This window comes from Deinococcus sp. (genome assembly GCF_018260405.1).
In the GTDB taxonomy this organism is placed as follows: domain Bacteria; phylum Deinococcota; class Deinococci; order Deinococcales; family Deinococcaceae; genus Deinococcus.
Genome location: NZ_JAGLBG010000009.1, coordinates 1 through 41,867, shown reverse-complemented (window position 1 = coordinate 41,867; position 41,867 = coordinate 1). Strand labels below are relative to the sequence as shown.

The following is a 41,867-nucleotide window of genomic DNA, read 5'->3' as shown; positions in this document are numbered from 1 at the left end:
AGGTCGCTAGGGTAAGCTGCGCGTTCCACCGTTAAAGCCTAAAACATTTCCCATGGTTAGGGCCTCAGACAGCCTCTTAGAGCAGTTCTCTGAATGATGGGCACGTCGGAACAACACTTCCGTTCCCTGCATTCTACGTCCTGCTCTTTCTTGTTCACTCGTTCCACTCGGCAAAAAGATGGTCAAAAGAGCACCATCTTTCTGCAAAACGCTCTAATGTCCGGCCAGGAACCGCCAGAGGTCGGGGTGTGCTCCCCAGCGGTACCACAGGTTGGGCAAAATGCCCAGCAGAATGACGCCGACCAGCGCCAGCGCCACCGTGAACGTGGTCGGGCCGCGCTGCCCATAGGCGTACTCGCGGGCCGGGGTACGGTCGGGCATGAACATCAACATGCCGGGGCGCAGGTAGTAGACCAGCGCCGCCACGCTCGCCAGCACCGCCAGCACGCTGAGGCCGGTGTAGCCGCTCTGAAACGCCGCCTGGAACGCCAGATACTTACCGAAGAACCCCGCGAAGGGCGGCAGCCCGGCCAGCGAAGCGAGGCACACCGCCAGCGCCAGCGCGTAACCTGGGTGGCGGTAGTACAGGCCGCGCATATCACTGATGTCGAAGCCTGCCTCGGTACGTTGCAGGGCAGCCACAATCGCCAGCGCCGCGCCAGACATCAGGGTGTAGATCAGCAGGTAGTAGGCCAGCGCCGGGCCGCCTACCTCGGGCCGGGCCAGGATGCACATCGCCAGAAAGCCGGTGTGGGCCACGGCTGAGTAGGCCAGCAGCCGCTTGAAGTTGGTTTGAAACAGCGCCGCCGCGTTGCCGACGATGAGGGTCACGCCAATCAGCACCTGCAACACACCGTGCCAGCCCGGAGCCGCCGCCAGCGCCCCGCTGAACACGCGCAGCATTCCAGCGAAGGCGGCGACCTTGACTACGGTGCTCAGAAACAGGCCCACGCTGGTCGGTGCGCCGCTGTACACGTCAGGCGTCCACTGGTGAAAGGGGACCAGCGCCACCTTGAACGCAAAGCCGCACAGAATCAGCAGCGCTCCGGCGACCAGAATCCCGGTGTTGGCTGGAACGAGGTTACTGACGGTGGCGACCTTTTCGGCGATACCCGCATAGTTCAGGGTGCCGGTCGCGCCGTACAGTAGCGCAATACCGTAAATGAGAATGGCGCTGCCCGCCGACCCCAGCAGAAAGTATTTGAGTCCCGCTTCCTCGGCGCGGCGGCTACCTTGCAAGGTCGCCAGCACGTATCCCGAAAGGCTCATGATTTCCAGCCCGATCAGCATGACGATCAGGTCGCCCGAGAAGGCGATGGTCAGGCAGCCGGTGACGGCGTACATCAGCAGGGCGTCGAATTCGGGAAAGCTTAGGCGGGCGCGGTAGGCGGTGTCCAGCGACACCAGCAGCGTCATGACACTGCCGACCAGAATGGTAGCGCCCAGCAGCAGCGCCGGGCTGTCGGCCTGCAAGCTGGCGTTAAACGCGCTGCCCCCCGAATCCCAGAGGCTATACATGCTGACGCCCGAAAGAAGAAGCAGCGCCAGATTGATCAAGGTCAGGGTGCGCCGCGACACGAAGAACCCGCCCACGGTACTGACCAGTGCGCCGAGCAGCACCAGCACAACAGGCAGCATGGGAGCCAGGGCGACGTCAGGTAAAGTCAGCATTTCAGTTTCCTCCCAGCGCGGCGAGCGTGGCCCGCACCGCAGGCTGAATCAGCTGTAGGGCAGGCGCGGAATAGAGACCAAAAAAGATGGCGAGCAGCAGCGGCAGCGCTAGCACCAGCCACTCACCCCCGCGCAGGTCGCTTACCAGCACGCTGCCGAAGGGCCGCGCCTGCCAGAAGGTGTGCTGAAAAGCCGTGAGCGCGTAGGCCGCCGCCGCGATGGTCGTGAGACCCGCCACGAAAGTGATCCAGGGCTGCACCTGGTAGGCGCCCATCAGGATGCTGAATTCCCCGACAAAACCCGCCATGCCCGGCACGCCGATAGAGGCAAACCACAGCCCCATAGTCAGGCCGCCGAGCGCCCCAGCCTGGGTCATCACGCCGCCCACGCGGGTGTCGAGGCTGCCGGTGCGCTCCTGGAGCATCCCAGTGCCCAGAAACAGCGCCCCGGTATACAGGTTCTGGAAGGCCAGCAGGTACATCGCGCCGATGATGGCCGTTTCGTTGAGACTGAAGACGCCCAGCGCCACAAAGCCCATGTGCGACAGCCCCGCGTAGGCCAACAGCCGTTTCCAGTGGTGCTGGTGGAAGGCAATCCAGGCGGCATAGAGCGCGGTGAAGGCCGCCAGCCCCATCATCAGGGGGCGGGTATCTTGCATCGCCTGCGGAAACAGCGCAATGGCAAAGGTGAAGATGCCGTAGCCGCCCACCTTGTACAGCGTGCCCATCACGTCGGGAATACCGCTGGCGTGGTTCTGTTCGTGAAAGTCGGGCAGCCAGGCGTGCAGCGGCCACAGCGGCAGCTTGACCATCATGGCGAGCAAGAAGCCCACGTACAGCCACAGCTCCGTGCGGGTGTCGGTAACCGGGTGGGCGATCAGGTCGCGCAGGGCAAAAGTGGGACTGCCGCCGTAATACTTGACCCCGATGATCGAGAGCAGCATCAGCAGACTGCCCAGCAATGTGTAGGCCGCAAACTTGACCAGCGCGTTCATGCGGTTCGGGCCGCCGTAGATCGCCAGCATCAGCAGAGCGGGCAGCAGCGCGTCCTCGAAGAACACGTAGAACAGCACCAGGTCACGCGCCGCAAAAATCCCCAGTAGCCCCGTTTCCATCGCCAGAATAAGCGAGAGCATGGTGCCGGGATTAGGAATGCGCCGCGCCGCGTAGGTGCAGGCAATAAACGACATGAAGGCCGTGACCAGCGCCAGCATCAGGCTGACCCCCGAGAGCTGCGCTGCGTAGGTCACCCCCAGCGGGGGAATCCAGTCGCGGATAAAGAGCGGCGTGCCCCCGGCAATCCAGAACGCCACGCCCAGCCCCAGCGTAAGCAGCGTCGCGGCCACGGCAATTTCCTCGCGCCACTGACGCGGGGCCAGGGTCAGCAGCAGCGACACCAGCAGCGGCAAAAAAATCATCAGGTGAAGCATGGCAGCGCCTCCCGGTAGTTGGTGCGTGTGGTCGTTAAACCAGCTAGAGGTCTAATACAGCTTCCGTCTGTCCCGTTGACCACTCCCGGGGGCGCCGGGTGGTCAACGCCACGTCCGGAAGCTGTTTTTGTCCTGCTCGCTCTGCGGCGCCGCGCTACAGGCCCCCTCAGGTTAAATTGTGCAAACCCTTCCACCCAAGTCCGCGTAACAGGCCCAGGACTCAGTACGGTTTGACCGTTCGGCCCTCTGGCCCTCAGACCGTGGGCAAGGCAAGCCTTCATGATCCACTTCCTACGGTTTTCAGCGCCCAGTAACCAATAATGAGCGCTGTGCCCAGCACCATGCTCACGGCGTAGGCCCGCACGAAGCCGCTCTGCCAGCGGGTAAACAGGCCGCCCGGAGCCGCCGCGTTGCGGGCGAGGCCGCCCAGGGCGGTGTCCAGGCCCCGGTCTACCGTGTCCAGCCCGGAAGCGATGGCGCGGCTGGGAGCACCGATCACGCTGTCGTACAGGTTTTGCAGGTACAGCGCGTTGGTGCTGGCGGGGCCAAGGGGGCCGTTGTACAGGTGGTCACCCCGGTGTTGCCAGTAGGCCCACAGCAGCCCGCCGACCCCGGCCAGCACGGCCAGCAGCGTCAGTAGTAGCTCGGTGGCGAAGGGAAGTTCAGGCCCGTGCTGCGTAATGGCGCGGCTCAGGTACGCGCCGAAGGCCGAGTGCCCGCCCAGAAAAGCCGGGACGTTGAGCAGACCCCCGAAGGTCGCCAGCGCCGCCAGGATGCCCAGCGGAATGGTCATCAGCGGGTCGGCGTCGTGCGGGTGCGCCATATGGCCCCGGTAGCGGCCTTCCCAGACCAGGAAATACCAGCGGCCCATGTAGAAGGCGGTGAGCAGCGCCACGCCCAGACCGATGATGTACAGCGCCGGGCTTTGCTCGTAGGCTGCGGCCAGAATCGCGTCTTTCGAGAAAAAACCGCTCCAGATCGGAAGGCCACAGATCGCCAGCACCCCCGCCAGCGAAAACCAGCGCGTGAGTGGCATAAACTCCTTCATGCCGCCCATCTTGCGGACATCCTGCTCGTCGCGCAGTGCGTGAATGACCGCGCCCGCCGCCAGAAAGAGCAAGGCCTTGAAAAAAGCGTGGGTCAGCAGGTGGAACACGCCCGCCGAGTAGGCGTGCAGCCCCACCGCCAGGAACATGTAGCCCAGCTGCGAGACGGTCGAGTACGCCAGAATTTTCTTGATGTCGTACTGGTTGAGCGCCGAGAGTGCGCCGTAAAGCGCCGTCAGGCCGCCGACCCAGGCCACCCACATGGAGGCGTGCGGCGCGAGGTCAAACAGGAAGTGACTGCGCGTCATCAGGTACACGCCCGCCGTGACCATCGTGGCCGCGTGGATCAGCGCCGAAACGGGCGTGGGGCCAGCCATCGCGTCGGGGAGCCAGGTTGTCAGCGGAAGCTGCCCGGACTTGCCGATGGCCCCGACCAGCAAAAACAGGCAGGCGAGTTCGACGCCGCTACGAAAATGCCCGGTGTCCCCGACATTGGCCGCCGGGGAAAAGACCTGCCCGACCGCGCCCTGTAACTCGGGAATGTTGACCGTGCCAAACAGCTTGAACAGCACGAACATGCCCAGCATAAAGCCCAGGTCGCCGACGCGGTTCATGATAAACGCCTTACGGGCGGCGTTGGAATTGCTGATGCCCTCGGCGTTGGCCGCCGCGAAGGTGTGCTCGTCCTTACTTTCTCCGCGCCCGGCGAACCAAAAGCCGATCAGCAGGTAAGACGCCGTGCCCACGCCTTCCCAGCCAACGAACATCAGCGGGTAGCTGTCGGCCAGCACCAGAATCAGCATCATGGACACAAAGAAGTTCAGGAACGCGAAGAAGCGGCCCTGCCGGGCGTCGTGGCTCATGTAGCTGACCGAGTAGACGTGAATCAGAAAGCCGATGCCGGTGATGATGAGGGTCATGAGGCCCGAAAGCTGATCCAGGTAAAAGCCGACGCTGAGGTTGGCGCTGTGGCCGCCATTGCCCAGCGCCATGTTGGGCAGCCATTGCCAGAGCAGTTCGTGGGCGGGGCCAGCGCCGAGGCCCAGAAAGCGCAGGAGCGCGACCACGAAGCTAAGCAGCACCATGACACTGCCCAGCCAGCCCGCCGCCCTGCCGGAAAAGGCTCTGGGCAGACCGATCAGCAGGGCGAACCCGATCAATGGAAACAGGGGAAGCAGATACAGAGGCAAACCCGTCACCTAACCTTTGAGAGACGCAAGATCGTCCACGTTGGTGGTTTCGCGCTTGCGAAAGATAGAGACGATGATCGCCAGGCCAATCGCCACCTCGGCGGCGGCCAGCGTCATCACGATGAATACGGCGGTCTGTCCCATCAGGTCGCCCCAGGCCCGCGCAAAAGCCACCAGCGCGATATTGGCGGCATTGAGCATCAGCTCGACCGAGAGGAACGCCATGATCGCCGTGCGGCGGGTCAGTACCCCAACCAGCCCCAGCGCGAACAAAATCCCCGACAGGGCCACATAAGAAGCCGTCGAAACCATCAGACCTGCACCTCCCGTTCCAGCTCTGCGCCCGCGTGTGAAGCGGGCGGCGCGCCGCCCCCAAACCCGTCGGGCTGCGGCGCGGGACGCTGCACCAGCGCCACCGCGCCGACCACCGCGACCAGCAGCAGCACGCTGACCACCTCAAAGGGCAGCAAGAAGCGCGTGAGCAGCGTTTCGCCCACCGCCTGAGCTGTGCCCCCACGAACGTCGGCGGCTCCCTCGGCCAGCGGACGCGGGTCTTTGTAGGTGTAGGCGATCACCACGAACGCCCCGGCAATCAGTGTTCCGGCGATGCCTGCCAGCTCACGCACGAAGGGCAGCGGGTCTTTGGCCGTCACGGGCGCGTTGGCGTTGAGCATCATGATGACAAAGAGAAACAGCACCATGATCGCCCCGGCGTACACGATCACCTGGGTGGCCGCCAGAAAGGCCGCGTTCATGGTGGCGAACAGTCCGGCCACCGCGAGCAGCGTACCGACCAGCCCCAGCGCCGCGTGCACCGCGTTACGTGCCCCGGTAGTGATGACGCCGCCGATGATCGCCAGTGCGCCGAGTATGTAGAAGGCCAGGATCATTGCGGGTACGTCACCCCCTCCAGTTCGGGCCGGGGGCCGCCTTCGACCCGGAAACCCAGGCGCACGCTTTCGCCCTTGGCGGCGGCCTCACGGCGCTGCGGGCGGCTGCCTTCCACTCCTACCAGCATGTCTTCTTTGCCGTACACGAAGTCGGGGTAGCGGTAATCGGCCATCTCGAATTCGTTGCCCAGCACCACTGCGCCCGTTGGGCAGGCTTCCTCGCACAGCCCGCAGAAGATGCAGCGCAGCATATTGATCTCGTAGACCTTGGCGTACCGCTCACCGGGGCTGTGGGGGTTGTGCGGGTCGTTTTCGCCAGCCTCGACGTAGATCGCGTAAGCGGGGCAGGCGGCGGCGCACAGGCTACAGCCGATGCACTTTTCCAGGCCGGTGCCGGGGTGCCGGGTCAGCACATGCCGCCCGCGAAAACGCGGTTGCAGGGTGGCCCGCTGTTCGGGGTAGCTGACGGTTACGGGCTTCTGGAACAGCTTGCCCAGCGTAACGCCCATACCTTTGGCAATTTCAAGCACGCCCATATGCGCCTCCTTTATCGGCTGGCCGAAGGGTCTGAGGGTGTAATACGAACTGCCGTTTGACCGTTTGACTGCTGAAAGCCGCCATCAGTCGCCCCCCGCCCGCGCTACGGAAGCCTGCTCGCCACGCACCGGATGGGCCTTGTTGAACAGGCCGCGCGACCGGTCGCCCAGCGCCAGCCACGCCAGCAGGCACAGCAGACTCAGCAGGCCCAGCGGCCAGAGGCCCCAGCCGGTCTTGTGGTACTCGTAGAGGCCGGGCACCTTCTGAACGCCGCCTACGAAGGCCAGATAAAACGCGACCAACATGGTGTTAAACAGCGCCAGCGGCAGCAGCAGCTTCCAGCCAAGGCGCATAAGCTGGTCGTAGCGGATGCGTAGGATGCTGGCCTTGACCCAAATAAACAGGAAGACGAAAAATGCCATCTTGACGATCAGCCAGATGATGGGCCACTCGCTGACGCCGGGAATGATGGCGTTGAGAAGCTGCGGCCCCTTCCAGCCGCCGAAAAACAGCGTGACCATCATCGCCGAGGCGGTGAACATGCTGATGTATTCGGCCATCTGGTACAGCGCCCACTTGATTGCGCTGTACTCGGTCAAAAAGCCCGCGACCAGCTCCTGTTCGGCTTCCGGCAGGTCGAAGGGGGCGCGGTTGGTTTCGGCAAAGGCGCTGATGAAAAAGATGACGAAGGCCAGCCCCTGAAACAGCAGCAGCCAGCCGTTGTGCGCCTGCCAGTACACGATGTCCTGAAAGTTGGTGCTGCCTACCAGCATCAGCACGCCCAGCAGGCTCATGCCCATGCTCAGTTCGTAGGAAATCATCTGGGCCGAGGAGCGCAGGCCGCCGAGCATCGGGTATTTACTGCCCGAGGCCCAGCCGCCCAGGAAGATGCCGTACACGCCCATGCTGGTCATGGCGAGCAGCACCAACAGCCCGGCGTCGAGGTTGTAGACCCAGGGATTTTCACCGAACAGGCTGTGCGCCGGGCCTGCCGGAATGCCCCCGAAAGCCACCAGCGCGAACGTCACCGAGATGATCGGCGCCATGGTGTACACCAGCTTGTCGGCCAGGGTGACGTTGATGTCTTCCTTGAAAATAGACTTGATCGCGTCGGCCAGCGGTTGCAGCAGCGCGAAGGGGCCGACGCGGTTGGGGCCGTACCGAAGCTGAAAACGGCCCAGCAGCACGCGCTCGACCAGGGTCATGTAGGCAAAGCCCGTGAGCAGCGCCACGATGACCACGGTGGACTTGAGCAGGGTGATGAGGGCAGCAGCGAGCCAGTCAGGCATGTGCGCCTCCTTCGGCGGCGGGTCTGAGGGTCGGAGGGTAAGAGGTTCTAAGCAAATCGGGAACGGGGGTTCTTACAAGGACTGCGGTTAAAAGGTGTGCAGACTTTTCAATCCAGGCGGACTCGTGCGCCGCAGAGCGAGCAGCAGAGAACCGGGTTCCGGGCACGGCCGTTCGTATTAGGCCCTTAGACCCTTCGGCGCTTAGACCGTGAGCGCGGCGAACCGGCATCAGTCGTCCCCCCCCGGCGCGTGCCTGGGCTGGGCGGCCATCGGCAGCTCCCACTCGCCCGCTCCCAAAGACTCGGTGCGCTCGGCCCAGGTGGTGTGCCAGCCTTTGTCCAGCATGTGTTCTTTCCAGAGCTGGGGCTTGTAGACCTGCCCGGTCGTGGCTCCATTTCCAGCAGCCCCGGCCAGCGGCCTGATCTCGCCGCGTTCCGGCAAGCCCTGCACGCTGAAGCCCAGCGCCGTTTCCAGCACGCCCTGCGCCGATTTGAGGCCGCGCACCTGGGGCCGCACGCCCAGTGCCTCGGCCAGGATGGTCAGCGTGCGAATCAGGTCGGCGCTGTCGCCCGCGCTGAGGGCCGCCTGTTGCAGCGCCAGGAAACGGCCTTCGAGGTTAACCGTGGTGCCGCGTTTTTCGTAGTTGGTCACGGCGGGCAAAACCACGTCAGCCAGCTTGGCGGTCTCGGTCAGGTGGGTGTCATGGACGATGGTGAACCCGGCGGCCCGCACCCGTGGATCGAGGCGGCTGATGAAGGCGGCGCGGGCCTGGGGCAGCTGTGAAAAGTTCAGTTGGCCCGGCTGCGGCACCAGCTTCAGCGCGGCTAGCCCGCTGCTGTTGGCTCCCGCCGCAATCGCCAGGAATTTGGCCCCGGTGCGCTGGGCCATGTCGCTCAGGCTAGCCGCAAAGGAACCGCTCGCCTGGTTCAGCACGTCCGCACCAAGAATCAGTACGGGTTTTTCGGCCCTGCCGAGTAGGGTCAGAGCGGCCCGCAGTTCATCGCTGTCGGGGTTGGCAAGTTTGAGCAGTGGGTTGTGTCCTCCCACGTCGGCGCGAATCCCGGCATGTTTCCACAGGCGGGAAGGCTGGCCAATCACCGCCAGTCTTTCGGGCTTTCGGGCGGGGCGCTCGACCAGCCGCAGGTCGGCGATGGCCGTGCCGTGCGTGAATTCGTTCGGGATAATTCCGCCGCGCAGGGCTTCGAGAATCCGCAGCTCGACCACCGGGGCTTCCTCGCCCAGATCGGCCCCCAGCACTACCACCGCGTCGGCGCTCGCTACGTCGGTCAGGGTCGCCGTGGAGCTGACCGCGACCGGGTAGCGCGGCCAGTGATCGACGTGGCCGGTGCCCAGCTGCCCGGCCAGCGCCTGCACCGCCGCGCCTTCTTCCAGCGTGCTGTCAGAGTTGATGAACAGGGCGATGTCAGCGGGGCTGGTGCCGTACAGACCGTTTTTCATGGCCTGAATCGCCTCGTCCCAGCTCGCCCCGCGCAGTTGCCCCCCGTCGCGGATCAGCGGACTGGTCAGGCGACCCTCTCTGGCGAACACGTGCCCGAAGCGGCCCGCGTCGCAAATCCATTGTTCGTTGACTTCGCGGTTCTCGCGCCCCACGATGCGCTCCAGGCGGCCATTGCGGGCGTCTACTGTAATCGCGCACCCCACCGGGCACAGCGTGCAGGTGGTCGGGGTATGGTCGTATTCCCAGTTGCGGCCCCGGAAGCGGGCCACGTTGTCCAGCAGCGCCCCCACCGGGCACACGTCGGCGATGTTGCCCTGAAAGCCAGTGGGCAGCCCGCCTTCTTGCGTGTCGATGAAGGTGTGCCCGCCGCGCTCGATAAAGTCCAGCACCTCCTGGCCCGGCACTTCCTCGAAGTAGCGCACGCAGCGTTTGCAGTGAATGCAGCGCTCCTGGTCGAGAATAATGAAGTCCGAGAGCGGATAGTGCTTGTCGGCGTGGCGGCGGTCAAACCCAAAGCGGCTGGCCCCGTAGCCGTACTCGAAGGCGCGGTCTTGCAACTCGCACGCGCCGCCCTTGTCGCAGGTCGGGCAGTCGAGCGGGTGGTTGATCAGGTGAAATTCCATCATCCCCGCCTGCGATTTGGCGACCACCGGCGAGGTCTTGGCCGTTTTGATGTGCATGCCCTCGGTCGCCAGCATGGTGCAGGCGGCCATGGGTTTGGGGAAGTAAAAGATTTTTGGCTGACCCGTTTCGTCCAGCTCGAAATGGCCGTCCTGGCCCTTGCGCGGGCTGCCCGACTCGACCAGACACATGCGGCAGGCCCCGACCGGCGAGAGGTACGGGTGAGCACAGAAATAGGGCACGTCGCCGCCCGCCGCGAACACGGCGTCAATGGCGCTGGTGCCGCTGGGAAGGTCGACTTCGGTGCCGTCTACGGTGACTTTCATGATGGCTCTCCGACTAGCACCTTGAAAGGGCGGATGTTATCTATCTCAAAGAATCCCGCCTTTACGACTGGGTCTTGATCCGTAATACCGCGCACCTCGTCGGCATCAGCAGCTCGGATGATGGCGACGGCTCCGGGCGCATCCGTAAGCGGGCCAGCGAGGATCAGGACGCCCTCGGCGTGGCGTTCGCGTGACCAGGCCGCATGTTCGGGAAATAGGGAATCCTGCATACTGAGCGGCTTCCAATGCGCTCCGGCCTTGTATGTCATTAGAAACGTGTTGCTCATACTTCCCTCCAGCGCCGCGCCCCAGCACCAATCAACTCGCCGCGCTCGGCGGCGGCGTACTCTTCGCGGAACAGCTTGATGCTGCTTAGCACCGGCCCCAGGCAGGCGTCGGCCAGCGCACAGAAGCTGCGCCCGCCGATGTTGTCGGCCATGTCTAAAATCAGTTGGGTGTCGCCGGGCTGCCCGTGGCCGCGCCCCAATTTTTCGTACATTTTGACCATCCAGCCCGAAATCCCTTCGCGGCAGGGCGTGCATTTGCCGCAGGACTCGTGCCCGTAGAAGCGCACCGCGTTCCAGGTGGTCTGCACGATGGACGCCGACGCCGGAATCAGCGTGACCCCCGCCGTGCCCAGGCTGCTGCCCGCCGCCGCCAGCGACTCGTAATCCATCGGCGTGCCGAGAACCTGATCGCTCCATTTCAGGAGCTGGCACGAAATCCCGCCGGGAATAATCGCCTTGATGCCTTCGGTGGGGCCGCCCGCCCAGTCGTAGACCAGTTCGCGCAGCGGCGTGCCCAGCGGCAGTTCGTACACGCCGGGACGCTTGACCGGCCCCGAAATCTGGAAGAGTTTCATGCCCCGGCTCTTCTCGGTGCCCATGCCCGCGTGCCAGTCGGCCCCGTAGTTCATGATGTGGGTCGCCGCGCAGAAGGTTTCGACGTTGTTGATGGTGGTCGGCAACCCGTACAGCCCCGCCGCCGCCGGAAAGGGGGGCTTGAGGCGCGGATTGGCCCGCAGGCCCTCCAGCGAGTTCATCAGGGCGGTTTCCTCGCCGCAGATGTACGCCCCAGCCCCCCGGTGCACCTGAAGGTCGAAGTCGAAGCCGCTGCCCAGAATATTTTTACCTAGCAGCCCGTTTGCCCGCGCCTCGTGAATGGCGGCCCATAATCTCTCGGCGGCGTGAACATATTCGCCCCGGATGTAGATGTAGCCTAGAGACGCCCGCATGGCAAGGCCCCCGATCAGCATCCCCTCGATCAGCTGGTGCGGGTCTTCGGACATCAGGTAGCGGTCTTTGAAGGTGCCGGGTTCGGACTCATCGGCGTTGCACAAAACGATGTGCTGCCTGCCGTCCTTGAGGGGCATGAACGACCACTTGAGGCCGGTGGCAAAGCCCGCGCCGCCGCGCCCGCGCAGGCCGGATTTCTTGATCTCGTCGATCACGGTGTCCGGCCCCATCGCCACCGCCCGTTTGAAGCCCATGTACCCGTCGTGGCGCAGGTAGTATTCCAGAGTGTGGCTGCCGCCTTGCCCGACGTGGGCGTACAACGTCGGCACAAAGCGGGGGTCTGTGCCGCTGACAATCGGCCTGCGCGGAGTCACTGGAGGGGCCGGAGCAGTCATTTCTTCACCTCTGAACCCGCTGGGGGCGGGGCGGGCAGGTCGGTGTCGGTCAGCCGCCGCAGGAACTCGACCGGGGCGCCTGCCGCCTGGCCGCTGTACGTCACCTGTAAGCCCGCCGAGTTGACCATTACCGGGATGGTGTTGTCGGGCGCGGGCTTTTGGTCGGCCCGCAACGCCGCCAGCAGGTGCCTACAGCGCTTGGGCGTCACGTTCTCGTAAAAGCCCTCGTCGCCCAGCTGAATCACGGGCGCGGTGCCGCAGCTGCCCAGGCACTCGACCTTTTGCACGCTGAACCGCCCGTCGGAGCTGACCTCGCCGGGCTGCACGTCCAGTTCGGACACCAGTTCGTCCCACAGTTCCTCGGCCCCGGCCAGCGCACACATCAGCGTGGCACAGACCTGAAGGTGATACTTACCGGTCGGCGTGGTGTGGTAGGTCGAGTAGAAGCTCATGACGCTGCGGACCTCGGTGGCGGTGGTGCCGCACAGGGCCGCGATCTCGTGCAGGCGGTCTTCGGTTACGTAGCCCTCGGCGTCTTGCACCTCGCGCAGCAGCGGCATCAGCGCCGAGCGTTTCCCCTGTGGCGACCCTGGGTAGCGGCTGAAAATGTCGTTTAAGAGGGGTTGTTTATTGGAGAAATAATTCAAATTGCCCTCCAGTGACTCCACTTCGGCCTATGGCAAAGGGCCAGCAAGGTCAAAACCCCCTCCTGGCTCAGCACCACAGACAGGCTTATAGGCAAGATGAATCCGCATTTACTTTGTGGTTTGGCGTCAGTAATAACCCAGACCAGGCGCCCAGGGCCGAACAGCTCCTCGACACTTATTTGGAGAGCGTTGCACCACCCGAACCAGTTATGACCTTTGGTTAAGGATCTGCCGCGTGACGATGGCACCACCGCCCCGAGCGGACTTGCAACGCGGCGAAGCAAAGTGAGTAGGTAAAAGGAGCTCTCGGTGGCAGCGGACTCGTAGAGCGGCTTGCAACGAGGATTTCGGGCGCTTTCCCCGGATACGCGCAACTGCGCCCGGCAGCTCCTGGGGTCTTGGTACCGGGCAGATGAGTGACTCACCGGTCCACATCCCCGAGCACCGGGTCAATGGTCGCCAGAATGGTAATCAGGTCGGCGAACTGTGCGCCCACACAGGCATATTCCAGCGCCTGCACGTTTACGAAACTGGGCGAGCGAATCTTGACGCGGTAGGGCATTGAGCCGCCGTCACTGACAACGTAGTACCCGACCTCGCCCCGGCAGGTTTCAACCGGCACGTAGACCTCGCCCAGCGGCGGGTGAAACCCTTCGGTGACCAGCTTGAAATGGTGGATGACTGCTTCCATGCTGGTTTCCAGCTCCGGGCGCGGCGGCAGACTGATTTTGCGGTTGGGGTCTTGCACCAGGCCGGGGCGCAGGCGGGCAAGCGCCTGACGGATGATTCTGATGCTCTGTTCGATTTCCAGAATGCGGATGCGGAAACGGTCGAGGCAGTCGCCCTTCTGGGTCGTGAGGACCTCGAAGTCGTAATTTTCGTAGCCGCTGTAGGGGTTGTTCTTGCGGTGGTCGAGCGGCACGCCGGACGCCCGCAGATTCGGCCCGGTCAGGCCCAGGTCGATGGCTTCCTGCGCCGAGATGATGCCGATGTCGGTGGCGCGGTCTAAAAAGATCGGATTCTGGCCGAACAGGTTCAGGTACTCCTGTACGCCGCGTTCTTGCTGGTCACAGAAGCGGGCGACCATCTGCTCCCAGCCCTCGGGCGCGTCCTTACTGAGGCCGCCGACCCGGAAGTAGCCCTGGTTCATGCGGTAGCCCGAAATCGCCTCGAAGATGTCCTGGCAGCTTTCCTTTTCGCGGAAGGTGTAGAACAGCGGCGTCAGCGCCCCGAGGTCAAGCAGCCCGGTGCCCACGAAGACGAGGTGGCTGTGAATCCGCCCCAGCTCGTGCAGGATGACCCGGATAACCTGCGCCCGCTCGGGTACCTGTGCCCCCAGCAGTTTCTCGACGCCCAGCACCCAGGCCAGCTCGTGTCCGAAGCTGTGCAGGTAATCGGTACGCGGCGCGTAGGTCACGCCCTGCTGGTAGGTGCGGTGCTCGAAGGTCTTCTCGAAGCCGGTGTGCAGGTAGCCCATATGCACAACCACGCGGCTGACGCGCTCGCCGTCCATATCGACCACCAGGCGCAGAACGCCATGCGTGCTAGGGTGCTGCGGCCCCACGTTCAGCGACAGCATTTCCGTGTGCAGCAGCGCCCCTTCGGTAGGTTTCTCGGTACTGGAAGTCCGCCTGGGGCCGGGGGTCTGGGGAAGGGTGGTCATGAGGTGCCCTCCCGCTGGAAGCGTCTAAGGGGCAAAAGGCCTAAGGGCCTAATACGGATTCCGTCTGTCCCTTTGCTTAGACGCTTAGACGCTTGGACTCTGGGATAAAAAGCGCAGCCATTCACTTTGGCCCTCCTTGCGGCATCACGGGCGGCACCATGTCGCGCAGGCTGCCCCGGCGCAGGCTGCCGCGCCAGCCGGTCAGGCCGCCGTCCTGGCCGCTGAGGCCCGCGCGGAACGCCGCCGGATCAAGAAAACGGCCCTCGCGGAACAGGGTTGGACTTTCGCCAATCGGAAAATCCTTGCGGAGCGGGTGACCTTCGAGGTCGTCGGGCGTCAGAATCTTGCGGAGGTCGGGGTGGTCGGTGAATTCGACCCCGATCAGGTCGTACACCTCGCGTTCCAGGTAGTGCGCGGCCCGCCAGACTGGGCTGAGGCTGTCGAGCGGCTGCCGGTCATCCAGCCACACCCGCAGAAAAATGCGGCGATGGTCGTAAGGGTGATAAATGTTGTGCAGCACGGCAAACCGCTTAGGCCGGGGCTGCGGGTAGCTCAGGTAGTCGATGCCGACCGAGTCCATGAGCATGAAGCCGCGTGACTTGAGGTGCAGCGCCACATGCCGCAGCTCGCCCGGTTCGACCACGGCGGTGGGTTCGCTCAGGCTTCCGGCAAAGGGGTCGGGGGTCAGCCGCAGTTCCTGCATCAGCGGAGTGACGTCCCGGCTGGCATCCTGACGCGGCGTCAGCGGGTCCATGCGTCCACCATCGGCAGCTGGTGCCCCAGTTCGTCGAAGGCCTCGCCGCGCACCTTTTTCTGAAGCTGCATCAGGGCGAACAGCAGGGCTTCCGGGCGGGGCGGGCAGCCGGGCACGAAGATGTCTACTGGAACCACGCTGTCTACGTTTTGCACCACCGCGTAGTTGTTGAACATGCCCCCCGAACTGGCGCACGCCCCCATGCTGATGACCCATTTGGGGTCAGGCATCTGGTCGTACACGCGGCGCAGCACCGGGGCCATCTTTTTACTGAGGCGTCCGGCAACGATCATCACGTCGGCCTGCCGGGGCGAGGCACGAAACACCTCGCTGCCGAAGCGGGCCATGTCGTTGCGGGCGTTGGTAGACTGCATCATCTCGATGGCGCAGCACGCCAGCCCGAAAGTCGCGGGCCACATGCTGTTACTGCGTCCCCAGGCCACCAGCTTTTCGAGGCTAGTAAACAGCACGCCTTCAGATTCCAGCTCCTGCCAGTCCTTCTCGAACAGTTCCTTCAGGGCCACGGGATCACCTCCGGGCCGTTTCGGGCGGCTCCAGGCTCAGGGGCGGCCCCTCGCCTTTCTTGACTAAATAACGTGGGAGTACTCGCTCTTAGGGCGGCTCTAGGCTCAGGGGCGGCCCTTCGCCTTTCTTGACTGAATAACGTAGGAGTACTCGCTCTTAGGTCCACTCCACCACGCCCTTTTTAAGAATGTAGAAGTACCCGACTAGCAGCAGCAGGACGAAGGTCAACGCCTCGAAGAAGGCGAATTTGGGCAACTGCTGGTAGGCGGCGGCCAGCGGATAGAAAAAGGCCGTTTCGATGTCGAACACGATAAACAGCATGGCGACCAGGTAAAAATGCACCGGAAAGCGCTGGCTGGTGCCGACGCCACCGTGCTCGGGATCGTTGCCCGATTCGTAAGGCATCAGCTTGGCGCGGCTGCCCTTCTTGGGGCCGAGCAAGGCACTGGCAATCACGGCGATAATGCCGATTCCCAGCGAAGCGAGCAGCATGATCACAAAATTGGCGTATTCGATGAGATCCTCCCCCGTCCGCCTTCAGATGGCCTGACTTCAGAACACAGCTAGTGAAAAAGCGCACTAGGATACGCAAAAAAAGAGATTTCCTCCGGAGTGCTTCAAGTTTTAGGTGTACGTTCATGTTCTAGCACGAACCGGCGTTTTGAGTACCCAGCGGTAGCTTCACCAAAGGTGCAACTCACGTCGGGATTTGAGTTTCCAAATGCACAGCAGAGAGACAAGAGCGTAAGAGAAATTCCGCTCTTCGTGGACTGTGCTGCTTGCCTCTTCCTAGACCTGACCTCGCATTTGAGAACCTTTGCTCTCATTTTTGGGCGACATGAGTTGCCCCTGAGCTTCACCATTAGGGCAACCGTCCAGTTCCCCCTACCTGGAACAGCGCCGGATACGGGTAGATTTCGGTTTGCTCCCACTCGCTGTGCGGCGCAAGCAGCGCCCTCTTGGGCAAAGTGGCACCCGTGAAGGGGCCTGACCTCCCCCCACTGCGGGCGGGATTGAGCGGAGTGCGAGCTAACCGCGAAGACGCGGGGAACAGCAAAAACAATGACTAGGTCGCTCCCCTAACCGGAACGGCCCAACCCATAGGGCGTCGGTAGGAGGTTCGGACTTACCCGCCCAGGCTTGCCAGCGTCGTTTGCGCCCCGACCACCCGCTGCCCGACTTCGACCTCGGGGCGCCAGTCGGCGCTCAGGTGAACTATAACCAGCCCGCCTTCCGGTAGGAACGTGGCCTTGTTGCCCGCCCGCACCGAGTCGCCCTCATGCAGGTACGTGGTCGCCTGAAGGGGGCAGGTCAGAGCAATTTGGGTGACCGTGACCCGGCCCGCCTCACCGCTCAGGGTGTACGAATAGCGCTCGTTGCTGGCAACGGCCTCACTGGGCAGCAAGTCGTGCGGCAAATCGGTCACCTGCCCGGCCAGCAGCGGCAGAAGCTGTGGCAGACGGGGAACATGGCATTCAGAACCCTGATCCTCGGCGGCGCGGTGGCCCGTCCGTTCGACCTCTCCCCCAGTCGGAAGGTAGGTGTAATGCACGTCCAGCGGCCCCACTACCACGCCCACCAGCCAGCCCTCGTGCAGCGGCGCGGGAGTTGCGGCCAGTTGCGCCAGAGGCCGGTCGTAACCTGCCACGGTTCCCAGGTCGATGCGGCGTATAAACGACACCACGCCGTCCGCCGGACTGAGCAACTGGCCCCCCGGCTGCTGCACCGGCAGACGCACCGGATCGCGGAAGCGGTACACCAAGCGGAGATACACCACAGCCCCGGCAGACAGGGTGCTGAGCAGCAGAACACGGCGGGGCAGACGCATAGCCTAGTTTAGAGCAGCGGGCTGCCCGGTGACCCACACGGGAAAGGGCCTGCCCGAACTTGTCGGCAGACCCCCAGAAAAAAGCTTCAGCAAAACGCTTAGTTGGACACCAGAATATCCACACTGCTTAGCACATCGGCCTGTGCGCCGGGAATCGGTTGCTCGCCGTAAGCAGTGCTCTGGGCCGTTTTGGTCAGGCTGTTCAGGGTGCTCAGGCCGTCCACGACCTTGCCAAACACGGTGTACTGCCCGCTCAGGAAGTCAGCTGGAGCCAGCGTGATAAAGAATTGGCTGCCCTGCGAATCCAGGCTGCTGCTGCGGGCCATCCCCAGCACCCCCGCGCGGCCAAAGCCCAGGCCGTTGCTGTTCTCGGCGCTGAAGCTGTAGCCGGGGCCGCCCGTACCCCAGGCAGGCCGCTGGCTCAGGTCTGTGCTCTGCGGGTCGCCGCCCTGGGCCATAAAGCCGTCGATCACGCGGTGAAAGCGGGTGCCGTCATAAAAATGATTCAGGGCCAGGAACACGAAATTGTTCACGGCGACGGGCGCGGCCTTGGCGTTCAGCTCCAGCGTGATCGGCCCCTTGGAAGTGTTGAGCACGGCGCGGTATGTCCTGGCCGGGTCAATCACTTGACTCGCTTTGGCAAAGGTCGTCACACGGGTGGCCAGGGCAGGTACGGCTCTGAACGTGGGCTGAGCGGGCGTAGTGGTAACGGTGCTGGTCGTGGTCGTTACGGTCACGGGCGCAGTCGTCTGAGCGGGCGGGGGCGTCGTCACGACGATCTCGTGCGTGGTCTTTTGGGTGGTAGGAGCGCAGGAAGCGAGGCCCAGGGTCACAAGCACCGCCGACAGATTAGTTGGTTTCATAAGAACCCTATTTGAACACAGGTCACGTCAGGTCTTTTGAGTGACAAATGAAGAGACACTTTTGCTGCGGTGCGATTCACTCGACAGGCAAACTTGTCGTGTACTTTTCCTGCTTGACCACGATGGTGCTGTCGGTATTCCGTACGCCCGGAATGGCGGCCAGCACATCTACCAGAAAACTCTGGTAAGCGTCAAGGTCACGCACACACACCTTGAGCAGATAATCAGTTCCGCCCAGGCACAGGTAACATTCGAGCACCTCGGGCCGCGCCCGCATCTTTTCGGCAAAGTCCTCGAAGCCCTGTTTGGTCTGCTTGTCGAGGTTTACGCGCACCATCACCATCAGGTCGCGGTGTACCAGTTTGGGGTTAAGCAGGGCCACATACCGGTGAATAACGCCCTCTTCTTCTAGCCGCCGCACCCGCCGCAGCGTGGGCGCGGGCGTCAGCCCGATTTCGTCGGCCAGCTCGGTATTGGGAATACGGGCGTCGCGCTGGAGAATACCCAGAATTTTGCGGTCGAGATGATCCAGTTCCGGCAAAGTAATTGGCGACATATAAGCAACAAAATAACCCATTTCTCAGCAATACTGTTGCGGCACTCCCCCCGAGCTCTGCCCTATTCGGCAATCCCGTAAATCAAACTGCATGCTAGTATTGCGCCATTCCAACATTTGTGTCTGGCAGCTTAGGCTAGGCAGCGCAGCGAGGCTTACTATGTATATCGGACTTCCCAAAGAAATCAAGGTCAAGGAAAACCGGGTGGCCCTCACCCCGGGGGGCGTGGCGACGCTGGTGCGGCGCGGGCATAGCGTGGTGGTCGAGCGTGGCGCGGGCCTGGGCAGCAGCCTGACCGACAGCGACTACGAGCAGGCTGGGGCCACCCTGGGCAGCGCCGCCGACGCCTGGGCCGCCGATATGGTCGTGAAGGTCAAAGAGCCGGTCGAAAGCGAGTACCCCCACCTGCGGCGCGACCTGCTGCTCTTTACCTATCTTCACCTCGCCGCCGACAAACCGCTGACCGACGCGCTGCTGGCGGCAGGAACCACCGCCGTCGCTTACGAAACCGTGCAGGACGCGGGCGGGGGCCTGCCACTGCTGACCCCCATGAGCGAGGTCGCCGGACGCCTGAGTGTGCAGGCCGGGGCCTACCACCTGCAAAAGCCTGCGGGCGGGCGCGGCGTGCTGCTGGGCGGTGTGCCGGGCGTGCAGCCGGGCCATGTGCTGATCGTGGGCGGCGGCGTGGTGGGCACCAACGCGGCCAAGATGGCCATGGGACTGGGAGCAAAGGTGACGGTGCTGGACGTGTCGCAGCGCCGACTGGCCTATCTGGACGACGTGTTTTTTGGGCGGCTGACCACCATGATGAGCAGTGAAGCCAACATCCGCGCCCTGCTGCCCGAAACCGACCTGCTGGTGGGCGCAGTGCTGATTCCGGGAGCCAGAGCGCCGCATCTGGTCACGCGCGACATGCTGGGGCTGATGCAGCCGGGCAGCGTCATCGTGGACGTCGCAGTGGATCAGGGCGGCTGCGTCGAGACCATTCACGCGACCACCCACGACGACCCGACCTACCTCGTAGACGGAATCATTCACTACGGCGTGGCGAACATGCCGGGAGCCGTGCCGCGCACCAGCACCTTTGCGCTGACCAACGCCACTTTCCCCTATGTGCTGCAACTGGCCGACCACCGCCTGGACGCGCTGAGACGTAACCCGGCCCTGTTGACGGGCCTCAATACCCACCAGGGCCAGCTGACTTTCGCCGGGGTTGCCGAGGCTTTCGGCAGGCCGGTGGTGGCCCCCGAAACGGCCCTGGCCTGAAGCTTTGGGGCAAACAGGGAGCCGAAGCGGGCGTATGCTGGGGCAATGCCCGCGAACCTGAGGGACTGGAATGCCCGCACCTTCAGCGCCCTGCAACACCCCAACTTTCGCCGTTACTGGCTTTCGCAACTGCTTTCGCTGATCGGCTCGTGGATGCAGAGCACCGCGCAGCAATACCTGGTGCTGGAGCTGTCGCACGGCAGCAGCGCCGCCCTGGGGATGGTCACTGTCGCGCAGTTTTTGCCCAGCCTGCTGCTCTCGCTGGTCGCCGGGGCCGTCATTGACCGCCTGCCGCGCCGCCACGTACTGCTGACCACCCAGATCGTTTTGCTGGTCTGCTCGGCGGTGCTGGCCGTCAGTACCCACCTGGGCGTGGTCAGCCTGCCGCTGGTGATAGTCACGGCGTTCGTGGCGGGCACCGCCAACGCCTTTGACCTGCCCGCCCGCCAAAGCATGGTCGTGGACTTCGTGCCGCGTTCCAGCGTGCCAAACGCCGTGGCGCTCAACAGCCTGTCTTTCAATGTCAGCCGCACCATCGGTCAGGCGCTGTTCGGGATCGTGGCGGCGCTGGGCGTCAGTCTGTTTGCCGCCGGAAACTCGGGCAACGTCGCACGCCTCGCCCTGCCTTTTTATCTCAACGTCATCTCGTTTTTCTATGTGCTGTACGTCATCGCCACGCTGCCCTTCCCGCCGCGCGAGCCGCATCTGCGCAGCATGGCTGAGGACGTGCTCGAGGGGCTGCGCTATGTGCGGGCGACCCCGGCCATCCGCAACGTTATGCTGCTGGTGGGCCTGCTGAGCCTGACCGTTATCAATTTCAACGTGCTTATTCCGTATTTTGCGCGGGTGGTCTACGGAGCCAAAGAAGGCACCTTCGGCGTCCTCTCGGCGGCGTTCGGGGTCGGCGCGATGGCGGGCGCACTGTGGCAGGCCAGCCGTCCCAATCCATTACGCAACCTGCGGCTGGGCGCGGTGATTTTGCTGGGCTGCACGCTGCTGCTGGCTTTGGCCCCCGGCCCGCTGCTGGCGACCCCGGTGCTGATGCTGTGCGGTTTCGGGATGCTCTCGCTGCTGGTCAGCGCCAACAGCACCGTGCAGCTGAGCGTGCCCGACGACCTGCGGGGCCGGGTCATGAGCCTGTATTCGTTCGTGCTGGTTGGCATGGGGCCGCTGGGGGCCATCATTTCAAGCTGGCTGATCAACAAAGAGGGCCTCCTGGGGCCACACGTCGGCCTGCTGGTGCTCGACGCACTCGGGGCCGTGTGCGTCCTGGCCCTCTGGACACGGCTGCCCCGCGCCCTACCCGAGGTGGAACAGGCCGTTTCTGCCACACAGGAAACACCAGCCTGAAGTTCAGGCCAGCCGTGGTTCGCATGGACGCTGGCTCGGCCAGAAACCAGAAGCCCGCTTAAACAGATACTGGCCCAAAGACCGGCTCAATCTGAACCAGTCGGGCGTGTTGCTGTCGCTCGCTCTCGGCAATCAGATCGGCCAGGGTGGTGCCGCCCAGCACGTCGCGCAGCGCGGCGTCGACCCGGAACCATAGGTCCTGCGTGCCGCACACGTTCTGACTTTCGCAACTGTGGTCGTCCTCGACGCACTGCACCGGGGCGATGCTGCCTTCCAGCGCCGTGACAACTTCGTAGGCGTTGATCTGCTCGGCGGGGCGGGCCAGCCGGTAGCCACCGTGTGCCCCGCGCACACTCTTAATAAACCCGGCCCGGCGCAGGTTGCTGGCGATTTGCTCCAGATAATGTTGGCTAAGGCCCTGCCGCTCGGACACGTCCTTGAGCGGCACAGCCTCGCCGCCGCGCCGGGCAATCTCGATCAGGGCACGCAAACCGTACTGGGCTTTGGTGGAGACCCACATGCACAGAGTCTAGCGCTTATTGATGAGCAGCTAAGTCGGTACCCGTTGCAATCTGAACCATGAGAGGCAGTACGTCGGCCACAGCACGAACTCAGTGTGCTCGGCCTTTCATTGGCCCGGAAGACCTATTGGCCCAAAAGACCTATTGGCTCAGAAGACCCAATCAACTCACCGCGTTCTCAGTAACCGCGCCAGCCTGCCACATCAGCCCAGCCACCCATCAGCCCAGCCACAGTCCTTGGGAACAGTTCCCGGTCAGAGGCGAGTGCCCGGCCAGAGGCGCTGAGCGCGGTCAAAAGCCCCCTGACCGTATGGTAGGCTGAAGCTCATGAAGAACACGTTCGCCGTCTCGATGACCCTGTTGCTGGCCTTCACGCTGGGCGGCTCTTTACTGAGCTACCACAACGGCACCAAGGAGGAAAAGCCAGCTGCCGAGGCCCACGCCACCTCCCCGGCAACGGCAGGCGCCGAAGCGGGCGCAACCCCGGCTGGAGCGGCACCCACGGAGTCCCCAGCCACGAATACAGCGGCAGGAACGGCGGCGGCTCCGGCAGGAAGTGCCGCGAGCAGCACCACGGGCACGGCAACTACCTCGGCCAGCACTTCGGGAACCACCAACAATGCAGGCACGCCCGGCGTCGACAACACCAATGCCCAGGGAGCCACCGGCAATGCCCCCTCCGATACGGCCGCCGTAGCCAAAGCCACCGCCCCTGCTGGTGACGCCGCCGCCGGAAAAGCCAAGTTTGCCGAAGCCACCTGCGCGGGTTGCCACGGCGCGAATGCCGAGGGCGCAGTCGGCCCGGCCCTCAAGGTCACCAAAGACTGGACTGAGGAGCAGTTCGCCGTCGCCATACGTGAAGGCCACGCTCCCGATAAGACCCTCAGCAACCTGATGCCCCGCTTCACCACCACGCAGGTCACCGACGCCGACCTCGCCAACCTCCACGCTTACTTCAAGACCCTCAACTGAGCGCCGCTTCACCCCCAATCAGCCCCGCCCTTCCCGGCGGGTTTATGTTTGGGCTATGTGCGGCTCCCTGCTCTCTACCTCCGAAGAAACCTGGACTGGCCCACCCGAGGCGCTCCTCGCCACTGCCGAGCGGCTGAAACAGGCCAGCGGCTTGCTGGTGCCCCACGACGGCGGGCCGGTGGCGGATGTGCAGGGCAGGCCGGAGCGCTGGGCACTGCTCGGTCTGCTGACCGGGGCGGCGCGGCGCGGCGTTCCCGTGCTGGCCTGGGGCAGCGGGGCGGCGCTGGCAGGCCGGGCACTGGGCGCGAAAGTCCATGCCGGAGCGCCCGACTGGTCTGAACTGCCACGCGGAGCGACTGTTCAGCGCTGGCACGGCGAAATGCCGCTGCACTGGACGGCCGGGCGCGTCACCGCCTGGGCCGCGCCACAGTTGCCGGACGACCTGCACAAAGCGTTTCTGGCGTCTTTGCCGGAGCTGACCTCGCGCACCCCGGCCACCCTATTTGAAGAGCTGGGCGGTGAGGCGGCCCTGCGCCCGCTGCTGGCTGATTTTTACGCGGCGGCGCGGGCCGACGACCTGCTTGGCCCCGTCTTTGGTCGGCATGTGCAGGACTGGGAGTCCCACCTGGAACGGGTCAGCGCCTTCTGGGCCACCATGCTCGGCGGATCAGGCACGGGCGTAGTGTGGCGCGGGAACCTCAACACCGTTCACACCGGGCTAGAAGTGCGCGCCGCACACCTGGAACGCTGGCTGGAACTGTTCGCGGCTGCCGCACACCGCCACCTTTGTGAGGAACACGCCGCGCTGCTGCTTAGGCGAGGTGAGGTTATGGCTAAGCGTTTGGGGAAGGCAAGAGGCGCGGGAAGTGGAACTTTCACATGAAAAAGCGCGTACTTTAAGCCAAGATGCCCAACTTTCCCCTGTTCGACAGACTGAACCTGCCCAGTGGCATGACGCACCCCACCTGGGTCGTGCTGGACCTGACTGGCCCTTACCCCGAGCGCCAGCCCACCCAGCCCCTGCAAGCGCTGCTGAACCGCACCGAAACCGTCGAGGCGCTGCAAGCCCGCGCCGATGCCCTGGCGGGGGCAGACTGGCTGCACGGTGTGCTGGTCAGGATCAGCGAGTTCACGGCTTCCCCGGCCACCGCCCACGCCATCCGGGGAATTCTCAAGCGCCTGGCCGAGAAAAAACGGGTCGTGGCCTATGTGCCGCAGCTGACCATGACCAGCCTGATCGCGGCGAGTGGCGCGGGCGAAATCGCGGCTCCCGAATCGGCGGATGTGATGGTCAGCGGCTTTGCCGCCCAGCCGACCTACATGGGCGCGTTCCTAAAAAAGCAGGGCATCGAGTTCGAGAATCTGCGCATCAAGGAATACAAAGCTGCCCTGACCCGTTTTTCCGAAGACCAGATGGACGACGCCAACCGCGAGCAGCTCCAGGCCTACCTAAGCGGCATCGAAACCGCCTGGGCGCGGGACATGGCCGGGGCCAGAGGCGTAAGCGAGGACACCGCGCGTAGCTGGCTGGACGCCGACTTTACCAGCGCCCAGGCGCTTAAGGACGCGGGCCTGATCGACCGCCTGGCCTACGAGGACGAACTGATCGGCCCCGGCACGCGCCCCGTGGCGGCCATTGTGGACCTGCTGGTCAGGCAGTTTGACCGCCCCAGCCCCAAAGAAGACCGTATTGCCGTCGTGCCGGTGATCGGCACCATCGTGCCGGGCAAGTCGAAGAACAATCCGTTGCCCCTGCCCCTCGTCGGTGGCCCAATGGCCGGGGCCGATACCTTTGTGGCCGCCCTCAAACGCGCCAAGGAGGACAAGGCCACCAAAGCCATCGTGGTGTACGTAAACAGCGGCGGCGGCAGCGCCCTGGCCTCTGACCTGATGCACCGCGAAATTGTGACCAGCGACAAGCCCGTGGTGGTGGTCATGGGCGAATACGCGGCGTCGGGCGGCTATTACCTCGCGGCGGGGGCCGACAAGATCATCGCCAGCCCCTATACCGTGACAGGCAGCATCGGCGTGGTCAGCGGCAAACCCGTCATGGAAAAATTCAACGAGCGCCACGGCCTGCGGCCCGAGGGCGTGGGCCGCCCGCAGGCGCTGAAATACAGCAGCAGCCACGCCTTCAGCGCCGAGCAGCGCGAGCACCTGCACCGGGCCATGACCGAGGTCTACGACCGCTTTACCCGCCGCGTGGCCGAGGGCCGCAAACTAAGCCAGGAGCGCGTAAACGAGATTGGCCGGGGCCGCATCTGGAGTGGGCAAGACGCGCTGGGCCTGGGCCTCGTAGACGAACTCGGCGACCTGCACACCGGCCTCCAACGGGCCGCCGAACTCGCGGGTCTGAAGGCCGGTGCCCCGACCTGGAACGCCGCACCCAAACACCAGGGGCCGCTGCCCGAATTTGCCAAGGAGGTGCGCGACGCCGCCCACGTCAGCGTGTGGCCGTTTGGTGGCGAGCGCGTGCTGATCTGGCTGGACACGGAACTTAGGGTGCGCTGAGACGAGGAACTACTCAGTTGGGGGAACCCGCACGGCAAACCATACTTTGAACAGCAGTTGCCATGCTTTGTGGTGCATAAAAAGCGGCTTCAGCTTGGCTTTGAGCTAGGCACGCACCGCTGCCCTACTGACCTTACGCGCTGAGGAGTTGCAGTCCTGGACGTAGACAATCACTCGTTGGCTTTGGCCGGGCGACCCCGCGACCTCAGCTCAGCTGCGCCCGTGGCCGCCTGCCCAGCACCAGCGTTTCGACCCGCTCGGCCACATTCACCAGATGGTCACCAAGGCGTTCGAGGTTACGCGAAATGCGCCCGGCGGTCAGGGCCACCTCGGTGTCTTCGGGGCGCTCGACCAGACGGGTCAGGCTGGCCCGCTGCATCTGTTCGTACAGCGAATCTACCTGCTCGAAATCCAGTCGCATGACCTGCCGCGCGGCGGCCACATCACGCTCGGCAAAGGCGTAAGCCAACCGCTCGACCATTTCAGACAGCAGGCGGATAATCGGCAGCACGTCTTGCAAAGTCGCGCTGCGCGCACGTGGGGCAAAGGTTTCGAGGTCGCGGGCCACGCTGAAGGCGTAATCGCCGACCCGTTCCAGATTCGCCAGGCTGCGGAACACCATCAGCGCAAAATTCAGCTCCTCCTGCTCCAGGCCGGAAGCGAAGGCATGGAGGCAGGCGTCCTCGATTTCCAGCTCCAGCGCGTTCGTCTCCCGTTCCAGCACCCTGGCGCGGCTGGCAAGCCCAGCAAACTCGGCGCGGTCGTTGGCGTCACGCACCGCGTCAAGCTGCTCCAGAATGATGCTGAGCATCCGCAGGAACCTCGCCGTGATCAGCGCCGTACCTGCTGCTGCTGCAGCGTGTTCACCTTCCTTCATGGCTTCAGTATTCCCCGCGCTTGTGATGCGACAGTCAGGTTTAAAGCCCCTGAGAGGCTCCCTTCTGTTCACCCCAAGGGCCTGATACGGTCGGCACGACATTTTTAGCCCCTCGCCGGGAAGTGACACGCCGCTGACCAGAGTGGCCCGGACATCTGCTAGAATCTATGTTTGGGTGTCCCGCCCACGTTCCGAATTCAGGATCTGCGGCGGGCTTTTTTATGCCACACAGTGGTGAGGCATAGAGCGGGCTGACGGCAGATAGCGCAAGGCTACACGCTGGAGGCTCTGAATCAAGGGAGCTAGTTATGGAATACAGAAACATCGCCATTATCGCACACGTTGACCACGGCAAAACTACACTGGTAGACGGGCTGCTCAAGCAGACGCTGGAACTCAAGCACGGTGAGGAAATCGCCGAACGCGCCATGGACAGCAACGACCTGGAACGCGAGCGCGGTATTACCATCCTGGCGAAGAACACGGCCGTCGAGTACAAGGGCATCAAGATCAACATCGTAGACACCCCCGGACACGCCGATTTCGGTGGAGAAGTGGAGCGCGTGCTGGGCATGGTAGACGGCTGCCTGCTGCTGGTCGACGCCGCCGAAGGCCCCATGCCCCAGACCCGTTTCGTGCTGCGTAAGGCCCTGGAACTGGGTCTTAAGCCCATCGTGGTCATCAACAAGATCGACCGTGGCGACGCCCGCCCTGAAGAAGTCGTCGACCTCACCTTCGACCTGATGGCCGAACTGGGCGCAACCGAAGACCAACTTGATTTCCCCGTCCTGTACGCCATTGCCCGCGAAGGCAAAGCGTTCAAAGATTTGAACAATCCCCAAGAAGACTTCCACGAGCTGTTCGACATGGTGCTGGAGTACATCCCCCAGCCCGCCACCGACCTAGACGCCCCTTTCCAGATGCTGGTTACCAACCTGGATTACAACGAGTACCTGGGCCGCATCGTGCTGGGCAAAATCCAGCGCGGCAAGCTGAAGAAGGGCGAATTCGTGCAGCTGATGCACAAAGACGGCACCATGACCAAAACCCGTGTGGTGCAGCCCTTTACCCACATGGGCCTCAAGCGCATTGAGGTCGATGAGGTGTACGCGGGCGACATCGTGGCACTGGCAGGTATTGAGGAGGCGCAGATTGGCGAGACGATTGCCGACCTGGCCGACCCCGAGGCCTTGCCCATCATCACCGTGGACGAACCGACGGTCAGCATGCTGTTCCAGCCCAACACCAGCCCCTTTGCCGGCAAGGACGGCAAGTATGTGACTAGCCGCCACTTGAATGACCGTCTGAAGCGCGAAGTAATGACTAACGTGTCGCTGCGCGTGGAAGAAATTCGCCCCGACGAGTTCATTGTCTCTGGGCGGGGCGAGCTGCACCTGAGCATCCTGCTCGAAACCATGCGCCGCGAAGGCTACGAGGTGCAGGTCGGCAGCCCACAGGTGATTATCCGCGAGGTAGACGGCGTGAAGTGCGAGCCTCTGGAACACCTCGTTATTGACGTCCCCGAGCAGCACTCCAGCAAGCTCATCGGCGTGCTGAGCGAGCGCAAAGGCCAGATGGTCAATATGGAACCGCAGGGCACCCGTACCCGCGTGGAATTCAAGATTCCCAGCCGCGCCCTGTTTGGCTTCCGCACCCAGTTCCTCAGCATGACCCAGGGCGAAGGCATCATGAGCCACGTCTTCGACGGCTACGCGCCCTGGGCCGGGGAGCTTAAGACCCGCCAGAACGGTTCGCTGGTCAGCATGGAAGACGGCACCGCGTTCGCCTACTCTATCTGGAAATTGCAGGATCGGGGCAGCTTCTTTATCGACGCTGGCGCTGAAGTATATGTGGGCATGATTGTGGGCGAGAACGCCCGCGAGCAGGACATGAACGTCAACGTGTGCAAGAACAAGAAGCTGACCAACGTGCGCTCCAGCGGCGCAGACGACGCCCTGACGCTGATTCCGCCCAAGAAGCTGAGCCTGGAAGACGCGCTGGAATACATCAGCGATGATGAATTGGTGGAGCTGACGCCCCACAACATCCGTCTGCGTAAGAAGGTCTTGAACCCCAGCCTGCGTAAGTAAGCACGGGGGTAAAAAAGGGGGGGGCAGAGCGTAAATGCTCTAGCCCCCCGTTTTTATTTGGTGGGCGGCCCGTTTTCCGGCTTTTGCGGTGTCGAGGCCCGGTCAATCCTAGTGATCGCCGAAAAGACCGCCCAGCCGATGGCCGCGACGATCAGCGTCATCGCCAGCAAAATCAGAAACAGTTCCATTTCCATGTTGTAGCGTACGCCGGGGTGACCGTTTGCCCCGGAAGCGACTTAACGTTTCTATTCACTTCCCGCCCTGAACATATGTTCAGCGACAGCGATTGACCCTCGGCGATTAGCTTTGCCCGGACAATCTTCACGGCGCTCTTCTGTCAAATGGTCTCGCACCTACCGGATTGCGCCGCGTAATTCCGCAGGAACAGAGCATTGCCCCGGCTCATGCCAAAGCGTTGGTAAAACGCCACTAGGTCATCGTCGCAACTGGTGTCGATCATATAAAGGCCGCTCAGCCCGGCCAGCAAGTGCTGCACCAGTGCGGAGCCGATACCCTGGCTCTGCCACTCGGGCCGCACTTCCAGCAGCGGAATGTAGGCGCTGAGCACTCCGTCGCTTATCGCGTTGACGAAGCCCACGACTTGGCCGCCGGGGGCCACCGCCAACACATACGCATAGGAATTTTCCAGGATGCGGCGCAAGGTTGCGGCGCTGGGTGGATCAGGCCAGTTGACGAAGAAGCCCTCAAGCTGCGTTGGCTGGATACCGCCGAGATGATTTTGATACTGCAAAGACATTACCGTCATGATTTTCCTCCTGAAAGAACGACGTTTCCGCACAGGGCGGATTGAGGGCGTCTTCAGGTGGTTCAGCGTATTCTCACGGCGTCTCCTTGAGGAATGCAGGCAGTGTATACCAACGCCTAGCCCTTAGGCGTTAGAAATAGAGGCGATGCCTCTGTCCAAAGGGACTTTCCGGGACATCCACTGCTCTACAGTACAGCCGTATGGCCGCGTCCAAACCCAAAAAAGCCAGGCCGGTGGCGGCTGCGCTTCCCATTCCCGGGGCTCCCCTGCCCGCCGAACTGCTCACGGCTCCGCGCACCTTCGGGTTCAAACTGGGCCGGTCAACAACGCAGCCCTGGCAGTACTGGCCCGCTCCGGTTATCACGGCGCTGGCGGCTGGGTTAGCGTACGCCCTGCTGATGCGCCCCGGCCTCAATCTGGCCGCGGAAGAAGCCCTGCGGGTCGCCGGACAGAGCGGCCAACCTCTTCCGGCTATCCTCTCGCACGCAACCAACGCCTTTGGCACGTTTTTTCTGACCATTCTGGTGGCGCTGGTAATGTGGGGCCTGGGGCGCCTGGGCACCGGAACGGGGCAACGAGACGCGAAAGTGGCCGAGGTCTACAGCGCGTCGTTCGTGTTGCCTCTGCCACTGTATCTGCTGTCGGTCTTGGTTACTTGGCTGACCCCGGCGGCGGCCTGGGCCCTCAGTCCTGCTGAAGTCACGCGGGCCGAGGGACACCTGCTGGAACTGCAACGCGCCGCCCTGCACAGCGCCGCCCACACGCCCGCCGCCCTGCTGCTGATCGCGGTGAGCCTGTTGGGTACGCTGGGGCAATTCATGGTCGCTTACCCGGCCCTCAAGGAAACCACCGGAGACGCCGGACGCGCCGCCCGGGGCACGCTGTTGCCACTGTTGCCCGCACTGCTGATTCAATTACTGAGTATCGGGGCACTGCTCGTGGGACGCCAGAGCTAATACGGATTCAGATTGATTTGGAACTGCACCGAATCAATCTGAGCGGATGCGAGTAGGAACAGCATACGGATTCCGCGGTATGGAGCCGCAGGCGGCGCTTTTCCGACTGTGGTGGAATTTAGCGGAATCCGTATAAGCAGACAAGTTCGCCTAATCCAGCCAGTCAACCAGCCAAAAGAAAGCTCCACCCGCTGCCGAGTGGAGCCGTTTTGTTGGAAGCTGATACAGACTGCGCTCAATTCCGGTACACCCGGAAAAGCGCCAGTTGTGCCTCTGCTAGTAGTTCTCCGAATGATGGGCACGTCGGAAAAACACCGCCGCCCCCAGGGCAACCGCAAAGTCGGAGACTGCATAACATTTGATAAGTAGCCAGTAAGCAGGCTGGCTATTTTTACTGTATCCATCGGCCAAATACTCTCGGCATGGCGAAGCGTGATTTTCAAACGAAAAGTTTCACTTTACATTTGAGGGACTTTGCGGTTGCCCTGCCGCCGCCCCCTTCATTCTACGTTCTGCTCTTTCTTGTTCACTCGTGCCACTCGGCAAAAAGATGGTCAAAAGAGCACCATCTTTTTGCAAAATGCTCTAACTGCTCAGTCGTCGTAGCCCAGGGTCGGGGTGTTGCCGCTGCCACGGGTGTCGTCGTAGCGCTGCGTACCGGTCACGCTGTCGGTGCTGCTGACTTCCTCGCCGTACTTCTCCAGCGTGCGGTCGTCGGCCACCTGCATGTCGCGCACAGTCACGAGGCCCGTACCAGCGGGGATCAGCTTCCCGAGAATAACGTTTTCCTTCAGGCCGATCAGATCATCGACCTGACCCTTCATGCTGGCCTCGGTCAGCACGTGAGTGGTGTGCTGGAAGCTGGCCGCCGACAGCCACGACTTGGTGGTCAGGCTGCTCTTGGTAATCCCCAGCAGCACCGGCTTCCAGCTGGCCGGAGTCTGGCCTTCTGCCAGAGCGTCATTGGCTCCGTCCATTTCCCAGCGCTCGACGGTCTGGCCTTCGAGCAGCGTGGTGTCGCCGCCCTCGGTCACTTCGACCCAGCGCAGCATCTGGCGCACGATGATCTCAATGTGCTTGTCGTGAACCTTCACACCCTGGCTGCGGTACACACGCTGCACTTCCTCGACGAGGTAACGCTGCGCGGCGTCGGTGTCCTTGTAGAGCAGCAGGTCGTGGGGGTTGATCGCGCCGCGCGTAATCGGCTGTCCGGCGTCTACGCGGTCACCGTCCTTAACGACCATACGCAGCGCCTTGCCCACCTTGGTAGCGGTCTTGGAGCTGTACTGGTCATCGTCAGCGTCGATACGGACGAGGTAACGCTCTTCTTCCTCGTCAATCCGCACGGTGCCGTCGCGGTCGGCCAGCACGGCCTGGGTCTTGGGCTTGCGGGCCTCGAACAGCTCGATCACGCGGGGCAGACCCATGGTGATGTCGCCGCCGCCCGCGATCCCGCCGGTGTGGAAGGTACGCATGGTCAGCTGCGTGCCGGGTTCGCCGATGCTTTCTGCGGCCACCACGCCTACAGCCTCGCCCATGCTCACGGGCTTGGCCTGCGAGAGGTCATAGCCGTAGCACTTCTGGCACACGCCCGCCTTGACCTTACAGTTAAGCGGGGTACGCACGAAGATCTCGCCCAGCGCCTTGGCTTCCTTGGTAATCGCCTTGACGTCTTCGAGCGAAAGCATTTCACCCTCGGGAATCACGCGGCCATCACTTAGGGTCACGTCGCTGGTCAGGGTGCGGCCATAGATGCTGGTTTCGATTTCGCTGCCCTTGCGGCTGCGCCACTCACCCGTGCGCTCGTCGGTGCCGCCCAGAGGAATGACGGTGTAGTCGGTGCTGCCACAGTCCACATCACGCACGACGACTTCGTGAGCCACATCGACCAGCTTACGGGTCAGGTAACCCGAGTCGGCGGTACGCAGCGCGGTGTCGGCCCCACCCTTACGGGCACCGTGGGTCGAGATGAAATATTCCAACACGGTCAGGCCCTCGCGGAAGCTGGCGCGAATCGGCACTTCAATAGTGCTCCCGTCAGGGCGGGCCATCAGACCACGCATCCCGGCCAGCTGACGAATCTGCTGGGCGTTCCCACGCGCTCCCGACATGCTCATAATCCACAGCGGGTTGAAGGGGTAGTTCTTAGAGAAGTTGTCGAACACCGCTTCCTTAACGGCGTCGGTGGTGTTGTTCCACAGCTGCACAACCTGCTTGTAGCGCTCTTCTTCGGTCATGAAGCCAAATTCGAAGTTCTGCTCGATTTCGCGCTCCATCTGATCAGCTTGCGCGAGCAGCTCCCCCTTGTTGGGTGGAATCACAATGTCGTCAATGCCGATGGTGATACCCGAGGAGGTCGAAAGCTTGAAGCCGCTTTCCTTCAGGCCGTCGAGCAAGTTGGCCGTCGCCTCGATACCGAGGTACTTGAAGCACGCCATAACCATGTCCTTGAGGGCGTCTTTTTCATACACGGTGTTCAGGTCAACCAGCTGATCGACGTAGCTGCCACGGGCTCCCAGCGCTTCTTGCACCATGCGGCGGAAGGTCACGCGGCCAGCCGTGGTTTCGTGCAGTTCACCGTTGAGGCGAATCCGGACGTGATCTTGGTAGTCGATCAGGCCCTTGTTAACGGCGTGAACGGCTTCGTCGGGGTCCGAGAAGATGTACATGAGGCGGCCAGGACTGGTTTCGGCACCGTTAACCATGACGGGGCTGTTGAGGGTCAGCTTGCCGTCTTCGTAAGCCTTAATCGCGTCCTGCTCGGACTTGTAGGCAGTGCCCGCGCCCAGGGTGTCGCGGCGCAACTGTGTTAGGGTAAAGATCCCCAGGATGATGTCGCGGCTGGGCTTGACGTTCGGCTCACCGTTAGCTGGCGAGAGCAGGTTGTGCGAGGCCAGCATCTGAATGCGGGCTTCGGCCTGTGCCTGAGCGCTCAGGGGAACGTGAATCGCCATCTGGTCACCGTCGAAGTCGGCGTTGAAGGCTTCACAGACCAGGGGGTGCAACTGAATGGACTGCCCTTCGACCAGCACAGGCTCGAACGCCTGAATGCCGAGACGGTGCAGTGTCGGGGCGCGGTTGAGCAGCACAACCTTGTCCTCAATCACTTCTTCCAGAGCGTCCCACACGCTGTCCTTGGTGTCGCGGTAACGCTCCAGCATCTTGCGGGCCTGCTTAATGTTGGTCACTTCGCCCTTTTCTTCGAGCACCTTGAACAGGAACGGCTTGAACAGTTCCAGCGCCATACGCTTAGGCACACCGCACTGGTGCAGCTTAAGCTGCGGGCCGACCACGATGACTGAGCGGCCCGAGTAGTCCACGCGCTTACCCAGCAGGTTCTGGCGGAACCGGCCCTGCTTACCGCCCAGCAGGTCAGTCAAGCTGCGCAGACTGCGGTCACTGCCAGGGTTGGTCACGGGGCTGCCGCGCCGTCCGTTGTCGATCAAGGCGTCCACCGCTTCTTGAAGCATGCGCTTTTCGTTGCGGATAATCATGTCGGGCGCACCCTGACCGATCAGCTTTTTCAGACGGTTGTTGCGGTTAATTAGGCGGCGGTACAGGTCGTTCAGGTCAGAGGTGGCAAAGCGCCCACCGTCCACCTGCACCATTGGGCGCAGGTCAGGTGGCATCACTGGAACAGTGTTCAAAATCATCCAGGTCGGCTTGTTGCCACTGGCCTTGAACGCACGGGTCACTTCCAGGCGTTTACGCGACTTGGCCCGCTTGTGGCGGCTAGAGTCCTTCATCTGCTCGTTCAGCTCGGCTTCCAGCGCGTCCAGGTCGAGGTCGTCGAGAAGTTCCTTGACCGACTCGGCGCCCATTTTGGCCTCAAAGTCGTAGGACTCGATCACGCGCACCTGTTTACGCACGAGGTCCAGCTCGATCCGGCCCGAAATCTCGGAGCGCAGGTCACCGCTGTCGGCCAGTTCGTCGCCCGGCTCCACACGGTCACCGTTCACAACCAGGGGTTCGTCGTTGTAGGTGTAGACCTTGGCCTTGCTCACAATCACGCTGGCAGGTGCATGCAGCGTAATGACGCCGTCGGCTTCCGCGACGATCTCTTCTTCCTTGTCGATGGCCCCGACGACCTTCTGACCCTTCTTGACCGGGCTGCCGTCACCGACCAGCACGTGCATGGTCGGGTTGATGGGGTACTCGGCCCTGCGGGTCCAGTGTGCGTTGACCTTGACCTCACCCTTCTTGGAAAAGGTCACGTCGCTGAGGCTGCTGTCGCGGCTTACCCGCAGACGGCTGCCCGACTTGGCGGTCGCCAGTGCCGCGCCCATGTCCACGATTTCGCCTTCGACGACTTCCAACCTCATACCGTGCGGGATGTATACGCGGGCAAGCACCTCACCCAGCGGCGTCGCCACGGCTTCCTCGCCCTCTTCGGGTTCGGGAGCGGCCTCAACCCGTTCACGGATTTCCAGCATCACGCTGTCTTCGCCCATCTCGTTAAGATGCACGACACCCTCGGCGGGGGCGGCGATTTCGACATCGCTCTCCAGCTCGGCCAAAATCTCGCCGGAGCGAAACGTTTCTTGCTCGACCAGCTGATCGGCGGCAATTGGCAGGCTGGCTTCCACGTTCTCGCTGTAAGCGATTTCGGCGCGGCGGGGGAAACGGTACTGCGCGAGACCGTCCATCTTGCTCACAACGTTGCCGCCCAGAATCTGACCCCTGGTAACGTATTCGCCATCACGAACCACGGCTTCTTGCCCGCCGGGAATGGTGTAGGTTTCCTGGCGGCCAAAGCGCAGCTCGCGGTACTCGTCGTCGGTAAGCAGTTCGCCGCGCTTGAGGGGACGACCGTCCTTCTGGGCGTTACGTGCGTCGGTCACCAAGAAGCTACTGAAGTACAGCACCTTTTCGAGCTGTCCGGCGCTCAGGTCAAGCAGCGTGCCGATTTTGCTGGGGGTGTCCTTGACGTACCAGATGTGCGCGGCGGGCGTCGCCAGGTCGATGTGACCCATGCGGTAGCGCCTGACCTTGCTGCTGGTCACTTCGACGCCGCAGCGCTCACAAACTTTGCCCTCGTAACGCTGACGCTTGTATTTACCGCAGGCGCACTCGTAATCCTTAATAGGCCCAAAGATACGCTCGTCGAACAGACCTTCGCGCTCAGGCTTGAGGGTGCGGTAGTTGATGGTTTCGGGCTTCTCGACTTCGCCAAAACTCCATTCGCGGATTTTTTCGGGCGAAGCGATAGCGATACGTACTTTACTGAAATCTTTCATGTAACCCCTTCGGAGTTGTGTCTAAAGGTCTGGGAACCGGAGGGATTCAGGAACGTCCATTCCTTATTGCTTCCCCCCCCGCTCTTAACCCCGCTAGAACATGGCTTAAATCACCTTAGACGCTCAGACCTTCCGATCCTTAGGCCGCGCCTCAGCGCTTAGGCATCATCCCTTCAAAGATGTCCACGTTCTTATCATGCTGGTCGAGAACCTCTACATCCAGGCCCAGCGAGTGGAGTTCCTTGAGAAGCACCTTAAACGATTCGGGGATGGTGCTGCCCGAGACTTCCTCGCCCTTGACGATGCTCTGGTAGGCAGCGTCGCGTCCGTCAATGTCGTCGGACTTGATGGTCAGCATTTCCTGAAGGACGTGCGCGGCGCCGTAAGCTTCAAGTGCCCACACTTCCATTTCACCGAAGCGCTGGCCGCCGTTCTGGGCCTTACCCCCCAGCGGCTGCTGGGTAATCAGGCTATACGGGCCAGTGGAACGCGCGTGCAGCTTGTCTTCCACCATGTGGTAGAGCTTCATGACGTACATGATGCCGACCACGACGGGGCCGCTGATCGGTTCACCGGTGCGTCCGTCGTACAGGATGCTCTTGCCAGTGCGCGAAAGCTGCATCTGCGCCTTCTCGAAATCGTCGCTGGGGGTATCGATCACGCCGAGCTTGCCCGCACGTTCCAGCACCTCGATCTCGCGGATATCCAGCTCGAATCCGTCGTCCTTGCGCTTTTGCAGGCGTTCGGCAGCGGCGACTTCCAGCATTTCCTTGATGGTCGCTTCAGTCACCGAGTCGAACACTGGGGTCTCGAACTTCTGCCCCGTCAGGCGGGCTACTTCGCCCAGGTGGGTTTCCAGAATCTGGCCCAGGTTCATGCGCGAGGGCACACCCAGCGGGTTGAACACGATGTCGACGGGCGTGCCGTCTTCGAGGTAGGGCATATCTTCGGGGGCCATGATTTTGGATACGACGCCCTTGTTCCCGTGGCGGTTGGCAACCTTATCGCCCACCTGCAACTGACGCTTCTGGGCCACGTACACGCGCACCATCTCACGCACACCAGGCTTAAGGTCTACGCCCTCGTCGCCACGGCGGAACCGCACAGTCTTGACGACGATCCCGCCCTGACCGGACATAACGCGCAGCGAGGTGTCTTTCACTTCGCGGGCCTTTTCACCAAAGATGGAACGCAGCAGGCGCTCTTCGGGGGTGGGTTCGCTTTCACCCTTGAAGCTGGTTTTGCCCACCAGAATGTCGCCGGGCTTGACTTCCGCGCCCACACGCACGATGCCGTCCTCGTCGAGGTCGCGTAGCGCGGCTTCGCTCAGGCCAGGGATGTCACGGGTGATTTTCTCTGGCCCCAGTTTGGTATCACGCGCTTCGATTTCGTCTTTCTCGATGTGAATGCTGGTGTAGTAGTCCTGGCGCACCAGACCCTCGTTGATGCAGATGGCATCTTCGAAGTTAAAGCCGTCGAACGGCATGATAGCGATGGTGATGTTGTGGCCCAGCGCGAGGCGGCCCAGGTCGCTGGCGGGACCGTCAGCAATGACCTGCCCGGCCTTGACCTCGTCGCCCAGATTGATGATGGGATGCTGGTCGAGGTTGGTGCCCTGGTTACTGCGGGTAAAGCGCACCAGCTCGAAAGTACGCACGTTGCCCTTGCTAAGACCCTGCGCGGGGGCATCCTCGCTGAGGGTGACCTGGATGGCGCGGGCGTCCACATAGGTCACGCGGCCATTCACGTCGCTGACCACACTGGTGCCGCTGTCGGTCACTACGCGGCGCTCGACACCGGTACCCACGGCGGGGCTATCGGCCCGAACGAGGGGCACGGCCTGCGACTGCATGTTGGAACCCATCAGCGCACGGTTAGCGTCATCGTGCTCCAGGAACGGAATGAGGCTGGTATTAATGGACACGATCTGCTTGGGCGAGACGTCCATGTACTCGACTTCGGCGGGGTCGTAGAGCAGTGGGTCGCCCTTTTTACGGGCCAGCACGCGCTCCTCGCCAAAGGTGTTGTCGTCGTTGAGCGGGCTGTTGGCCTGCGCGATGATGTAGCGGTCCTCGATATCGGCGGTCATGTACTCGACGTTTTCCGACACCACACCGTTTTCGACCTTGCGGTACGGGGCCAGAATGAAGCCCAGCGGATTGACCTTGGCGTAGCTCGCCAGGCTGGAAATCAGACCGATGTTCGCACCTTCAGGCGTTTCGATGGGACAGATACGTCCGTAGTGGGTTCGGTGAACGTCGCGCACGTCGAAGCCAGCGCGTTCGCGGGTCAGACCGCCTGGCCCCAGTGCGGAGATACGGCGTTTGTGGCGCAAGTCCGAGAGGGGGTTGGTCTGGTCTTTGAACTGCGAGAGCTGGCTGCGCCCGAAGAACTCGCGCATGGCTGCCACGATGGGGCGGTTGTTAACCAGCTTGGTGGGGGTGGCGGCGTCGGGGTTGCCCAGCAACATGCGTTCACGCACACCACGCGCCATGCGGCCCATCCCCACGCGCAGCTGGTCGGCCAGCAGTTCGCCCACCGTACGTACGCGGCGGTTACCGAGGTGGTCAATATCGTCCTCAGCCACGGGCACTTCATGGGTGCCTTCGCCCTGCATCTGGATCGTTGCCGCGCCTGTTTGCAGCGCCATCAGGTAACGGATGGTGTCGATCAAGCCTGCGTCGCTGAACTTACCGTCTTCAAACTTCAGCAGCGTGCGCTCGGTCTGCGAGAGGCCCAGCTTGGTGTTCATCTTGAAACGGCCCGGTTCGCCCAGGTCGTATCGGCGGGGGTCGGCCAGCAGCCCGTACAGGTATTGGGTGGCCTTGTCGCGCTTTGGCGGGTCGCCGGGACGCAGCACCGTGAACAGGCGCAGCAGGGCCTCGTCGGCTCCCATGCCCGCGCTCTTGTCCTCGGGCAGCTCGGCACCTTCGGGTTCAAATTCACTGAACAGGGCCTTCAGGCTGGCGTCATCGTAGCCCAGCACACGCAGCAGCATGGCGACCGGGAACTTGCGCTTGTTGACCTTCATTTCCAGAATGCCGCCCGCGAATTCCAGTTCAATCCAGGGGCCGCGCTTGGGCATGGGGATAATGGCGGCGGTGTACAGCTTTTTTATGCCCTTGTAGCTGCTGGTAAAGTAAACGCCGGGCGAACGGTGAATCTGCGAGATGACCACGCGGTCAGCGCCGTTGATCACGAAGCTGCCGTCGTTGGTCATCAGCGGGAGGTCGCCTAGGAACACCTGATCTTCTTTAATCAGGCCGCTGTCCTTGTGAATCAGCTGGAGCTTGGCGTACATCGGGGCCTGGTAGGTCAGGTCCTTTTCGCGGCATTCCTCGGGGGTGTAGGGCGGGTCGCCCAGGCGGTATTCCAGGTAGTCGAGCACCAGGCCCGTGCTGCGGCCTTTTTCGGTTTCGTCGATAGGAAACACTTCACGAAAGGCGCTTTCCAGGCCGACCTGATCGCGCTGATCGGGGGCCTTGTCACTTTGCAAGAAGGCCTTGAAAGAATTGACCTGCAATTCGGTCAGGTTGGGAAGATTGATGACTTCCCTGATCTCACCAAAACGCTCGATACGGGGGGCTTGTTTTACTGGCATGAACACCTCGGGTCAAATAAACGACAAATGGGGGCGCACGGAATACCCTTTCCGCGTCCCAGAACAGAAAAACTAACTGTGAAGTTCGTACGTCAATGAACTCCTACCCAACCCATCATGGTCGGCCAAAGGCAAGTATACCTACACCTGATGAGAACATACTGAAGCGCTTCGTCCAACGCCAGCTGGCTAAAAGCTGAAGCCTAACGTCTGGCCGTCTGGCTGCACCTGGTTGTCCCAGGCGGTAGCCCCTAATGGCCCTGAAGCCTGTGCCTGTTGACACCTTATCGCGCGGCTGTTAAAGTAATCCCCGCTGCTTACGCGGCACAACAAACAAAACGGTGCGCGGGTGTAGCTCAGTTGGTTAGAGCGCACGCCTGATAAGCGTGAGGTCCCCAGTTCAAGTCTGGGCATCCGCACCAAACGAATTTTCCCCGTCAATGACGGGGCTTTTCTTTTTATACTCAGTTCACTCTATTGATATCACAGCAGTGATCGTGCGCTCCCAAATCAGCTGAAAACCGTCGTTAAAGGAGCCTTTATGACCACCCTTGACGAGCTATGGGAGCAGTTCTTTTATCACCTCCGGGTACAGCGCCGCACCACAGGCACCTTGAGCTTCTATTCAGTTACCCGGAACAAGCTGGCCTTCTACCTGACCCAACAGGGCCTGCCGCAGACTATACCGGGCCTGGGGGTCAGCCATCTACGTGGCTTCGTTGTATGGCTGGCTGAGCAGGGTTTGCAGCCTGGCGGACAACATACCCACGTTCGGGCAATCAAAGCTCTCTTCAACTGGTCTCACCGCGAGGAGTTGATCCCAAGTAACCCTGCTCAGCGCCTGGCCCTACCATCCTTACCACGCCGCCGCTTGCCCACCGTCACTCACGATTGTACTCAGCGATTGCTCCTCGCCGCTAAGAACCTCGAACAACCTCTCCGAGACGCGGCGCTCGTTCTAATCATGTTTGATACAGGTCTACGGGTTTCAGAACTGGTGCAGCTCACTACTGGTGATCTGGTCGCTGCACAGGGACTGATACGGGTTCGGGGAGGTAAAGGAGATAAGGAGCGGACTGTTCCTCTAGGAACGCGTGCACTAGCCGCACTAGGTCAGTATCAGCGCAGAGAACGTCACCCGAGATGGCCTCATGTCGAACAGCTGCTGCTTAGCCACCGGGGAGAGCCATTGACACGTAGCGGCGTAGGCATCCGTCTGGCAGCGCTAGCTCGCAGCGCAGGTTTTCCCCGTTCAGAGGCGGCTCCACATGCCTTCCGTCGCGGCTTCGCAGTGGAGTACCTCCGCAATGGTGGTGACGTATTTACTCTGCAACAGATCATGGGTCACACCACACTCGAAATGACTCGCCGCTATGTCAGCTTTCTGGATGATGACCTGAAAGCAGCCCACTTAAGGTTCTCCCCTGCTGACAGGCTCAGGGGCCGTTGATGCAGCGCCTCGCCATCAACCGGGCAGCCAGGGACCTCGCGTTCCTGATCGCAGAGCACCTGACAGTTAAGCAGGCGCGGGTGCTCCTCGTTCAGGTGGTACGGAGAGAAGGGGACGAACAGCAGTCCTATCCGGTCTACTGGCAGGAGACCGGTTTCGGCATCATCGAACTGGATGAAAGCGAGATTATCCTGGCTATCCAGCTCTGCCGAGTGGCTCAGATTGATTATCTGGTGCTGGTCTGCCCGGATGATGTCTTCAGTTCGCACCCGGCGTCAGCCAGGATGGGCAGCATAGTGGTCAGTCGTCAGGAGCACGAACCTGAAGAACTCGTGACCGAACTGCTGGGCTATCTGGACACTGCCGGACACACAGGCAGACCGATGCTCTGGATTGAAGTGATCCAAGGCGAACACAGCTGGCAACAGACCGACGGTTTCAAAGATTAAATTTAGATAATATTCTACTCATCAAATAGCCATACCACTGATGTAGGATTCTTCGCATACATGGCCTGCAATGCAGGTAACATAGATAACTTAATACATTTCCGCGACATCCCCTGACATCCCGCTCCCCCTTGCAGTTAAAGGAGAAGCAATGTCGATTTCGTCCAAGCAGTTAAATCTTATTAAGTCCGCCCATGCAAATGGTCATCTCGATCCCGAGATAGCGAGGCTGGCCGGGGTGAGCCTCTCAACCGTTAAGCGCCAACGAGCGGTACACGGCCTGTCCACCCATGGTCTTCTGGCCTCACGCGGCAAACAGGGTGAAGAGCTTACGGCCCAAGCCGCCCTCCAGCGAGGCCTGTATGTGGTCGAAAGTACCAGCAGTGCACCCTTCGACCTACTGATCCAAAATCTCCGGGTAGATGTAAAAACGACCATGCGGCTCGACAGTGGTGTCTGGAGATTCCAGCTTCCCAAGCTACGGCCATCGTTTTATAACGGCTACACGTACCCTAAAGACTATGCCGCAGACTGCGACCTGATTGGATTAGTCGCCCTGTACCCAGGTCACCAAACCCCGGATTTTTATTTTTTCGATTCGTCTACTTTACCCTCGAACCTTTATATCCGGCACGGTGGACCTCATGAACCCCGTCGGAATAATTGGAACGTCTTCAGCCGCCCTGCCACCACCACCATCCTCGCCTGAGCACTCTGCCCACTACGTTCTGTGGTGGGCGAGTGTCTTGTTGTGTTTCTAAGGAGAAACCATGTTACAAAATGTTCCCACTAATTCCACAGAAAACTCCCCATTGCTATATGAGAGGCTGTCTGAGGCCCTAACCATGGGAAATGTTTTAGGCTTTAACGGTGGAACGCGCAGCTTACCCTAGCGA

At 62.2% G+C, this 41,867-nt stretch carries 34 protein-coding genes and 1 tRNA gene; 11 read left to right on the top strand and 24 right to left on the bottom strand.

Translation table 11 applies throughout. From position 1 onward, the window contains the following. Positions 1-213: 213 nt before the first annotated feature. The 18 genes from QZ269_RS02755 to QZ269_RS02675 all read right to left on the bottom strand — a co-directional run bounded on the left by QZ269_RS02755 (position 214) and on the right by QZ269_RS02675 (position 18,915). On the bottom strand, positions 214-1,671 hold the full coding sequence (locus tag QZ269_RS02755) for an NADH-quinone oxidoreductase subunit N (RefSeq protein ID WP_291424059.1): 1,458 nt from the start codon (positions 1,669-1,671) through the stop codon (positions 214-216). Position 1,672: 1 nt separating this feature from the next. After that, positions 1,673-3,100, bottom strand: a complete 1,428-nt coding sequence (locus tag QZ269_RS02750) for an NADH-quinone oxidoreductase subunit M (protein ID WP_291424057.1) — start codon at positions 3,098-3,100, stop codon at positions 1,673-1,675. Between the two features lie 277 nt (positions 3,101-3,377). Beyond that, a complete protein-coding gene (gene nuoL, locus QZ269_RS02745) occupies positions 3,378-5,336 on the bottom strand; it encodes an NADH-quinone oxidoreductase subunit L (RefSeq protein ID WP_291424067.1) in 1,959 nt (652 codons plus the stop codon). A gap of 9 nt (positions 5,337-5,345) precedes the next feature. Then, positions 5,346-5,648 (bottom strand): NADH-quinone oxidoreductase subunit NuoK, encoded by a 303-nt coding sequence (nuoK, locus tag QZ269_RS02740; protein ID WP_291424055.1) that lies wholly within the window; start codon positions 5,646-5,648, stop codon positions 5,346-5,348. Further along, a complete protein-coding gene (locus QZ269_RS02735) occupies positions 5,648-6,226 on the bottom strand; it encodes an NADH-quinone oxidoreductase subunit J (RefSeq protein ID WP_291424053.1) in 579 nt (192 codons plus the stop codon). Before QZ269_RS02735 ends, nuoK begins: the two co-directional genes overlap by 1 nt. Then, entirely contained in the window at positions 6,223-6,762 is a 540-nt protein-coding gene (nuoI, locus tag QZ269_RS02730) for an NADH-quinone oxidoreductase subunit NuoI (protein ID WP_291424050.1), read from the bottom strand. Before nuoI ends, QZ269_RS02735 begins: the two co-directional genes overlap by 4 nt. An 84-nt stretch (positions 6,763-6,846) precedes the next feature. Continuing rightward, a complete protein-coding gene (gene nuoH, locus QZ269_RS02725) occupies positions 6,847-8,052 on the bottom strand; it encodes an NADH-quinone oxidoreductase subunit NuoH (protein ID WP_291424048.1) in 1,206 nt (401 codons plus the stop codon). Between the two features lie 228 nt (positions 8,053-8,280). Further along, the gene (gene nuoG / locus QZ269_RS02720; protein ID WP_291424046.1) at positions 8,281-10,458 is read right to left on the bottom strand and encodes an NADH-quinone oxidoreductase subunit NuoG; all 2,178 of its coding nucleotides are present in this window, start codon (positions 10,456-10,458) and stop codon (positions 8,281-8,283) included. Beyond that, positions 10,455-10,688 (bottom strand): YciI family protein, encoded by a 234-nt coding sequence (locus QZ269_RS13535; RefSeq protein WP_367272190.1) that lies wholly within the window; start codon positions 10,686-10,688, stop codon positions 10,455-10,457. Before QZ269_RS13535 ends, nuoG begins: the two co-directional genes overlap by 4 nt. A gap of 53 nt (positions 10,689-10,741) precedes the next feature. Then, positions 10,742-12,088 carry an NADH-quinone oxidoreductase subunit NuoF gene (gene nuoF, locus QZ269_RS02715; RefSeq protein WP_291424044.1) on the bottom strand — a complete coding sequence of 449 codons (1,347 nt, stop codon included), beginning with the start codon at positions 12,086-12,088 and terminating at the stop codon, positions 10,742-10,744. Continuing rightward, complete coding sequence (gene nuoE, locus QZ269_RS02710) at positions 12,085-12,735, bottom strand: NADH-quinone oxidoreductase subunit NuoE (protein WP_291424042.1); 651 nt, start codon at positions 12,733-12,735, stop codon at positions 12,085-12,087. The genes nuoF and nuoE overlap by 4 nt, the downstream gene beginning before the upstream one ends. Positions 12,736-13,156: 421 nt before the next feature. Next, positions 13,157-14,314 carry an NADH dehydrogenase (quinone) subunit D gene (nuoD, locus tag QZ269_RS02705; RefSeq protein ID WP_291424065.1) on the bottom strand — a complete coding sequence of 386 codons (1,158 nt, stop codon included), beginning with the start codon at positions 14,312-14,314 and terminating at the stop codon, positions 13,157-13,159. Between the two features lie 205 nt (positions 14,315-14,519). Further along, positions 14,520-15,152, bottom strand: coding sequence for an NADH-quinone oxidoreductase subunit C (locus QZ269_RS02700; protein WP_291424040.1), 633 nt, complete (start codon positions 15,150-15,152; stop codon positions 14,520-14,522). Further along, positions 15,140-15,661: an NADH-quinone oxidoreductase subunit B family protein gene (locus QZ269_RS02695; protein WP_291424063.1), complete on the bottom strand. Its 522-nt coding sequence runs from the start codon at positions 15,659-15,661 to the stop codon at positions 15,140-15,142. Before QZ269_RS02695 ends, QZ269_RS02700 begins: the two co-directional genes overlap by 13 nt. 172 nt (positions 15,662-15,833) lie before the next feature. Further along, the gene (locus tag QZ269_RS02690) at positions 15,834-16,169 is read right to left on the bottom strand and encodes an NADH-quinone oxidoreductase subunit A (RefSeq protein ID WP_291424038.1); all 336 of its coding nucleotides are present in this window, start codon (positions 16,167-16,169) and stop codon (positions 15,834-15,836) included. 634 nt (positions 16,170-16,803) lie between these two features. Beyond that, positions 16,804-17,505, bottom strand: a complete 702-nt coding sequence (locus QZ269_RS02685) for a phosphatidylserine decarboxylase (RefSeq protein ID WP_291424036.1) — start codon at positions 17,503-17,505, stop codon at positions 16,804-16,806. Positions 17,506-17,603: 98 nt separating this feature from the next. Next, positions 17,604-18,368 (bottom strand): peptidylprolyl isomerase, encoded by a 765-nt coding sequence (locus tag QZ269_RS02680; protein ID WP_291424034.1) that lies wholly within the window; start codon positions 18,366-18,368, stop codon positions 17,604-17,606. A 76-nt stretch (positions 18,369-18,444) separates the two neighbouring features. Further along, positions 18,445-18,915 (bottom strand): Lrp/AsnC family transcriptional regulator, encoded by a 471-nt coding sequence (locus QZ269_RS02675; RefSeq protein WP_291424061.1) that lies wholly within the window; start codon positions 18,913-18,915, stop codon positions 18,445-18,447. Positions 18,916-19,084: 169 nt separating this feature from the next. Here QZ269_RS02675 and ald point away from each other — a divergent pair, with 169 nt between their 5' ends. After that, on the top strand, positions 19,085-20,191 hold the full coding sequence (ald, locus tag QZ269_RS02670; RefSeq protein ID WP_291424032.1) for an alanine dehydrogenase: 1,107 nt from the start codon (positions 19,085-19,087) through the stop codon (positions 20,189-20,191). Positions 20,192-20,236: 45 nt separating this feature from the next. Further along, positions 20,237-21,541 (top strand): MFS transporter, encoded by a 1,305-nt coding sequence (locus QZ269_RS02665; protein ID WP_291424030.1) that lies wholly within the window; start codon positions 20,237-20,239, stop codon positions 21,539-21,541. Positions 21,542-21,599: 58 nt separating this feature from the next. Here the strand turns inward: QZ269_RS02665 and QZ269_RS02660 are convergent, their stop codons facing one another. Next, positions 21,600-22,061, bottom strand: a complete 462-nt coding sequence (locus tag QZ269_RS02660) for an RrF2 family transcriptional regulator (RefSeq protein ID WP_291424028.1) — start codon at positions 22,059-22,061, stop codon at positions 21,600-21,602. A 328-nt stretch (positions 22,062-22,389) separates the two neighbouring features. On the opposite strand from QZ269_RS02660, the gene QZ269_RS02655 reads away from it, so the two are divergent. The 3 genes from QZ269_RS02655 to sppA are packed head-to-tail and all read left to right on the top strand — an operon-like array spanning position 22,390 to position 25,545. Next, positions 22,390-23,034, top strand: coding sequence for a cytochrome c (locus tag QZ269_RS02655; RefSeq protein WP_291424026.1), 645 nt, complete (start codon positions 22,390-22,392; stop codon positions 23,032-23,034). Positions 23,035-23,089: 55 nt separating this feature from the next. Then, positions 23,090-23,917, top strand: coding sequence for a group III truncated hemoglobin (locus QZ269_RS02650; protein WP_291424024.1), 828 nt, complete (start codon positions 23,090-23,092; stop codon positions 23,915-23,917). 23 nt (positions 23,918-23,940) lie between these two features. Continuing rightward, positions 23,941-25,545: a signal peptide peptidase SppA gene (sppA, locus tag QZ269_RS02645; protein ID WP_291424022.1), complete on the top strand. Its 1,605-nt coding sequence runs from the start codon at positions 23,941-23,943 to the stop codon at positions 25,543-25,545. 205 nt (positions 25,546-25,750) lie between these two features. Here the strand turns inward: sppA and QZ269_RS02640 are convergent, their stop codons facing one another. After that, positions 25,751-26,422, bottom strand: coding sequence for a phosphate uptake regulator PhoU (locus QZ269_RS02640; RefSeq protein WP_291424020.1), 672 nt, complete (start codon positions 26,420-26,422; stop codon positions 25,751-25,753). Between the two features lie 308 nt (positions 26,423-26,730). Between QZ269_RS02640 and typA the strand changes: the two genes are divergently transcribed. Beyond that, positions 26,731-28,512, top strand: a complete 1,782-nt coding sequence (gene typA, locus QZ269_RS02635) for a translational GTPase TypA (RefSeq protein WP_291424018.1) — start codon at positions 26,731-26,733, stop codon at positions 28,510-28,512. 53 nt (positions 28,513-28,565) lie between these two features. Here typA and QZ269_RS02630 read toward each other — a convergent pair whose 3' ends face one another. Together QZ269_RS02630 and QZ269_RS02625 are read right to left on the bottom strand one after the other, a co-directional pair. After that, complete coding sequence (locus QZ269_RS02630; RefSeq protein WP_291424016.1) at positions 28,566-28,700, bottom strand: hypothetical protein; 135 nt, start codon at positions 28,698-28,700, stop codon at positions 28,566-28,568. 149 nt (positions 28,701-28,849) lie between these two features. Further along, positions 28,850-29,278, bottom strand: a complete 429-nt coding sequence (locus tag QZ269_RS02625; RefSeq protein WP_291424014.1) for a GNAT family N-acetyltransferase — start codon at positions 29,276-29,278, stop codon at positions 28,850-28,852. Positions 29,279-29,478: 200 nt separating this feature from the next. Between QZ269_RS02625 and QZ269_RS02620 the strand changes: the two genes are divergently transcribed. Then, on the top strand, positions 29,479-30,234 hold the full coding sequence (locus QZ269_RS02620; RefSeq protein WP_291424012.1) for a hypothetical protein: 756 nt from the start codon (positions 29,479-29,481) through the stop codon (positions 30,232-30,234). A 593-nt stretch (positions 30,235-30,827) separates the two neighbouring features. Here QZ269_RS02620 and QZ269_RS02615 read toward each other — a convergent pair. Together QZ269_RS02615 and QZ269_RS02610 are read right to left on the bottom strand one after the other, a co-directional pair. Then, complete coding sequence (locus QZ269_RS02615) at positions 30,828-35,471, bottom strand: DNA-directed RNA polymerase subunit beta' (protein WP_291424010.1); 4,644 nt, start codon at positions 35,469-35,471, stop codon at positions 30,828-30,830. 151 nt (positions 35,472-35,622) lie between these two features. Then, on the bottom strand, positions 35,623-39,072 hold the full coding sequence (locus QZ269_RS02610) for a DNA-directed RNA polymerase subunit beta (protein ID WP_291424008.1): 3,450 nt from the start codon (positions 39,070-39,072) through the stop codon (positions 35,623-35,625). Between the two features lie 345 nt (positions 39,073-39,417). On the opposite strand from QZ269_RS02610, the gene QZ269_RS02605 reads away from it, so the two are divergent. The 4 genes from QZ269_RS02605 (at position 39,418) to QZ269_RS02590 (ending at position 41,680) form a co-directional block, all read left to right on the top strand. Further along, a tRNA-Ile gene (locus QZ269_RS02605) sits at positions 39,418-39,494 on the top strand. 119 nt (positions 39,495-39,613) lie between these two features. Beyond that, a complete protein-coding gene (locus QZ269_RS02600) occupies positions 39,614-40,522 on the top strand; it encodes a tyrosine-type recombinase/integrase (protein WP_291424006.1) in 909 nt (302 codons plus the stop codon). After that, positions 40,522-40,971 carry a hypothetical protein gene (locus QZ269_RS02595; protein WP_291424004.1) on the top strand — a complete coding sequence of 150 codons (450 nt, stop codon included), beginning with the start codon at positions 40,522-40,524 and terminating at the stop codon, positions 40,969-40,971. The genes QZ269_RS02600 and QZ269_RS02595 overlap by 1 nt, the downstream gene beginning before the upstream one ends. A gap of 151 nt (positions 40,972-41,122) precedes the next feature. Then, the gene (locus QZ269_RS02590; protein ID WP_291424002.1) at positions 41,123-41,680 is read left to right on the top strand and encodes a hypothetical protein; all 558 of its coding nucleotides are present in this window, start codon (positions 41,123-41,125) and stop codon (positions 41,678-41,680) included. The last annotated feature ends 187 nt before the right edge of the window (positions 41,681-41,867 follow it).

What these genes read in the sequence shown, in the direction of transcription:
- QZ269_RS02755 (WP_291424059.1), bottom strand. Translation starts at nt 1,671, where the DNA reads ATGCTGACTTTACCTGACGTCGCCCTGGCTCCCATGCTGCCTGTTGTG.
- QZ269_RS02685 (WP_291424036.1), bottom strand. Translation starts at nt 17,505, where the DNA reads ATGCGTCTGCCCCGCCGTGTTCTGCTGCTCAGCACCCTGTCTGCCGGG.
- nuoK (WP_291424055.1), bottom strand. Translation starts at nt 5,648, where the DNA reads ATGGTTTCGACGGCTTCTTATGTGGCCCTGTCGGGGATTTTGTTCGCG.
- QZ269_RS02590 (WP_291424002.1), top strand. Translation starts at nt 41,123, where the DNA reads ATGTCGATTTCGTCCAAGCAGTTAAATCTTATTAAGTCCGCCCATGCA.
- nuoG (WP_291424046.1), bottom strand. Translation starts at nt 10,458, where the DNA reads ATGAAAGTCACCGTAGACGGCACCGAAGTCGACCTTCCCAGCGGCACC.
- QZ269_RS02700 (WP_291424040.1), bottom strand. Translation starts at nt 15,152, where the DNA reads ATGGACCCGCTGACGCCGCGTCAGGATGCCAGCCGGGACGTCACTCCG.
- QZ269_RS02665 (WP_291424030.1), top strand. Translation starts at nt 20,237, where the DNA reads ATGCCCGCGAACCTGAGGGACTGGAATGCCCGCACCTTCAGCGCCCTG.
- typA (WP_291424018.1), top strand. Translation starts at nt 26,731, where the DNA reads ATGGAATACAGAAACATCGCCATTATCGCACACGTTGACCACGGCAAA.
- nuoF (WP_291424044.1), bottom strand. Translation starts at nt 12,088, where the DNA reads ATGACTGCTCCGGCCCCTCCAGTGACTCCGCGCAGGCCGATTGTCAGC.
- nuoD (WP_291424065.1), bottom strand. Translation starts at nt 14,314, where the DNA reads ATGCTGTCGCTGAACGTGGGGCCGCAGCACCCTAGCACGCATGGCGTT.
- QZ269_RS02750 (WP_291424057.1), bottom strand. Translation starts at nt 3,100, where the DNA reads ATGCTTCACCTGATGATTTTTTTGCCGCTGCTGGTGTCGCTGCTGCTG.
- QZ269_RS02630 (WP_291424016.1), bottom strand. Translation starts at nt 28,700, where the DNA reads ATGGAACTGTTTCTGATTTTGCTGGCGATGACGCTGATCGTCGCGGCC.
- QZ269_RS02735 (WP_291424053.1), bottom strand. Translation starts at nt 6,226, where the DNA reads ATGATCCTGGCCTTCTACATACTCGGCGCACTGGCGATCATCGGCGGC.
- QZ269_RS13535 (WP_367272190.1), bottom strand. Translation starts at nt 10,688, where the DNA reads ATGCAGGATTCCCTATTTCCCGAACATGCGGCCTGGTCACGCGAACGC.
- QZ269_RS02610 (WP_291424008.1), bottom strand. Translation starts at nt 39,072, where the DNA reads ATGCCAGTAAAACAAGCCCCCCGTATCGAGCGTTTTGGTGAGATCAGG.
- QZ269_RS02650 (WP_291424024.1), top strand. Translation starts at nt 23,090, where the DNA reads ATGTGCGGCTCCCTGCTCTCTACCTCCGAAGAAACCTGGACTGGCCCA.
- nuoI (WP_291424050.1), bottom strand. Translation starts at nt 6,762, where the DNA reads ATGGGCGTGCTTGAAATTGCCAAAGGTATGGGCGTTACGCTGGGCAAG.
- QZ269_RS02680 (WP_291424034.1), bottom strand. Translation starts at nt 18,368, where the DNA reads ATGAAACCAACTAATCTGTCGGCGGTGCTTGTGACCCTGGGCCTCGCT.
- QZ269_RS02625 (WP_291424014.1), bottom strand. Translation starts at nt 29,278, where the DNA reads ATGACGGTAATGTCTTTGCAGTATCAAAATCATCTCGGCGGTATCCAG.
- QZ269_RS02620 (WP_291424012.1), top strand. Translation starts at nt 29,479, where the DNA reads ATGGCCGCGTCCAAACCCAAAAAAGCCAGGCCGGTGGCGGCTGCGCTT.
- QZ269_RS02615 (WP_291424010.1), bottom strand. Translation starts at nt 35,471, where the DNA reads ATGAAAGATTTCAGTAAAGTACGTATCGCTATCGCTTCGCCCGAAAAA.
- nuoH (WP_291424048.1), bottom strand. Translation starts at nt 8,052, where the DNA reads ATGCCTGACTGGCTCGCTGCTGCCCTCATCACCCTGCTCAAGTCCACC.
- QZ269_RS02660 (WP_291424028.1), bottom strand. Translation starts at nt 22,061, where the DNA reads ATGTGGGTCTCCACCAAAGCCCAGTACGGTTTGCGTGCCCTGATCGAG.
- sppA (WP_291424022.1), top strand. Translation starts at nt 23,941, where the DNA reads ATGCCCAACTTTCCCCTGTTCGACAGACTGAACCTGCCCAGTGGCATG.
- QZ269_RS02595 (WP_291424004.1), top strand. Translation starts at nt 40,522, where the DNA reads ATGCAGCGCCTCGCCATCAACCGGGCAGCCAGGGACCTCGCGTTCCTG.
- ald (WP_291424032.1), top strand. Translation starts at nt 19,085, where the DNA reads ATGTATATCGGACTTCCCAAAGAAATCAAGGTCAAGGAAAACCGGGTG.
- QZ269_RS02690 (WP_291424038.1), bottom strand. Translation starts at nt 16,169, where the DNA reads ATGCTGCTCGCTTCGCTGGGAATCGGCATTATCGCCGTGATTGCCAGT.
- QZ269_RS02640 (WP_291424020.1), bottom strand. Translation starts at nt 26,422, where the DNA reads ATGAAGGAAGGTGAACACGCTGCAGCAGCAGCAGGTACGGCGCTGATC.
- QZ269_RS02600 (WP_291424006.1), top strand. Translation starts at nt 39,614, where the DNA reads ATGACCACCCTTGACGAGCTATGGGAGCAGTTCTTTTATCACCTCCGG.
- QZ269_RS02655 (WP_291424026.1), top strand. Translation starts at nt 22,390, where the DNA reads ATGAAGAACACGTTCGCCGTCTCGATGACCCTGTTGCTGGCCTTCACG.